The organism is Leptospira bourretii (assembly GCF_004770145.1).
GTDB classification, from domain to species: Bacteria; Spirochaetota; Leptospiria; order Leptospirales; family Leptospiraceae; genus Leptospira_A; species Leptospira_A bourretii.
Map to the genome: position 1 here is coordinate 229,876 of NZ_RQFW01000012.1, position 57,343 is coordinate 287,218.

58 protein-coding genes and 1 pseudogene (3 of these 59 only partly in view) are annotated in these 57,343 nt (G+C 37.2%); 32 read left to right on the top strand and 27 right to left on the bottom strand.

Annotated elements, in window-relative coordinates; translation table 11 throughout:
- On the top strand, window position 1 holds a 1-nt sliver of the coding sequence (recF, locus tag EHQ47_RS08490) for a DNA replication/repair protein RecF (RefSeq protein WP_135748306.1). 1,103 nt of this gene lie to the left of the window's left edge; just 1 of its 1,104 coding nucleotides falls inside the window; its start codon lies beyond the left edge, outside the window; its stop codon straddles the left edge of the window (only 1 of its three bases is visible, at window position 1).
- Window positions 1-321 carry the 3' portion of a DciA family protein gene (locus EHQ47_RS08495; RefSeq protein WP_135748305.1) on the top strand. 3 nt of this gene lie to the left of the window's left edge, so 321 of the gene's 324 nt are visible here — the last part of the coding sequence; its start codon lies beyond the left edge, outside the window; it ends in the stop codon at window positions 319-321. The genes recF and EHQ47_RS08495 overlap by 4 nt, the downstream gene beginning before the upstream one ends.
- A 78-nt stretch (window positions 322-399) precedes the next feature.
- The gene (gene gyrB / locus EHQ47_RS08500; RefSeq protein WP_135748304.1) at window positions 400-2,319 is read left to right on the top strand and encodes a DNA topoisomerase (ATP-hydrolyzing) subunit B; all 1,920 of its coding nucleotides are present in this window, start codon (window positions 400-402) and stop codon (window positions 2,317-2,319) included.
- A gap of 19 nt (window positions 2,320-2,338) precedes the next feature.
- Window positions 2,339-4,864, top strand: coding sequence for a DNA gyrase subunit A (gene gyrA / locus EHQ47_RS08505; protein ID WP_135748303.1), 2,526 nt, complete (start codon window positions 2,339-2,341; stop codon window positions 4,862-4,864).
- Between the two features lie 9 nt (window positions 4,865-4,873).
- Entirely contained in the window at window positions 4,874-5,887 is a 1,014-nt protein-coding gene (locus EHQ47_RS08510; RefSeq protein WP_135776967.1) for a tRNA dihydrouridine synthase, read from the top strand.
- A gap of 11 nt (window positions 5,888-5,898) precedes the next feature.
- The gene (locus tag EHQ47_RS08515; RefSeq protein ID WP_135748301.1) at window positions 5,899-6,282 is read left to right on the top strand and encodes a PilZ domain-containing protein; all 384 of its coding nucleotides are present in this window, start codon (window positions 5,899-5,901) and stop codon (window positions 6,280-6,282) included.
- Window positions 6,283-6,351: 69 nt separating this feature from the next.
- Here EHQ47_RS08515 and EHQ47_RS08520 read toward each other — a convergent pair whose 3' ends face one another.
- Window positions 6,352-6,933 (bottom strand): lipoprotein LipL21, encoded by a 582-nt coding sequence (locus tag EHQ47_RS08520; RefSeq protein ID WP_002972335.1) that lies wholly within the window; start codon window positions 6,931-6,933, stop codon window positions 6,352-6,354.
- A 129-nt stretch (window positions 6,934-7,062) separates the two neighbouring features.
- Between EHQ47_RS08520 and EHQ47_RS08525 the strand changes: the two genes are divergently transcribed.
- The gene (locus EHQ47_RS08525; protein WP_135748300.1) at window positions 7,063-8,640 is read left to right on the top strand and encodes an LIC10012 family protein; all 1,578 of its coding nucleotides are present in this window, start codon (window positions 7,063-7,065) and stop codon (window positions 8,638-8,640) included.
- The gene (locus EHQ47_RS08530) at window positions 8,621-9,508 is read left to right on the top strand and encodes a helix-turn-helix domain-containing protein (RefSeq protein ID WP_135748299.1); all 888 of its coding nucleotides are present in this window, start codon (window positions 8,621-8,623) and stop codon (window positions 9,506-9,508) included. The genes EHQ47_RS08525 and EHQ47_RS08530 overlap by 20 nt, the downstream gene beginning before the upstream one ends.
- Here the strand turns inward: EHQ47_RS08530 and holA are convergent.
- Window positions 9,487-10,596, bottom strand: coding sequence for a DNA polymerase III subunit delta (gene holA, locus EHQ47_RS08535; RefSeq protein WP_135776968.1), 1,110 nt, complete (start codon window positions 10,594-10,596; stop codon window positions 9,487-9,489). The two genes, EHQ47_RS08530 and holA, sit on opposite strands and share 22 nt — an antisense overlap.
- Before the next feature lie 51 nt (window positions 10,597-10,647).
- Between holA and EHQ47_RS08540 the strand changes: the two genes are divergently transcribed.
- Window positions 10,648-10,878 (top strand): hypothetical protein, encoded by a 231-nt coding sequence (locus EHQ47_RS08540; protein WP_135695757.1) that lies wholly within the window; start codon window positions 10,648-10,650, stop codon window positions 10,876-10,878.
- On the opposite strand, the gene EHQ47_RS08545 is transcribed toward EHQ47_RS08540, so the two are convergent.
- Entirely contained in the window at window positions 10,862-11,437 is a 576-nt protein-coding gene (locus tag EHQ47_RS08545; RefSeq protein WP_135776969.1) for a Maf family protein, read from the bottom strand. The two genes, EHQ47_RS08540 and EHQ47_RS08545, sit on opposite strands and share 17 nt — an antisense overlap.
- 39 nt (window positions 11,438-11,476) lie before the next feature.
- Between EHQ47_RS08545 and EHQ47_RS08550 the strand changes: the two genes are divergently transcribed.
- The 3 genes from EHQ47_RS08550 to EHQ47_RS08560 are packed head-to-tail and all read left to right on the top strand — an operon-like array spanning window position 11,477 to window position 13,100.
- Window positions 11,477-11,719, top strand: a complete 243-nt coding sequence (locus EHQ47_RS08550) for a hypothetical protein (protein WP_208727420.1) — start codon at window positions 11,477-11,479, stop codon at window positions 11,717-11,719.
- Window positions 11,716-12,453, top strand: a complete 738-nt coding sequence (locus EHQ47_RS08555; RefSeq protein ID WP_135695761.1) for an SDR family NAD(P)-dependent oxidoreductase — start codon at window positions 11,716-11,718, stop codon at window positions 12,451-12,453. Before EHQ47_RS08550 ends, EHQ47_RS08555 begins: the two co-directional genes overlap by 4 nt.
- A gap of 20 nt (window positions 12,454-12,473) precedes the next feature.
- The gene (locus EHQ47_RS08560; protein ID WP_135776970.1) at window positions 12,474-13,100 is read left to right on the top strand and encodes an L-threonylcarbamoyladenylate synthase; all 627 of its coding nucleotides are present in this window, start codon (window positions 12,474-12,476) and stop codon (window positions 13,098-13,100) included.
- A 19-nt stretch (window positions 13,101-13,119) separates the two neighbouring features.
- On the opposite strand, the gene EHQ47_RS08565 is transcribed toward EHQ47_RS08560, so the two are convergent.
- Window positions 13,120-14,208, bottom strand: a complete 1,089-nt coding sequence (locus tag EHQ47_RS08565) for a CapA family protein (protein ID WP_244290270.1) — start codon at window positions 14,206-14,208, stop codon at window positions 13,120-13,122.
- On the opposite strand from EHQ47_RS08565, the gene EHQ47_RS08570 reads away from it, so the two are divergent.
- The gene (locus tag EHQ47_RS08570) at window positions 14,168-15,874 is read left to right on the top strand and encodes an alkaline phosphatase family protein (protein ID WP_135776971.1); all 1,707 of its coding nucleotides are present in this window, start codon (window positions 14,168-14,170) and stop codon (window positions 15,872-15,874) included. The genes EHQ47_RS08565 and EHQ47_RS08570 overlap by 41 nt on opposite strands.
- Before the next feature lie 20 nt (window positions 15,875-15,894).
- Here EHQ47_RS08570 and EHQ47_RS08575 read toward each other — a convergent pair whose 3' ends face one another.
- From EHQ47_RS08575 to EHQ47_RS08590, 4 genes are read right to left on the bottom strand one after another with little or no spacing between them, the layout of a single operon-like run.
- Window positions 15,895-18,087 carry a ribonuclease R family protein gene (locus EHQ47_RS08575; RefSeq protein ID WP_135776972.1) on the bottom strand — a complete coding sequence of 731 codons (2,193 nt, stop codon included), beginning with the start codon at window positions 18,085-18,087 and terminating at the stop codon, window positions 15,895-15,897.
- A gap of 4 nt (window positions 18,088-18,091) precedes the next feature.
- On the bottom strand, window positions 18,092-18,763 hold the full coding sequence (gene tsaB / locus EHQ47_RS08580) for a tRNA (adenosine(37)-N6)-threonylcarbamoyltransferase complex dimerization subunit type 1 TsaB (RefSeq protein WP_135776973.1): 672 nt from the start codon (window positions 18,761-18,763) through the stop codon (window positions 18,092-18,094).
- Window positions 18,760-19,218: a tRNA (adenosine(37)-N6)-threonylcarbamoyltransferase complex ATPase subunit type 1 TsaE gene (gene tsaE, locus EHQ47_RS08585; RefSeq protein ID WP_135748289.1), complete on the bottom strand. Its 459-nt coding sequence runs from the start codon at window positions 19,216-19,218 to the stop codon at window positions 18,760-18,762. Before tsaE ends, tsaB begins: the two co-directional genes overlap by 4 nt.
- Entirely contained in the window at window positions 19,215-20,069 is an 855-nt protein-coding gene (locus EHQ47_RS08590) for an Hsp33 family molecular chaperone HslO (RefSeq protein ID WP_135748288.1), read from the bottom strand. The genes tsaE and EHQ47_RS08590 overlap by 4 nt, the downstream gene beginning before the upstream one ends.
- A gap of 75 nt (window positions 20,070-20,144) precedes the next feature.
- Between EHQ47_RS08590 and EHQ47_RS08595 the strand changes: the two genes are divergently transcribed.
- The 6 genes from EHQ47_RS08595 (at window position 20,145) to EHQ47_RS08620 (ending at window position 26,744) form a co-directional block, all read left to right on the top strand.
- Window positions 20,145-22,127 carry a beta-galactosidase gene (locus tag EHQ47_RS08595; RefSeq protein ID WP_135776974.1) on the top strand — a complete coding sequence of 661 codons (1,983 nt, stop codon included), beginning with the start codon at window positions 20,145-20,147 and terminating at the stop codon, window positions 22,125-22,127.
- Between the two features lie 24 nt (window positions 22,128-22,151).
- On the top strand, window positions 22,152-23,042 hold the full coding sequence (locus tag EHQ47_RS08600) for an LIC_10030 family protein (protein WP_135748286.1): 891 nt from the start codon (window positions 22,152-22,154) through the stop codon (window positions 23,040-23,042).
- 12 nt (window positions 23,043-23,054) lie between these two features.
- The gene (locus EHQ47_RS08605) at window positions 23,055-23,897 is read left to right on the top strand and encodes an inositol monophosphatase family protein (protein WP_135748285.1); all 843 of its coding nucleotides are present in this window, start codon (window positions 23,055-23,057) and stop codon (window positions 23,895-23,897) included.
- A gap of 108 nt (window positions 23,898-24,005) precedes the next feature.
- Window positions 24,006-24,581: a superoxide dismutase gene (locus tag EHQ47_RS08610; protein ID WP_100721201.1), complete on the top strand. Its 576-nt coding sequence runs from the start codon at window positions 24,006-24,008 to the stop codon at window positions 24,579-24,581.
- Between the two features lie 110 nt (window positions 24,582-24,691).
- Window positions 24,692-26,074, top strand: a complete 1,383-nt coding sequence (locus EHQ47_RS08615; protein ID WP_135748284.1) for an anthranilate synthase component I family protein — start codon at window positions 24,692-24,694, stop codon at window positions 26,072-26,074.
- 64 nt (window positions 26,075-26,138) lie between these two features.
- A complete protein-coding gene (locus EHQ47_RS08620) occupies window positions 26,139-26,744 on the top strand; it encodes an anthranilate synthase component II (protein ID WP_135776975.1) in 606 nt (201 codons plus the stop codon).
- A 63-nt stretch (window positions 26,745-26,807) separates the two neighbouring features.
- On the opposite strand, the gene EHQ47_RS08625 is transcribed toward EHQ47_RS08620, so the two are convergent.
- Both EHQ47_RS08625 and EHQ47_RS08630 read right to left on the bottom strand, forming a co-directional pair.
- Window positions 26,808-28,031, bottom strand: a complete 1,224-nt coding sequence (locus EHQ47_RS08625) for an LIC10025 family lipoprotein (RefSeq protein ID WP_135776976.1) — start codon at window positions 28,029-28,031, stop codon at window positions 26,808-26,810.
- Window positions 28,006-28,434, bottom strand: coding sequence for a hypothetical protein (locus tag EHQ47_RS08630; RefSeq protein WP_135748281.1), 429 nt, complete (start codon window positions 28,432-28,434; stop codon window positions 28,006-28,008). Before EHQ47_RS08630 ends, EHQ47_RS08625 begins: the two co-directional genes overlap by 26 nt.
- Between EHQ47_RS08630 and EHQ47_RS08635 the strand changes: the two genes are divergently transcribed.
- On the top strand, window positions 28,433-29,347 hold the full coding sequence (locus EHQ47_RS08635) for an SHOCT domain-containing protein (protein ID WP_244290271.1): 915 nt from the start codon (window positions 28,433-28,435) through the stop codon (window positions 29,345-29,347). The genes EHQ47_RS08630 and EHQ47_RS08635 overlap by 2 nt on opposite strands.
- Here the strand turns inward: EHQ47_RS08635 and cysE are convergent.
- A complete protein-coding gene (cysE, locus tag EHQ47_RS08640; RefSeq protein WP_135748280.1) occupies window positions 29,344-30,060 on the bottom strand; it encodes a serine O-acetyltransferase in 717 nt (238 codons plus the stop codon). The genes EHQ47_RS08635 and cysE overlap by 4 nt on opposite strands.
- Before the next feature lie 361 nt (window positions 30,061-30,421).
- Here cysE and EHQ47_RS08645 point away from each other — a divergent pair, with 361 nt between their 5' ends.
- Genes EHQ47_RS08645 through EHQ47_RS08655 form a run of 3 tightly spaced genes read left to right on the top strand, consistent with a single transcriptional unit; the run spans window position 30,422 to window position 33,520 of the window.
- On the top strand, window positions 30,422-31,351 hold the full coding sequence (locus EHQ47_RS08645) for a site-2 protease family protein (protein ID WP_208727413.1): 930 nt from the start codon (window positions 30,422-30,424) through the stop codon (window positions 31,349-31,351).
- A complete protein-coding gene (locus EHQ47_RS08650; protein WP_135748278.1) occupies window positions 31,348-32,745 on the top strand; it encodes an NHL repeat-containing protein in 1,398 nt (465 codons plus the stop codon). The genes EHQ47_RS08645 and EHQ47_RS08650 overlap by 4 nt, the downstream gene beginning before the upstream one ends.
- Before the next feature lie 55 nt (window positions 32,746-32,800).
- Complete coding sequence (locus EHQ47_RS08655; RefSeq protein WP_135748277.1) at window positions 32,801-33,520, top strand: hypothetical protein; 720 nt, start codon at window positions 32,801-32,803, stop codon at window positions 33,518-33,520.
- A gap of 6 nt (window positions 33,521-33,526) precedes the next feature.
- On the opposite strand, the gene EHQ47_RS08660 is transcribed toward EHQ47_RS08655, so the two are convergent.
- Window positions 33,527-34,720 (bottom strand): DegT/DnrJ/EryC1/StrS family aminotransferase, encoded by a 1,194-nt coding sequence (locus tag EHQ47_RS08660; protein WP_135777078.1) that lies wholly within the window; start codon window positions 34,718-34,720, stop codon window positions 33,527-33,529.
- A gap of 156 nt (window positions 34,721-34,876) precedes the next feature.
- Between EHQ47_RS08660 and add the strand changes: the two genes are divergently transcribed.
- Window positions 34,877-36,229: an adenosine deaminase gene (gene add / locus EHQ47_RS08665; protein ID WP_135749945.1), complete on the top strand. Its 1,353-nt coding sequence runs from the start codon at window positions 34,877-34,879 to the stop codon at window positions 36,227-36,229.
- A 168-nt stretch (window positions 36,230-36,397) separates the two neighbouring features.
- Here add and EHQ47_RS08670 read toward each other — a convergent pair whose 3' ends face one another.
- From EHQ47_RS08670 to EHQ47_RS08700, 7 genes and pseudogenes are all read right to left on the bottom strand, one after another.
- Window positions 36,398-37,066 (bottom strand): YdcF family protein, encoded by a 669-nt coding sequence (locus EHQ47_RS08670; RefSeq protein WP_135776978.1) that lies wholly within the window; start codon window positions 37,064-37,066, stop codon window positions 36,398-36,400.
- Window positions 37,067-37,073: 7 nt separating this feature from the next.
- Entirely contained in the window at window positions 37,074-37,589 is a 516-nt protein-coding gene (locus EHQ47_RS08675) for a VOC family protein (RefSeq protein WP_135748274.1), read from the bottom strand.
- A 12-nt stretch (window positions 37,590-37,601) separates the two neighbouring features.
- Window positions 37,602-38,108 (bottom strand): hypothetical protein, encoded by a 507-nt coding sequence (locus EHQ47_RS08680; protein ID WP_135748275.1) that lies wholly within the window; start codon window positions 38,106-38,108, stop codon window positions 37,602-37,604.
- 37 nt (window positions 38,109-38,145) lie between these two features.
- Entirely contained in the window at window positions 38,146-38,505 is a 360-nt protein-coding gene (locus EHQ47_RS08685) for a nuclear transport factor 2 family protein (protein ID WP_135748276.1), read from the bottom strand.
- Between the two features lie 38 nt (window positions 38,506-38,543).
- Window positions 38,544-39,140, bottom strand: a pseudogene (locus EHQ47_RS08690) (dihydrofolate reductase family protein).
- 21 nt (window positions 39,141-39,161) lie between these two features.
- On the bottom strand, window positions 39,162-39,746 hold the full coding sequence (locus EHQ47_RS08695; protein WP_135776979.1) for a YdcF family protein: 585 nt from the start codon (window positions 39,744-39,746) through the stop codon (window positions 39,162-39,164).
- A gap of 29 nt (window positions 39,747-39,775) precedes the next feature.
- Window positions 39,776-40,177 (bottom strand): ester cyclase, encoded by a 402-nt coding sequence (locus EHQ47_RS08700; protein WP_208727414.1) that lies wholly within the window; start codon window positions 40,175-40,177, stop codon window positions 39,776-39,778.
- Between the two features lie 175 nt (window positions 40,178-40,352).
- Here EHQ47_RS08700 and ygiD point away from each other — a divergent pair, with 175 nt between their 5' ends.
- Together ygiD and EHQ47_RS08710 are read left to right on the top strand one after the other, a co-directional pair.
- Entirely contained in the window at window positions 40,353-41,189 is an 837-nt protein-coding gene (ygiD, locus tag EHQ47_RS08705) for a 4,5-DOPA-extradiol-dioxygenase (protein WP_135776981.1), read from the top strand.
- 13 nt (window positions 41,190-41,202) lie between these two features.
- A complete protein-coding gene (locus EHQ47_RS08710) occupies window positions 41,203-41,862 on the top strand; it encodes an alpha/beta hydrolase (protein ID WP_135776982.1) in 660 nt (219 codons plus the stop codon).
- A gap of 3 nt (window positions 41,863-41,865) precedes the next feature.
- Here the strand turns inward: EHQ47_RS08710 and EHQ47_RS08715 are convergent, their stop codons facing one another.
- Both EHQ47_RS08715 and purB read right to left on the bottom strand, forming a co-directional pair.
- The gene (locus EHQ47_RS08715) at window positions 41,866-42,243 is read right to left on the bottom strand and encodes a DUF1801 domain-containing protein (RefSeq protein WP_135749816.1); all 378 of its coding nucleotides are present in this window, start codon (window positions 42,241-42,243) and stop codon (window positions 41,866-41,868) included.
- A gap of 479 nt (window positions 42,244-42,722) precedes the next feature.
- Window positions 42,723-44,027, bottom strand: coding sequence for an adenylosuccinate lyase (purB, locus tag EHQ47_RS08720; RefSeq protein WP_135776983.1), 1,305 nt, complete (start codon window positions 44,025-44,027; stop codon window positions 42,723-42,725).
- A 108-nt stretch (window positions 44,028-44,135) separates the two neighbouring features.
- On the opposite strand from purB, the gene EHQ47_RS08725 reads away from it, so the two are divergent.
- Entirely contained in the window at window positions 44,136-44,903 is a 768-nt protein-coding gene (locus EHQ47_RS08725; protein WP_002972927.1) for a glucose 1-dehydrogenase, read from the top strand.
- Here EHQ47_RS08725 and EHQ47_RS08730 read toward each other — a convergent pair.
- From EHQ47_RS08730 to EHQ47_RS08745, 4 genes are all read right to left on the bottom strand, one after another.
- A complete protein-coding gene (locus EHQ47_RS08730) occupies window positions 44,890-46,854 on the bottom strand; it encodes a M23 family metallopeptidase (RefSeq protein ID WP_135776984.1) in 1,965 nt (654 codons plus the stop codon). The two genes, EHQ47_RS08725 and EHQ47_RS08730, sit on opposite strands and share 14 nt — an antisense overlap.
- A gap of 90 nt (window positions 46,855-46,944) precedes the next feature.
- Complete coding sequence (locus tag EHQ47_RS08735) at window positions 46,945-47,727, bottom strand: enoyl-CoA hydratase/isomerase family protein (RefSeq protein ID WP_135749145.1); 783 nt, start codon at window positions 47,725-47,727, stop codon at window positions 46,945-46,947.
- Between the two features lie 32 nt (window positions 47,728-47,759).
- The gene (locus EHQ47_RS08740) at window positions 47,760-48,728 is read right to left on the bottom strand and encodes a response regulator (protein WP_244290273.1); all 969 of its coding nucleotides are present in this window, start codon (window positions 48,726-48,728) and stop codon (window positions 47,760-47,762) included.
- A gap of 9 nt (window positions 48,729-48,737) precedes the next feature.
- On the bottom strand, window positions 48,738-50,087 hold the full coding sequence (locus tag EHQ47_RS08745) for an EAL domain-containing protein (protein ID WP_135695823.1): 1,350 nt from the start codon (window positions 50,085-50,087) through the stop codon (window positions 48,738-48,740).
- 88 nt (window positions 50,088-50,175) lie between these two features.
- Between EHQ47_RS08745 and EHQ47_RS08750 the strand changes: the two genes are divergently transcribed.
- The gene (locus EHQ47_RS08750; RefSeq protein ID WP_004785413.1) at window positions 50,176-50,421 is read left to right on the top strand and encodes a GlsB/YeaQ/YmgE family stress response membrane protein; all 246 of its coding nucleotides are present in this window, start codon (window positions 50,176-50,178) and stop codon (window positions 50,419-50,421) included.
- A gap of 126 nt (window positions 50,422-50,547) precedes the next feature.
- Here EHQ47_RS08750 and EHQ47_RS08755 read toward each other — a convergent pair whose 3' ends face one another.
- A complete protein-coding gene (locus EHQ47_RS08755) occupies window positions 50,548-51,291 on the bottom strand; it encodes a YebC/PmpR family DNA-binding transcriptional regulator (protein ID WP_135749144.1) in 744 nt (247 codons plus the stop codon).
- Window positions 51,292-51,414: 123 nt separating this feature from the next.
- Between EHQ47_RS08755 and EHQ47_RS08760 the strand changes: the two genes are divergently transcribed.
- The 4 genes from EHQ47_RS08760 to EHQ47_RS08775 are packed head-to-tail and all read left to right on the top strand — an operon-like array spanning window position 51,415 to window position 55,497.
- Window positions 51,415-52,581 carry an acyl-CoA dehydrogenase family protein gene (locus EHQ47_RS08760; protein WP_135749143.1) on the top strand — a complete coding sequence of 389 codons (1,167 nt, stop codon included), beginning with the start codon at window positions 51,415-51,417 and terminating at the stop codon, window positions 52,579-52,581.
- A 56-nt stretch (window positions 52,582-52,637) separates the two neighbouring features.
- Complete coding sequence (locus EHQ47_RS08765) at window positions 52,638-53,207, top strand: anthranilate synthase component II (protein ID WP_135776985.1); 570 nt, start codon at window positions 52,638-52,640, stop codon at window positions 53,205-53,207.
- Window positions 53,204-55,099, top strand: a complete 1,896-nt coding sequence (locus EHQ47_RS08770) for an ABC transporter ATP-binding protein (RefSeq protein WP_135749141.1) — start codon at window positions 53,204-53,206, stop codon at window positions 55,097-55,099. The genes EHQ47_RS08765 and EHQ47_RS08770 overlap by 4 nt, the downstream gene beginning before the upstream one ends.
- Window positions 55,096-55,497, top strand: a complete 402-nt coding sequence (locus EHQ47_RS08775) for a response regulator (protein ID WP_135776986.1) — start codon at window positions 55,096-55,098, stop codon at window positions 55,495-55,497. Before EHQ47_RS08770 ends, EHQ47_RS08775 begins: the two co-directional genes overlap by 4 nt.
- On the opposite strand, the gene EHQ47_RS08780 is transcribed toward EHQ47_RS08775, so the two are convergent.
- A protein-coding gene (locus EHQ47_RS08780; protein WP_208727415.1) for a HEAT repeat domain-containing protein crosses the window boundary here: on the bottom strand, window positions 55,484-57,343 show its 3' portion. Its footprint extends 18 nt past the window's final position; the window shows 1,860 of its 1,878 coding nt (coding positions 19-1,878); its start codon lies beyond the right edge, outside the window; the stop codon is at window positions 55,484-55,486. The two genes, EHQ47_RS08775 and EHQ47_RS08780, sit on opposite strands and share 14 nt — an antisense overlap.

The window sequence follows — 57,343 nt, forward strand, 5'->3', positions numbered from 1 at the left end:
AAAAAAGTCGAACTCTCAGAACTCTTCCAAAGTTTAGAAAAAATGGGTATGGACAGGGAAGCTGTCTTTCGAGACCAAATTCTGAAAACCATACGGCTTCGTTGGAACGAAATTGTTGGCGATTATTTTGGTAAACAGAGTTTTCCGAAAACCATTGAAGGAAAAAAACTCACAGTTGTTTGTCGCCACTCCATGATTTCCCAGGAATTGGAGTTCCAAAAAGCTGAAATTTTAACAAAAGCAAATGTAATTACGAACCCAGTTTTATTGGAAAAAATTCAATTTAAAACAGGAAACGAATTCCAAAATCCCAGGTCTTAAGTCACTTAAATCTCCCCGATTTCACTTGCCCTTCGAGGGTCTTTCTAGGATACTTCCTATAGGGTATCTTATAAATCTATGTCCAACCAAATCGATCCAAACGCCTATTCAGCCTCGAAAATCAAGATCCTAGAGGGTCTAGAAGCGGTCCGAAAACGCCCCGGAATGTATATCGGAACCCAAGATGAGTCCGGCCTACATAAGATGGTTTATGAGGTCGTGGACAACTCTGTGGACGAGGCAATGGCAGGCCATTGTACAGAAATTGACGTCCGCATTTTACCAGACCATATCATAGAAGTTCGGGATAATGGGCGTGGGATTCCTACTGGAATCCACCCGGATAAGGGTAAGTCCACAATTGAAGTTGTGTTAACGATCTTACACGCAGGTGGTAAGTTTGAAAACGATGCCTATAAAGTTTCTGGTGGTTTGCATGGGGTAGGGGTTTCCGTTGTAAACGCCCTTTCCACTTATCTAGAAGTGGAAGTCCACCAAGATGGAAAACTACACTACCAAAAATACCAAGCAGGGGTTCCTGTTGAAGATGTAAAAATCATCGGTGATACAACACACCGTGGAACAGTTGTTCGTTTTAAAGCAGATGATACTATTTTTACCACTGTTGATTTTTCTTTTGACACCCTATCGGCAAGATTTAGAGAAATTGCGTTTTTAAACAAAGGGCTCCTTATTCGGATTGAAGACCAAAGAAAAGAAGAAGTTGCAAAACATGAATTTAAGTTTGATGGAGGAATTGTTTCCTTTGTTGAATACATTACGGAAACAAAACATCCTTTGCACAAAGTTTTGCACTTTGTCGGTGAAAAAGAAAATGTATGGGCAGAGATTGCTCTCCAATACTGCGATACCTATAGCGAAAATATTTTTTGTTTTACCAATGCGATTAATAACAACTTAGGTGGAACTCACTTAGAAGGTTTTAGAACCGCTCTTACGAGAACTTTAAATGACCATTTAAAGAAAGACCAAATCCTTTTCAAAAAACAACCCAATGGTTTACAAGGGGATGATATCAAAGAAGGCCTTTGTGCTGTGATATCTATCAAAATCCCACAACCACAGTTTAACTCACAAACAAAAGAAAAGTTGGTAAATGCAGAAGTAAAAGGACTGATGCAAACCATCACAGGAGAGGGTCTTAATCGATTCTTTGAAGAAAATCCTGCTGTGATCAAAAAGATTTTAGAAAAATGTATTTTAGCTTCCAAAGCAAGGGAAGCAGCAAGACGGGCTCGTGATCTTACAAGACGTAAAACTGTTTTAGAAGGTGGTGGCCTTCCTGGGAAACTTGCCGACTGTTCTGAAAAAGATCCGGAACATTGCGAATTGTATCTTGTCGAGGGAGACTCGGCGGGTGGATCAGCAAAACAAGGAAGAGATAGAAATACCCAAGCCATCCTTCCACTCAAAGGTAAAATTCTAAACGTTGAAAAAGCACGATTGGATAAAATTTTATCGAATGAAGAAATTCGCACATTAATCACAGTTATGGGAACAGGAATTGGTGATGATGAATTCAATGTGGAAAAACTTCGTTATAAAAAAATCATCATTATGACAGATGCGGATGTGGATGGATCCCATATTCGTACACTTTTACTAACTTTTTTCTTTCGATATATGAAACCAATCATCGAACAAGGATCTTTGTTTGTGGCACAACCTCCATTGTATCTTTTGAAGTTTGGAAGAGAAGCAGTCTATGTTTACTCTGACAGGGAAAAGGAAGAAATTCTTAGAGCAAGGCCCAATGACAAAGTTGTGATCCAACGATACAAAGGACTTGGAGAGATGAATCCAGAACAACTTTGGGATACAACTATGGATCCAAAAGAACGTGTTATGTTACAAGTAAAGTTAAAAGACTTTGTGGAAGCAGAAGATACATTCAATATTCTTATGGGTGATGAAGTATCTCCACGTCGTCGTTTCATCGAAGCGAATTCTTACAAAGTTGCAAATTTAGATCTTTAATCGGAATTAGGATAAAAAAATGACCGAACAAAACGGCCAAGAAAACGAATCAAACAAAACCTTAGCACTAAATCTTTCCGGTAGACCAGACGTAGCCGGTGCTCTTAAATCCGGTGTGCGGGTCATTCCGGTAGAAATTGAAGACCAAATGAAGGAAGCTTACCTTGATTATGCGATGAGTGTAATTGTAGGTAGAGCCCTTCCTGATGTTAGAGATGGATTAAAGCCAGTTCATAGACGTATTCTTCATGCGATGAATGAAAGGGCCTGGAGATCGGATCGTCCTTATGTAAAATCTGCGAAAATTGTTGGGGAAGTAATTGGTAACTACCACCCACATGGTGACTCAGCGGTTTACGAAACGATGGTTCGTATGGCCCAGACTTTTTCCATGCGAGAAACTTTGATCGATGGGCAAGGAAACTTTGGATCTGTCGACGGTGATAACGCTGCGGCATATCGTTATACAGAAGCTAAACTTACGAAACTTGCGGAAGAACTTCTAAAAGACATCGAAAAAAATACAGTCAGTTTTTCACCAAACTTTGATGATACAAGACAACAGCCAGATGTCTTACCAGCAAATTTTCCAAATATTTTAGTAAACGGTTCAACAGGGATTGCTGTGGGTATGGCAACTAACATCCCACCGCATAACTTAAAAGAATCGGTTAATGCTGTTATTGCTCTCATTCAAAACCCAGAGATCACACTTCCAGAATTGATGAAAATCATTCCGGGACCTGATTTTCCTACGGGTGGAACCATTATTGGAGGGGAAGGTTTATACCAAGCCTATGCGACAGGAAAAGGTTCCATTCGCATTCGATCCAAAGTTGATATTATCGAAAACAACAAAGGTCGCGAGATTATTGTCATTAATGAAATTCCATACCAAGTAAACAAAAAGAACTTACTCGAAAAAATCGGGGAACTTGTGAATGAGAAAATCATAGAAGGTATCTCTGAAATTTTAGATCTTTCCGATAGAAAGGGAATTCGAGTAGAAATTCATGTTAAAAAAGATGCCAACGCACAAGTCATTTTAAACCAACTTTTCAAACTCACACAACTACAAGTGAGTTATGGAATTACGATGCTTGCGATTTTAAACAATCGCCCAAAAATCTTTTCATTAAAAGAAATTCTAAAATCCTATGCGGATCATAGAAATGAAGTCGTAATCAAACGTACTGAATTTGATTTAGATAAAGCACAAAAAAGAGCCCATATCTTAGAGGGTCTTCGAATTGCTCTCGATAACATTGATGAAGTGATTCGTATCATACGAGCTTCAAAAGATGTAAAAGAAGCTCAAAGTTCCCTCATGGCAACATTTGCTCTCTCAGAAATCCAAGCGGATGCGATTCTGGAAATGCGTTTGCAACGTTTAACTTCTCTAGAAGTGCAAAAGATTATTGAAGAATTAGAGCAGGTTCGACTACTGATCGCTGACTTAGAAGACATCCTTGCCAAACCAGAACGAGTGAAATCCATCATTTGTGATGAGCTTGGTAAGGTTGCACAATCTTTTGGAAATAATCGTTCCACTGAGATTAGTTTGGAATCTTTGGAATCTTCTACTTTTAATGCAGAAGATTTAATCGCAGATGAAGAAGTTGTTGTTCAGTTATCAGAAGATATGTTTATCAAACGTCTTCCAATGGATACGTTCCGTCGCCAAAAACGAGGTGGAAAGGGAGTCCAAGGAATCTCAACAAAAAGGGAAGACTTTGTAAAAAAACTAAGTAGTGCCATGACTCATGATAACTTAATGCTCTTTTCCAATAAAGGTAGAGCTTTCCTTATGAAAGTATATGAACTACCAATTGCTACTAAAGAAGCGCGTGGAAAATCATTAAAAGCAGTGATCAACTTAAATGATGATGAAATCATTACTTCGTTATTCACTTTCAGAAATTTTGATGAATCCTATTTGCTTATGGTAACAAGAGATGGGTTTGTAAAAAAGATCCAATTGGATGAATTCACAAATACTAAAAAATCCGGCATCATTGCTATCGGTCTTCGCGATGGTGATGAACTAATCGATGTAATTGCCAATCCAAGCAACTACGATGTGTTTATTGGAAGTAAAAATGGTCTTGCGATTCGAATGAATTTGAACGAACTTCGCTCGCAAGGTCGAACCGCTTCTGGTGTCACAGCAATGAAGTTGGAAGATGATGATGCGATTGCAGGGATTACAAAAGTGGAACCAGGAACCAATTTATTCTGTGTTTCCGAAAACGGATTTGGAAAACGCACTGACTTTGAAGAATTTTCTACCAAAGGTCGCGGTGGGAAGGGAATGACTTATTTAAAGATAGGTGAAAAGAATGGGCGTGCTGTAGGTGTCTCTTCCGTAAGAGAAGAGGACGAACTTCTCGTCATCACACAATCAGGTATGGCCATCCGAGTCGAAGTGAAAACTATTTCGATGGTGGGAAGGTCTGCCATGGGAGTCAAAGTTGTAAATACCAAAGATGAAGACTTTGTGAAAGACTTTGCTGTTGTTAGAGATACAGAGACCGATTCGGAATAAAGAGGAATTATGATTACCATCGGCGGAGTAACAATCAAAGGTGATGTTGTTCTTTCGCCGATGGCTGGTATATCCGACAGTCCTTACAGGCAAATTACAAGGCGTTTTGGTTCTGCTTTTGCCTATACGGAATTTGTTTCCACAGAGCAGTTGTTACTAGGTAATTCGAAATCTTTGGATATGTTTCGTTATTTAGAAAATGAACGACCCATTTTTTTTCAAATTTTTGGCTCCGACTTAGAAACGGTTGTCAATGCCTCAGAAATTGCAGCATCAAAAAATCCAGACGTCATTGATTTGAATATGGGATGTTCCGTGGCCAAAGTTTCCCACCACGGATCAGGAGCAGGGCTTTTACGCAATGTTCGTTTGGCTGGTGCTATGATCGAAGGAATACGCAAAAAAACAAACCTTCCTGTTACTGCCAAGATTCGGCTTGGTTGGGATTCTCATTCATTAAATTATTTAGAAACAGTCAAAGTATTAGAAGGATCGGGAGCATCGGCTATTTCTGTTCATGGAAGGACAAAGGCAATGGCCTATACTGGTTACGCTGACTGGAATGCAATTGGTGAAATCAAATCCAAAGCCAATGTTCCCATTTTTGGAAATGGAGATGTTGCTAGTTTTTCTGAGGCAATCCGTAAGAAAAAAGAATACGGAGTGGATCTTGTTCTCATTGGTCGCAAGGCAATTGGAAATCCTTGGATTTTTTCAGAAAGACCAAAGGAAAAAGTTGGTTGGTTGGAAATCAAAGAAGTCATTTTGGAACATTTAAACCTAATGTTAAATTTTTATCCTTCCGAAGATGATTATGCTTTGATACTTTTTCGAAAACATTTTATACGATATATAGAGAATACAGGATTCCCCGAAGAAATAAAAAGAGAACTTTTATCCGTTACAAACGTAAATCAATTTATAGATAGATTGGAGTCCGTAGAAATGGATTCCAAATTTTTGGAAGCAAGCGAAATAAAAAACGAGAATATCAACTGTGAAACGTTTGTTAGTCTCGCATAAAGGAAGTTAAAATGGCAGATTCAAAGCAGTCAATATTTTCAGATAGTTATAGTAAATATGCGGGTGTAAAACAAAAACGAAAAGATGCTCGTGTGAAGTTGGATGTTCCTTGCACGGTAGAACTCATCAAATCAAAAAATGCAAGTGTTACTGGACATTTATCTGATTTGGGAACAGGTGGACTTGCATTCCAAACAACTGCAATCTTTTATGAAGGTGACCAAGTAAAAATTCAATTTTCTCTTCACCAAAATCCATTAGAAATTATTGGAACCGTACATCGAACAGCAGGTAAAACAACTTCGGTAATCTTTCAACCGTTGGCTGCTGCGGAACATAAGATAGTGCAAGAGTTTATCCATAAACACTACTTTGATCCAAAATTAAAAAAGTAACTTTCTATTTAGTTAAAAAAAAGCCCCCTGAAGAGGAGGCTTTTTTTGCTAAAGTCCAAAACAGTCAGATTACTGAGCTGCAGTTGCCTTTGCTTCAAGAGCTTTTTGTCCACCCGCATAGCGCAAGTATCCAACACACTGACATTCTTCCCAAGTTTCAGGCTCGCCAACATTTGCGCAAATTCCTGTTTCGTTGTTAAGAGAGCAGCAGTCGTAAACTCCAACTCCTTTGATGATACCTTTTGATTCAGAAACAATTACGGAACCTGTAGATTGACCATCAGATACACCAGAAGCTTGTTCTAAGTATTCACCTAAGATTTTTTTCAAACCATCACCTGCAACTTGAAGACGAGCGGCTTCACGGCAAGTGGATTGTTTCATAGCAACTGAGTTAGCTTTGATCGCTTTGTCAGAAGCACGTGCAGAAAATTTCATGTAAAGATAATCGTATTCTTTCTCTTTCCCTTTGCAATATTCAGCAGGGCTCTCACCACGTTTTGCAGCAGCGGCATCAGGTGCACAAGCCCAACCTTCAAAAATCCAACCATTTTTACCTACGGTCGTAGCGTCTCTTCTGCCTCCATCATTGGATCCGCAAGATACAACAAATGCGATTAGAGAGGCACATACGATAAGCGATTTCTTCATAAAGAATCTACTCCTTTTCCGAAGAATTTGATCCTATAAAAAACCCTTGTCAATCTTTTCTCAAAGAAAACGAATGATGCCAGCAGGATAAAGATTTACATTTTCCGCGAATGGACCGATTCTAATTTTATGTCTCGCCGTCCCCTCCGAATTCCCTATGCATTGATTTTGTTTTTTATTGCGTTCTTCCCCGAATTTATTTTAGGGAAAGAAATTTCTATCCTGCCAGCTTACATTTCCGGAGAAGTTCCACCTGTCCTTGGATCAAGAAGAGAGGCAGGGTTTGAATTGTCCCGTCTTTCACGACACTATATCAAACGAAATTTTTTTACTGAAGTTACAGATCCAAAACTTATTGAAAATTATTTAAATGAATCGGAATGGAACGAAGAAAGTGAACTAAAAGATCAGGATCTTTTTTCTTACTGTACAGAGTGGGATTCTCATTTTGTTGTTCAAGACCAGATAGATTTTGGAAATCCTATCCTTGTCAAAACGGTTATCTTTAACTGTAAAAACCAAGCAAGACAAACCATCCAATCCAAACTCATTTCAAACTTTGTTTTAGCGTATGAAAAACATAACGAAAAAAGTTTTCGATTTTTGCCTCCTCGGTTTTACGAAAAGAAAAACAAAATAGCTCCAAATTATGAAATCAATCTATTCATAGACATTCATTCTTCTTATGCATATTACAAAAAAGACGTTTTAAAGAGTTTGTCCGCTTTGTACGATCAGGACGGGCTGTTCTTAGGTGTGACACTCGTAAAGAAAGATAAAATAGTCACCATCCCACCAACAAAAGAACACATTGAAATCAAAAAATTGATGGAAGAAACTGGATGGCAAGGAAACAACCAAGCTGAGTCCATTGTATCCGCCTTACAAGGTTTAAAGTCGAAAATTTCATCGGGAAAAAAAGAATCAAGGAAGCTTTTTTTACTTCTTTCTTCTGCTGTGAAGGACAAGTCCGGATCGATCATCATGGCATTGAATGATTTACGACATATGGAAATTGAACCAGTTCTATTAGTTCCCAACCATTCTGAATTAAGTACAATTCGAGAATTACAAAGAATTGGCAAAGCAAGTAACAGTCGTGTTGTTGGAATCACTGAATACCAAAAAATTGGAACTTCCGAAGGATATGAATACCTTTACTTAAATCAATTCAATGTGTATTCCTCGATTGAAGAGTTACCAATGCCTTTTAATTGGAATCAAAACCAAATCAAAAAATATGATGCCTCTTTGGTTCGTGCGGCAGTCGATGTGGTCACACCTTACAATCTTTATATGGCTTACGAAAAAATATCTGATAAACGTGTATTGGAAAAAGAAGAAATCAAAACTGATTTAGAATACATTCTGCGAACAGAATCAAATACAGACCAAACAGAAAAGGATAGATTTCAAACAGTTCTTGTTGAATCAAAAGGAGAAGCCATTTGGATTCAGTTGCCATATGATGTGGTCGTAACAAAAGGAAAAGAGTATTTAATCCAAACAACTTTTGTTTTGGATCCTCTATCCACATGGGGAGTGAAAAATGCTCCTGCCGAAACCAATTTGTTAAAAATAAATACTACCTATCCAAAGACATTGATGGTGAAACCATCGCAGGCGAAAAAGTTTTTGGATACAAACAAAATTAGAGAATTTAACGGTTACTTGCAAGGGACAGTGAGTGTCATCAAAAAGAAGTAAACAAACTTCAGAATGGATTTCTAGCGGATCCGATATCCAAAAGATTCGCAACCAGTGGGTAGAAACTTCCAATTCCAATTTACCGATGTTAATCATTGGAGAAAGGGGTGTAGGGAAAAGTTTTTGGATCGAAAGAAGTTTAGAACAAAGAAATATTTCTTCCAGTAACGTAGTAAGTTTTGATTTTTCATATCCTTTTGCCTTTGCGGAATCCTTAGAAAAAATCAAATCATCCAAACAGATGGTGACCATTCAGATGGATCGCATCACAAAGGCAAAACCAGAAGAAGTATTGTTATTACAACAATGGTGGAAGTCAGAAAAATACGAAGAAAAATCAAAAGTATATTTGTATTGGGAAATTCATTCAGAAGAACTGGAAATTTTAAACCAAAAGAATGTATATTCAGATTTTTATGATCAGTTAAAATCCTTTCGCTTTGAACTTCCTAATTTGAAAAAACGAATTTCTGAATTACCGTTATTTGTTTCTCAGTTTTTAGAGGAAGCAAACACCGATCTCGGTAAAAAAATTACAGGGATGGAAGAGGAGTTTTTTGTTTTTTTTAAAAACAAAACATTTAACACAAATCTCTCTGAACTAAGAGATATGATCTTTGCACTTGTTGGATTTTCTTCTGGCAAACAATTACATTGGAAACAGATCCCATCTCATTTTTTTGAAAACCAACTCACAGAATTAGAAGTGAAACCTGGGATTAGTTTGGAAAGTTATGAAAAGGAAATCATCAAAGCCAATTTGATTTATACAAAAGGAAATAGAGAAAAAGCCGCTAAATTACTTGGAATTTCTGAAAGGAATTTATATCGCAAATTACATGAATATCATTTGGAAGATCTTTCTTGAAGTAAGGAAAAAAGATGCATAATTTTTTGTAAAAAATAATTCCTACCTTCTTCGTCACGAAGTCCTGATTTGAATTTGATATTCATTTCAATCACTTGGTCATAAAATAAATCTAAAGTTTTATCAGTAAATAAAGCGGAATCAGAAACCAATTGCCTTCTTACAAAGTTTTTTCTCGCATCGGAATAACTTCCTGTTTTCAAAAGTTCATCCATAATGGGAATAGGAACTTCACCATTGTGCCTTGTCCGTATGACTTTGATTTTGCGAATTTCATCTAGTTTGTAACTGAGTCTGGTTAGGAAACTAAGAATCTCCGAATTTTGGTCATTGAACTTGGTAAATTCTTTAAAAAAATCGACCTTTCGTTTTTGAACCAATGTTTCTACGAGTACATTGGTATTTAGTTCATTTTGACTGAATAAAACGGAATTCACATCATCGATGGTAAACTTGGAACGATGTAAGTATTGTTTGAGTTTTTTTACGCTTTTAAGATAAGCACCTACGTTTGCGGGAATTCGATGGATAAATTCATCGGCAGCATTTGGTTCAAAATGTACTTGTTCCTGGTCACAAACTTCTTTGAATACTTTTGGATAGTCGCTCGGATATAAAAATTTGGTTTTGTAATAGTTTAAGGTTCCTTGAAAGAGTTGGACCAAACTTTGTGGAATGTCTTTTCCATCGTAATGAACAATGAGAAAAATTTCATCAGAAACGGCGGTTATGTTTTTTCGAAATCCAGAAGCAAAGTCTTTCCATTCTTGTGTCGCCTTTGTATCAAGTATGGGTTTAAAAAGTGCAGCAGCTTGTTTGACAATGATAAGTTTTCTTGGGTAAAACATATCTGGAGTGAAGAGTTCCGCAAAAAGTTTTGCCTGTTCTCCGGATTCAGATACAATGAGAATGATTTCGTAAGGGCCAGAAGATTTCGAAAGTGCCTCTTTGTAGTGATCGATGATCAGTTCAAATTCATAAGAATCCTCCCCTGTGTAGGCAAAAAATTGCGGGAGATTACTGGTCTGAGTTTTGAATAATTGGAAAAGAGAGCTAAATTCTCTCGCTTGCGATTTTTTTGTTTCCATTTTTGTGAATCCGGTCTAATCTTTCGATGGGATCGAGGCGATATTCATAGTATGGAAATCTCAAGTAATGTGGCAAGAGTTTCAGGACTAGGCGAACCATATATGTATGTGTCTCCCACATACAACACCCAAGCTGTGGAGCAAGTAGAAGCAATCCAATCTCGCTCTTACCAGCCAAAGTATGTTTCGGGTGAAACAGAAAAAAAAGCAACGGAAGTCCAAACAAGTCCAGAGGCTAAAGCAGCTTACAAACCTGGAAATTTGGTCAATCTTTACGCTTAAAAGACTTTTCCCAAAAAGGCAACCAAACCGAAGAACGAGCTAAAAAACTTCGGAGGGGAAATCCCATCACATTCGTATACGATCCAAACCTTGTGGCGACAGGTCCGTTTTCATCTTGGATTCCATAAGAGCCTGCTTTATCAAAAGGTTGGCATCGCAAAATATAATCACGTATTTCCACTTCGCTCCAATTTTTAAATTCGATAATTGTCTCCTCGTAGAAAAAATCAACCTTCGATTCTATCTGCAAACCGGCCCCAGAAAATACGGAATTTTTTTTCCCCGAAAGTGTTTTGAGGATCCGAACGGAATCTTCCAGGTCGGTAGGTTTGTGTAAAATTTCATTTTGAAATACAACAATGGTATCAGCAGCCAAATAAAGATGGTTTGGGTTCCCGTCGTTACCTAATTTTGAGTGAACCATTCGTTCTAAATATTGGAGTGAGGGTTCTTTGAATTTTTGAGACTCATCAATGTTTGCTGGTTCCACCTGGAACAAAAATCCTAGATCCTTGAGTATTTGGATCCGTCTTGGCGATGTCGATTTGAGTATAAACAAATTCTTGCTATTCCTTACGGGATATTGTTTCATTTCATAATGATGAGTCCTCGACTTTTGGCTATTTTTTTATGGGCTTTCGTTTTTGTTTTTGGATGCAAACGAGGTCTTTCGGAAGACATCCAAGATTGTAATCCCGTAGCAGATTATTACGAAAAGGGAACACACTACATAAGAAGAGATTTGGTTCGGGATGATAATACTTTAGATTATAAAAAACTTTTGGAAGACACAAAACCTCAAGCTAGCGATTGTTATCCTTCCAATCACGAGGTAAAATGAGTTTATTTGATGTAAAAGGAAAGTCGATTTTGATCACCGGTGCCAGCCGAGGCATCGGAAAAACATTAGCCCTTGGTTTTCGAGACGCAGGCGCCATTGTCTATGGAGCAGGCTCTAGACCAGAATCCATTGAATGGATGGCTAAAGAAGGAATCAACGGAGTGGTTCTTGATGTACGCAGTGAAGGTGCAGCATTTGAAATCATCGGTCAAATCAAAGCAAAACATGGAAGACTCGATACTCTCATCAACAACGCAGGAATTGCAACAAATACTCCCGCTTCTGGATTCAAAGAAGAGGAATTACAAAATATAGTTCAGACAAACTACGTAGGTGTGTTTCGCAATTGCCAAGCTTATTACAAACATCATAAAAAAGAAGGTGGAAACATCATCAATGTGGCTTCAGTTCTTGGAATGGTGGGAAGTAAACTGGCTTCTGTTTATTCTGGTACCAAAGGTGCTGTCATCACTTTATCGAAAGCACTAGCCATTGAGTGGTGCAATAATGGTTATCGCGTGAATGTCATTTGCCCGGGGCTCATTGATACAGAAATGACCGATATGATCAAAGACAAAGAATTCATCATGAAACAAGTGCTCGCTGGTATTCCTATGGGGCGTCTTGGAAAACCTGAGGAACTCCTGGGAGCGGCCATTTATTTAGCCTCTGATTCTTCTTCGTATATGACGGGTCAGTGTCTTGTTCTTGATGGGGGACTCACAGCACAATAATTGCTGCTGTGTGAAACCAAATGATCCTATACCTCCATCCAGAAAATCCAGAAATCCGAAAACTCAAACAAATTTCGGAGAGATTGAAGGATGGAGCTGTTTATATATTTCCAACTGACACAGTTTATGCGATCATAGCGGACGCACACTCTAAATTGGGAGTTGAGAAAATATACTCCATTCGAAAACTTCCCAAAGACAAACCACTTTCTCTGATGTGCACAGACATTTCTATGGCATCAAATTTTATTGAGTATTTGCCAAATTCTGCTTATCGTTTGATGAAACGAGTGACACCTGGCCCCTTTACCTTTGTTTTAAAAGCAAATAAAAACTTACCAAAACCATCTGTGGTTCACCACAAAGACAAACAAATTGGAATTCGTATCCCTAACCATATTTACCTCAGTGAACTTTTAAAAATCCATGATTCCCCTCTCACATCCACTTCTGCTTTTTGTGATGATGAGTTCATCATCGATATTGATGATTTAGAATCCATTTACGGAAACCAAGTGGATGGGATTGTCGATGGCGGGATTGTCAAAATGGAACTTTCCACTATCTTACAGATCAATGATGACTCAATTGAGTTGATTCGGGAAGGTAAGGGATATGATCTCATTGCTGGTGAAATTTCTAATTAGATTAAAAAACCTAGGTTCATTAAAAACTGAGACCCGGAATTTTTTTAAGGTGTGCTTCATACCCAAACATTTTTTTTTCTGAATGTTTAGGTAGTTTGATTGGAATTTCCTTCTGCGCATATTTCACAATGGGAATGATTTTATATCCGTGTGGGTAAACCCAAACCGGTTCCGTACTTACACTTTTAATCTGTTTCTCTTTTTGTGAGTTTATTTCTAATGAAAAAGATAAAATAATCCCACCATCGGTGTTCTCTCTATTTTGCGCCGACAAAAAATTGCCAAGGGAATAGGCCACAAGTCTGTCCTCTCCATTCTTTTCTTCCTGGAAGTGATCGATTCTTTGCACTACATGAGGATGCCCTCCAATGATGATATCGGCCCCAGCTTCGAAACCTATCTGAACCCATTTGGTTTGTGACTTGTCTGGTTTTTCTTCATACTCAGTTCCATAATGATACCAAAGGATTACAAAGTGGATTCCATTTTCTTTGGCAAAACTAACATCTTCCTGAATTTGTTTTTCACTTAAAAGTCGAACGATTCGATCATTTTTGACAGGAATTCCATTTGTGGAATATGTATAATTATAAATCGCAATTTTGATCCCATTCACTTCGATAAAAAAATCTTTTCGATTTAGATAATCCGAATGTGATTTGAAAGTTCCAATAGGAACCATTCCCATTTGATTCACAGAATCGATCGTATAATCAATTCCAAAGGCTCCTTTATCCGCAGAATGATTGTTTGCTGTTGATAAAATATCAAAACCTGCGTTTTTGATTCCTGTTAAATAACCGATAGGAGATCCAAATCGAGGGTATCCAGTAAACTCATTTGGATCATTTGCGATTGTTGTTTCTAAATTTCCTAAGGTTAAATCAGCATCTTGTAATGAATTTGAAATGAATTCGAAACTGCTACTAGAATCATATTCTTTAGTCTTTGAAAGATAATAAGAGGAGATTTGTGAGTTATGGCACATGAGATCCCCAACCACTTTAATTCTCACTTGCCTAGTAAAGTAAACATCGGGAAGAGTGTAACAAGATAGGAAGGGAACAGTGATAAACCCAAAATATAAAAAACGAAATATTTTAATCATAGTTGGTCTGATTTTGGTTTTATCCAGTTGTGGTTGGGAAAAGGATTATAAACGTGCTGCTTATCTTTCGATGCAGCCCGATACAGATTTAATCTTAGCGCCATTTCCATTCAATATTTTTGATAGAGAGGCAAGGGATGCAATCACTCTTTCCCATTATTCAAAAGAAGAAATAAAAAATATTTTAGAAGACCATGATCTATCTTGGGATGAGTTGAAAAACCAATGGCAATTGGATGCCGAAGATGAACATTTTTCGAAAGAAGTAAACTACACATCGCATTATACTCAATATTTTTATGATACCGAAATTCCCATTTGGATTTATGGACCGAAGTGGATCAGAAATGGGCAATACTCTGATGAGATCAACCAACAACATATTCCTTCTATCTATGGAAAAATCTTAGATTTTCCATTTAAGAATACAATCGATGTATCCTATTTAGAAAAAATATTCCAAAACGAGAAGGTAAAACCAGAAATCATCGTTACCGTTGTAGTTGATCAAGGTGGACGACAACTTTACAAAGCACATAAAGGTGCTTATCCATTTCTTGAAGATTTAAAAAACAACGCTGCTTACTTTAAAAAGGCAAAAGTGGCTCACTTGGAATCACATACTGCTGTGGGTCATATGGCGATTGGAACTGGAGCCTTTCCTAAAGACTCAAAAATTTTCTCGAATGAAATTTATACATATGCAGATGGAAAGGTTCTCCATAGACCCGTTTATCAAGGAAAAAACAAAGATTGGGATTTGAGCGAAATGCAGGTCCCGAGTTTTGCTGATGAATGGGATCTTTCAAAGAATAATGAACCTGTCATCGTAAGCCAATGTTATGCGGCAAGGGCAGCAGTGGGTATGGCAGGACATGGAAAACTATTTTCCCTTTATTCAAAAGATTCGGCAACAGAACTTCCCGATAACGATTTTGTTTATTGGCAAGATGTCAAAAGTTTATCCTGGTCGACGTATAACGATGCCTTCCTTGTTCCTAAATCAGTACAAAAGTATAACTTGTACCAATTCTATTTGAATCATAAAAAAGACATATCGACTCACTTTGAAGCCAAAGATCCAATCGATTTGATCGCAAAAATCCACCACTTCCAAGGTTCTGAATTTCAGGCAAAGATGGATGGAGCCCTTTTTCGAGACAGCATTACAGAAACGATAATCAATACAAAAAAAGATAAGGATGGTATCACCGATCTTGCCTATGTAACTTTGAAGGCTACGGATGCCGTCGGACATTTGTATGGATGGGAATCAAAAGAAGCAGAACAAGTTTTAAAAGCTACAGATAAAGAAATTCAAACTATATTCGAATATCTAAAAACTAATTTCGGTGATAACTTTATAATGGTGGTAACAGCAGATCATGGAGCTGCGCCCATGCCGGAAATTTCCAATGGTTTATTCTTAAGTCATGAGCAGTTCTTCTCAACTGTGAATGAACTTCTCCCAGAGTCAGAAAGAACAAAACGTTCTCTTGTGAAGTGGGTGGCTCATTCTCAATTATCTTTGGACAGAGATTTGATGAAGGCATATCAGATCACTGAAGAGGCAATCATTCAAAAGATCATGTCCATTCAGGTAAATGATCGAAAGTTTTTCAGAAAGGTTTGGAAACGAGAAGAAATCCCGAATCTATCTTTATAAAATAGATTCGAGAATTGTCTTTATTTCTTTTTCAGTGGGGTTTCGTCTTTTTTGAAATCTTTTAATTTAAGAAATACTTTGATCTCTTCAAAATCAATCCGATCAAGGCTCACTGTCACTGGATCACCTATAAAAAATATTTTAGAATATTTTTTCGAATAAAAGGAGAAATCATTTTTGATGACTACTTCAAATTCGTCGGTGAATTCCGATTTGTCCAAAACTCCTTCCAAATTAGAAATATCCAATTCTACAAAAATTTGGGAAGGTCTGATCCCAACGATAAAACCTTTAAACTCTTTTATTCCTGTAGATTCCAAATAACGAAAGGATTTGATTTTAACGATGTCTCTTTCCGCATCGGCAGCTCTTCTTTCTTCTTCCGAACAATGCAGTCCCATCACGGCAATTTCGTTTTCAGAATAAGTTCTTTCGGTTTCAAGAAGTGTGGCTTGTAAAACACGATGTACAATCAAATCAGGATAACGTCTGATTGGTGAAGTGAAATGGCAATAGTCCTTGAAACCAAGCCCCCAATGGCCAAGCGGGTCTGCCCCATAATATGCCTGCATAAAACTTCGCAAAAGTAGATAATTGAAGATTTTACCCACCGAACCATCTTCAATTTCTTTCACCGCTTTCATGATCTCTGCGTAACTTGTATCTTTGATTTGGATGTTATAACCATTCAGTTGCAGAAAATGGTTTAGGGTTTCTAGTTTTTCTTCATCCATAGCTTCGTGGATACGATGTAATGAAGGAGCTTTTCTTTTTCTTAAAAATTCATCTACTTTCAAGTTAGCAGACAACATCAACTCTTCAATTAATATATGACTTGTTAGGCGTTCGCGATTTTCAATCCCAATAGGTTCTTTTCTTTCGTTCCAAGTGATTGTGGTTTCTCGTAAGTTTAAATCAATTCTACCAGCTTCCATTCTTCGTTTGCGAAGGGCTTCTGTGAATTGCGAAACTTGGTACATCCAATTTTTGGGATCTTTGGCTTTGATTTCTTCTTCTGCCATTTCATAAGTGTATCTTGTATTTACTTTGATGACAGATTTATAAAACTTTGCATTGTAAATTTCACCAGTTTTACTTGCTTCCATTTCTACGGTAAAAGCAAGTCGATTGGTGGTGGCTACCAAACTGCAAAGGTCTTCTGATAAAATGGGTGGCAACATAGGAACCACACGGTTTGCTAAATAAACCGAAGTGGCTCTTTCATAAGCTTCCTTATCGAGAGGTGAATCTTTTTCTACATAATAAGAAACGTCAGCAATGTGAATCCAAACACGAAGCCTGTTTCCTTCATCGACAAAACTGATTGCATCATCAAAGTCTTTGGCTGTAATTCCATCGATCGTAACAGCATATAAGTCTCGTAAGTCGGTCCTAGTATTCCAATCAGTAACTGTTTTTTCGGACACTTCTTCAGGAAATTCTAAAGGAATGAAGTCTGGATGTACAGGATCGTAATTGTATTTCATTAAAATCCGTTGTAAGTCGCCGTCTTCTTTCGTATCCGATTCGAAGCGAATAAAACTGACATCGTAAAGATTTTCCTGAGGAATGGCTCCTTCTTTAAATTTTACGATTAAAATATCGTTCACTTGAATCGAATCAAAAGTGTCTTTCAAAATAGACTTAACATGAAGAACTCCTTCTTTACCTTCTCCGAGCATATCGAGAAAATTTCCAAAAACAAATTTGTTTGTTTTTTCTCTAACTCGCATTCGGTAAAGAACACGGCCACGTTTGACGATGTTTGTGACTTCTGCTTCTAACCTGTCTTTTTTACCAACGCCCAAGGGAATGACTTCTACCTTGTCACCAGTGATGGCGGAATTGGTCATTGGGCCAGGAACAAAAATTTCATTTTTGGAAGGAAGGGAAATAAAACCATCACCCCTTCGAGAAATAGAAATTCTCCCTGTTAGGCGAAAGGGACTTGCTACCGTTAGGTATTTTTTATTCGGAATAAGTAATCCTTCAGCTTCTAACAAATTGAGAAGTTGATCGATTAAAAATTCGATTTCTTTTCTAGGAACTTTCTCTTTGCGTTTGAAGGATTTAACTTTCTTTGTTTTCGGATCTGGTCTTTTGAATTCACTTGATTCGGTAAATTTTTTTTTGATCTCTTGTCTTGTGATGTCCTTTCCAGACTTTTGCTCCAGAAATTCTATGATTTTTCTTTGTATTTTATAGGTATCCATAAATTCATTTGTGATCTACGTAGGTCCCGCGGATGTAGTTGGGCAGGAGAGATAAATAGTCGTTTTTATTAGGTTCTGTTTTGAAATATTCTTTCAAACTATACTGTAGTATAGACGAAAGATTAAGGTTTGTCGCTTCAATTTTTGTTGCAGATGGAGGGTAAAACTCAGGCAAATTTCCAGTATAATACCAATTGTTAGGTGTCCATTCGTTCGTTTTGATTTTTGCTTCGATGGATTCAGGAGTCAGATCAAAAGAATCTAAAAAGCCATTTTCGGATTTATACTTTGTGTAGTACTTTCCTTGTTTCCCATCCAAACAAAGTAAGGATGTTCCTTCGGCTATTTTCTCTCGGGCCACCCCCATTAAATAAGCTTCTAAACTATCCATACCGAATACTGGAATATTCCATAATTGGGAAAGATCTCTTGCTGTAGTCACTGTTATGCGAATGCCAGTAAAAGAGCCAGGTCCACTTGTTACAATGATAAGATCTGGTTTTTTTATTTTTGCCTTTTCCAGAGCCAAACGGATGTATTCGACTAACTTAAAAGAAGATTCTTTGGGTGTCGTTTCCGTTTGTTCTGAAAGGATTTGCAATGGGGATCCGTCGGAATGTGTAGCAACCAGAACCTGAATCCAATCCTGGGTGGTATCGAAGTAGAGCACGTTCATTGAATTTCCTTTTCCGACCATTCCAAAGTATAGGAACGAACTTCTATGGAACCTGATTCAATTGACAAATGGATTCGATTGGATTTAGGAAGATAAGGTTCGGCAATTTGCCACCATTCGATCGCAGAAACTCCTTCTTTTCCCCAGATTTCTTCAAATCCTAAATCATCTAGTTCTTCTAAAACTTTGATCCGGTACAAATCAAAATGATACAAGCGAAAGTTAGGCGAGTCATATATATTGTACAAAGAAAAAGTAGGGGAATTAATAGAACTTTCGGTTCCAAATCGGCTATACCATTCTCGGATAAAAGTAGTTTTGCCTGCGCCCATTTCGCCCGAAATCAGTAAAACAGGGAATTTGTGTTTTTTTAAAAATTGATCCACCAATTGGTCCAAACTGAGAAAGACTGGGTTTAGTTCCGATTCTCTAAGAGAGAGAAAACTAGCCTTCATTGATTAAAGAATTTCTCCACATCGAAGGAATCAAATTGGTAAGCAGTTCTACAAAATTCACAAGTGATTTCAATTTTTCCAAATTCATCAATGATAGAATCTGCTTCTTGTTTGCCAAGGGAAGCAATGATATCTGCTACCTTATGTCTGGAACAATCGCATAAAAATTCGGGAGATTCTTTGCTTAAAACTTCCAACTCGGATCCGATTTCTGTTTGGAGAGAGGTTAACATATCATCAATACTGAGTGCCCAAAAAGCTTCTTTTTTGACAAGGGGTTGGATTTTGGAAATCAGATACTTAAAACTTTCTTCTGGTGCATCGGGAAGTGCTTCGAAGAACAAACCTTTTGCGGAAAAATCATTTCCAGGAAAATCAAAAGGATAAACTTCCATTCCTACTATGGCTTTGATTTGTTCTGATTCAGTTAAGTATTTGATAAAATTTACTTCGAATGTGTCTTCTACTAGGTTTGTATAAGACTGGTATGTATCCGAATCAAAATCCCAACGAATCACTTTCATGATCCCTTGGCCCAAAATAAATTCGTTTCGGATATCTCCTTCTTCGTGGCTTGCAGAATACGCAACAGATTTCATCTTACCGTAACGATCGCTGTAGGCTAAGGCTTGTTTGTTGGAATCATCCTTCCATTGGATGCTTACCTTTTGTTGGTTTTTCGTCATCTCTGCGAGAAACAACGCACCCATCATGGTTTTAGAAAGGAATACGGACATTTCTTTGTTCAGAGAATGAAGAAACATAGGTTCTTTGGCAGTTTCTGTCAAATCGACTAAAGTAAATCGATAGTGGTGGGTGTTGGATATACCTAAAATAACTTGGTCAGACATTATTTGATTGAAAGGGGTGTTTTCTGATTCAGTCTGTGTCACAAGATAGATTCTGCAATCGCAAAAAGGAAAAATATGATCTTTGGCGCCTGTTATTACCCCGAACAATGGAACCCTAAGGATTGGGATGAAGACCTAAAAATTATGAAAGAGATGGGTCTTTCGTCGGTAAGGCTCGCAGAATTTGCTTGGGGACTGATGGAACCCAAGGAAGGAAAATTCGATTTTTCTTTGTTTGATGCGGTTTTAAAAAAAGTCCAAGACCACGGAATGACTGCCATTCTTGGCACACCAACAGCTACCTTTCCCCCTTGGTTGTACAAAAAATTTCCAGAAATTGTTCAGGTATCTAAAGATGGGATCATTAGAGGGATTGGAACTAGACGTCAGGCTTGTTTTTCTTCCCCAGCTTATCAAAAAGCCACGGAACGAATCGTTACTGCAATGGCCAAACATTTTGGAAACCACCCAGCGGTTGTCGGATGGCAAATTGACAATGAACCAGGGCACGAAGGATCCGATGTTGATTATTCACCATTAGCATTAAAGAACTTTAGAACTTGGTTAAAGACAAAATACAAAACTTTAGATTCGCTTAACAAACGTTGGGGGAACGTTTTTTGGGGAGTTTTATACACGGATTGGAACGAAATTCCATTACCAGCGGCTCATGTGGCTAGTAATTTCAATCCGGCAATGATCCAAGATTATTATAGATTCCAATCGGACGAATTGGTTTCTTACATTCATTTCCAAGCTGAAATTTTAAGAAAGTACAGCAAAGGAAAACCACTCACTACAAATCTTTATCCTTCTCCTTTTTTACCAATCACGGATATGGAAAAGATGTTTTCCAAATTGGACTATGTGTCTTGGGACAACTATCCTGTCTGGGGAAACCAACAAGAACCATATCCACATCCATTGGTGACTGCTACACAACAGTATTCGAGAGGTTTAAAAAACAAACCATACACTGTGATGGAACAATTCTCTGGTGTACAAGGCCATGATACTTTGGGTTATCTTCCGCCACCAGGACAAATTGGTCTTTGGCTCACACAGGCCATTGTGAATGGTGCAAATCAAATCTATTTCTTTCGTTACCGCACAGCTCGTTTCGGTCAGGAACAACTTTGTTATGGGATTTTAGATCACGGAAAAAGAAAAACATCCAAATATTTTGAGTTAAAAAAGACCATTGAAGATATTAGTGAGTTTGCATCGGATATTGCAGATTTACCTTACAAAGCTGAGGTGGCAATTTTACACGATATTGAAAATTCACGTAATTACAAACACCAACCTTTGAGTGATGGTTTAAAATTTTCTCCAGTTCCCTTTGCCCAAGTTGGATACGATATTGAACTTGCTACTTGGTTTGCTGGCACCAATGTTTTAAATGTAAATGCTCATTCTCTTCCCATTAGTGTAGAAAACGATTGGTCAAAGTATAAAGTATTAACATTGCCACTTTATACAATGTTTGATCCATCGATTGTAGAAAAATTAAAAACTTACGTAACAAATGGAGGCACTTTGGTTCTTGGTTATCGAGCAGGAATCAAAGACAAAGACCATTGGATGGTAGAAGAACCGGTTCCGGGAGTTTTTGGAGAAATGACTGGAGTGGAGGTGTTTCAGTTTGAAGCACCAGCAACAGATAAAGTGGGAGTCCGAATGGGGATTTTACCTCTCAAAGGATCCAAGTTCTGTGAAATTTTGGAGCCAACAACGGCCAAAGTCGTAGCGAGATATAAAGATTCAAAAAAGTTTTATTCCGGTAAAGCTGCGATCACTGTGAATTCTTTTGGTAAAGGAAAGGTTTATTATGTGGGAACCTCTCTCACACCAGAAAGTTTTATATTATTATATAGAAAGATATTGAAGGGAGCAGGGGTTTCCTTTGGTTTTCTTGGTGCGACAATTGAACGTCATTACCGAGAAGGAAAACAATTCAATTATGAAATTACAATGAACCACTCTAACCGATATAAGTTGGCTGGGCTTTCGATTTTAAAGCCGTTTGGTTACAAAATCAAAAGAATTCCCAAATAAAACTTTGGTATTTTAAAATAGAAGATGAGAATACAAGATTTTAAAACAATCAATCGGATTTTAAACGAAACATCCGGAAAAAATAAACCAGGTGAAATTTATGTAGATAATCTACATACACCGTATATTCAGTTTCCTGATCGATTTGTTATCCCAGGTACTTCTGTCACACAACCCGAGTTTGGTGATATCAAAGATTTTGTTCAAACAGTTTTAAAGTATATTCCAGAAGCAATAGAAGGAACTTGTTTATTGCCGGAACCAAGACCCAAACGAGAGACAGGGAAATTGTTTTTTGTTCGGCCTATGTTATTTGGATCTTCTCGTTTTTTGTATGTGTTTTCTGTGGATATGTTGTACTTAGGTGGGGCCAAGTCGGAAGAAATCAAAAAACCTGGCTCTCAAAATATGACTCCATCCATTATCACGGACAGATTGTACTTTCAAACCAAAATCATTCACCTTCATTCCACGAAAGAAGACGGGGAAGACATTACTGACTTTGAAGCAAAACGATTTCAAGGTGGAATATTCCGTGTTGAATCGGAAAAAGATGATAACAAACCAATCCGAAGGTTTTCAGAAATTTTTGACGAAATTGATTTTTCGGAAACGGAATCGAAAATCCGAGAAGAATTAGGAATTAGCTCTGAAGTTTGGAAATTAGGTAGGATCTATTCTCCGATCGGAATTGATTATTTATCTTTGTCGCTTCGGTTTTTAATCCCTAGTTTGCCAAAAACCATCCAACAATTTAGAAATTTTTATCCAATCCTCACCGAAACAGAAGCAGGAATTCCTGAAGATATGTTAAAAAAATATCATGAATATCTCTCTTCATTTGAAGTGGAAAGGACGCAGTCGAAGTCCGGTAATATTTTATGGAAAGTCATTCAAAAATCATCCGATAAATAATAAGTAGGTAGTATGGGAATCTCTTCACCAACCATTAATTTCCCCGTAGATGAAACCATCAAACGGATCGAATATGTAAAAGCAAATGCGATGGGTATCATCCATGAAGCTAAAAAAATCCAACGAGAAGTTTCCTCAATTCGTTCCGAAACGGATGCTGATGAAAAAGAACGTATCGATGCCGCCGATGGAAAACTAGGTGATATTTTGATTCGTTTTTTACAGAAGTCCTTTCCGAAAGATGGAATCATTTGTGAAGACAAACCAACCATTGATGGTGGTGACTTCAAATGGGTTTTGGATCCAGTGGATGGCTCAATGAATTTTGTTCGGGGACTTCCTTTGTATGCGATTTCGTTTGGTTTGGAACATCGAGAAACACCCGTTGGTGGTGTGGTCATTGTCCCTCCACAAGAATCTGTATACTCCGCAGTTTTGGGTGAGGGCGCTTATAAAAATGGAGAACCCATTGTTACCTCCAGAATTTCCGAACTAAACCGAGCCATTTTTTCTCCCAATCTCCCCACAAAACGAGCGCACATGATCCAGGAGATTATGGCTGACTTATCCGGGTTTTTAACGTATGCAAGGTCCTTTCGTAGAACTGGTTCTTTTGTTTTGGATGCTTGTTTCATTGCAGAAGGTGTGATGGATGCCATTTGGGAAAAAACTGTAAAACATTGGGATGTTTCAGCCATTTCAGTGATCCTTACGGAAGCAGGTGGGAAATTGACCGATTTAAATGGAGTCCATTATTATACCGGACTTCCTGAGTTAGTAGCTTCCAATGGAGTTTTGCACTCGGAAATTTTAAATTTATTAAAGACAGTTCGTTCTACAGTCAGTCGAAATTAATAGAGGCGAACGATTAGAATCGTTCTACTTTTTTAGTTTACGATTTGCTTTTGCGATCCATACTAGATACAAAATACAATTACACTTGAATCCATCAGGAGACCGATCATGGAACATAAACTCCCAGAACTTCCTTATGCAAAGGATGCACTTCTTCCGCACATTTCACCTGAAACTTTAGAGTTTCATTATGGAAAACACCACCAAACTTACGTTACAAACCTCAACAACCTCATCAAAGGAACTGAGTTTGAAAATGCAACACTTGAAGAGATCGTAAAAAAATCATCTGGTGGAATTTTTAATAACGCAGCGCAAATTTGGAACCACACTTTCTACTGGCATTCCCTTTCCCCTAAAGGTGGCGGAGCTCCTACAGGTGCTGTTGCTGATTTAATCACAAAATCCTTTGGATCTTTTGATGCGTTTAAAGAAAAGTTTTCTCAATCGGCCATTACTAACTTTGGATCAGGTTGGACTTGGCTTGTCAAAAAAGGTGACGGTGTTGAAATCGTGAACACAAGCAATGCGGGTAGCCCTTTGAAAGATGGACTCCAATCTTTGCTGACAATCGATGTTTGGGAACATGCTTACTATATTGATTTCCGCAATGCTCGTCCAAAATATGTAGAAGCATTCTGGAATTTAGTAAACTGGGACTTTGCAAACCAAAACTTAAAATAAGAACGGATTCAAATTCACACGTCGAAAGGCAGGTTCCGGAATCCGGACCTGCCTTTTTTATTTCTTTAAAAGATTCAAAATGAATCTTGGTACCTAATACAGAGTTTTTTATGAGCCAAACACTTCCGAAAATCAAGATCCCCAAAAAACCAAATTACACTTCTCTAACTTTGCCGGAAGGAATCGAGTTTTGGGAACTCTTTCGGGTCATTGAAGCAAAATACGAGAATTGTTTCCTACTCGAATCAGCAGGGGACAACCAATACGATTCTCGTTACTCAGTGATTGGATTCCAACCATCGCATCTCATTTTGGGAGAACCTGGAATTTTAGAAATCGATGGAAAAAAATACTCTGTTGAGAATCCTTATTTTGCATTAAGAGAACTTACAGATTATAATTCGCTAAGCATTAGTTATGCGGGTGGATTTGTCGGTTATCTTGGTTACCAAAGTATGCAATTTTTTGAACCAAAACTGAAACTTGAACCACATCCTGACTTCCCAGCGATGATTTTCGGATTGTATTTGGATGGACTCATTTATGATAAATTTACTGGAGAACTCATTTACTTTGATAATGGAACCAACCGCATCCAAGAAGTGAATTTAATCTTAGAACAGATAAAAAAAGACAAATCCCAAAAACCACAAGCAAAGGTTTCTTTACTTCAGGCTGGTTTATCTAAGGAAGTTCATAAGCAGATGGTGGAAGAGGCTTTAGAAGAAGTAAAGGCGGGAAACACATTTCAATGCCAAATTGGATTTGAAGAAATATATAATGTAGAAGGAAGCTCATTAGCGATTTATGAGACACTAAGGGAAATCAATCCATCTCCTCATATGTATTATGTAAAATTTGGATCTCGTGCCATTTTGGGTGCAAGCCCAGAATTACTCTTCCGTTTGAGACAAGGGGAAATGGAATCTTTTCCTTTGGCAGGAACCACCAAACGCGGAGTTGATGCTAAAGAAGACACTCTTCTTGCTCGTAAACTTTTAACCGACCCAAAAGAAATTGCAGAACACAATATGTTAATTGATCTTCATCGTAATGATGTGGGGCGAGTGGCTAAATTTGGAACCGTAAAGGTTCGCAGACGTTTTGATGTAAAAAGGTTTTCTCATGTGCAACATATCTCTAGTGAAGTGGTAGGAATTCTTTCTTCAAAAGAAGATATGTTTTCGGGATTAGCTTCTTCGTTTCCAGCCGGTACTCTTTCTGGTGCTCCGAAAATTGAATCGATGAAAATCATTGAACGAATTGAAAAATCACCTCGAGGTCCTTATGGCGGAGCTGTGGGAAGTTTTGGTTTGAATGGAGATTGTACCTTTGCCATTCCGATTCGAAGTTTTTTTGTAAATGGAAACAAAGGATTTGTTCGTGCTTCAGGAGGGATTGTTTTTGATTCCAAACCAGAAGACGAATACCAAGAAATCATCAATAAAATGGCTTCAGTTCGCAAAGCTTTAGATTTGCATAAAGCTCCTTAATTGGGTCGCGAACTAAAATGACAAAACGAAGTTGCCGGTATAACAGGGAAACGGAGAAACCAAAATGAAAGTGCTCATTCTAGATAATTATGATTCTTTTACATTCAATCTTTACCAAATCGTAGGCGAAATCCTCGAAGAGAGAGAAGAACTTTTTCAATTGGATGTCATCCGAAACGATGAAAAACCTTTCGAATGGATTAAGTCAGCTAACTATGATAAGATCATCATATCACCGGGTCCCGGCCATCCAGCAGACCCTGCCTATTTTGGAGTGAGTGCCGATATTCTAAAAGAGTTAGGAAAAACTACGCCAGTGCTTGGAATTTGTCTTGGAATGCAAGGAATGGCAACTGTGTTTGGTGGCGAAGTGGTTCGGGCCAATATAGCCATGCATGGAAAACTTTCACCCATTGAACATGATGGAAAGGGTGTTTTCTCTGGTTTAACGCAAGGAATAGAAATTATGCGTTATCATTCCTTGGTGGCAAAAGAAACTTCACTCCCTAAGGATTTAGAAATTACAGCTCGGGTTTCTGCCGGGGAAGGGAAGGGTGAAATCATGGGCCTTCGTCATAAATCCTTAAAAATTGAAGGGGTTCAGTTCCATCCAGAATCTTTTGGTTCGGAAGAAGGCAAAGACTTACTGAGAAATTTTATTAATTCTTAGTTTTGCCGTCTAATCAAAACTAGTGGATATTCAATTCAAAAAGTAGAATCTTTTTTTTTGATTCTACTTTAGATCCTTTAACATTGCTTCTTCCCAGGAAGCAAAAAAATCAAAATCGTTACTTGCCTTTTGGGAATCGTCTCCACCAAACAATGAAAATCGTTTTCGTTTGATTTCATTATAAGTAGTGATTGTATTGATTTGTCCCTTTCCAGTTTTTCTAAAGGTAACATGAATTTGTGATCCACCTCGGCCTTGGGTTCCTTGGATGAGTAAGGTGAAAAAATCATTAAAGTATTCATCCATATTTCCTGGGATGAAAAAATTTACAAAACCCTGGGGAATGACGTAGAAAAAATTTCCATTAATTTCTTTTTTCCCAATGCGTACAAAATGTCCGTCTAGTGTGTCCGTTTGTTTATCAAAAGTTGTTTTCAATTTGTATTCCAAATTTTGAATTTTGGCAGTGATTCCAAATGATCTGATTTCAATATCACCCAAAAAATGAATCTCTTTTGGAGATAAAAAATATTCTTTAGGTGGATTGATAGGAAAATGAAATTGGATGGTTTTCCCTTGGTTTGTAATTTTTAATTTATGGGTTGGATTGAATTTGTCCCAGATTTCAAGGTTTAATTTGGTTTTTTCCAATCGTGATCCTGTCCGTTTATAAAAACCAGGAAATTGCGCTTTGGTATCATCATTAATTGTAAATTCCAAAGTATGCCATTCTGCATTTTCTGTGATATGGCATTGCATAACATCACAAAGAAATTGAAGGTTTTGTGAGGTTGCTTTTAATGCTTGATAAGCGTTATGATCATCAATTGCCAAAGCAAAGTCGTGTAACCAAGTAAAAAAATCTCTGGGTTGATAACCGTTTAACTTATGGATGATTTTTCGTTCCACAGAATAAATTTCTTTTTCCTCCCAAAGTTTTGGAGTGTATATTACTTTGGCCAGATAATCATATTTAGGTGGTTCTGGTTCATTCCAATGAAGATTCCAGTTTTGTTGTTGATCCAGTGTTCCGTAGAGAGAAAGGAAAGGATATCCGTCGGCTGTTTTTTGGAGTTGTGATTCATTTTCTTCACTTAAACTACCAGCAAGGGCAGCAAAGTAGATTTCGTTTTTGGAAGTAGATTTTATGGAACGTTGTAAATGGTCATAACCTTTCCAAAATTGGTAGTGGTTTTCATTTTTTTGAAAACAATTTGCGACAGAGAAAAAAACGAAAGTCCAGATGAGATATTTTTTTATGTTATAGTTCTTTTTTGAGAATACCATATATTTCTTCGATGAGATCATTCTCCATATGTTCTTGATATGAGGAAGAAATCAATTTGCCTGATTTGTTATAAATTCTTAAATACGATTCGCCTTTTCTTAGACCATCGGTTAGATGTCCTTTTCGATCTAAAAGAATACTTTCGTATTGTTTTGTTTTTGATTCTTCTAAATAATCTTCTACAAGTTTGTTGGTTTCGCGAAAATCTAAATAGAGCAGGAACTGGACTTTGGAACTATCCTTCCAAAGTAAATTTTGCATTTTCCAATATAGTTTTCTGCCAAGTTTTCTACAAAGTTCAAGGTCGCGAAGGAAACAGCCCATTAAGACCACTGGTTTTCCTTTCACTGAGGTTTCAGAATACGATTGCCCATATTGATCCTTCATGTGAAATTGTGGCATGGGCTCTGCACTCCATTCTTCGTTTGACGCGAACAATAATGCCAATACAAAAAGAACCAACCGAGTCACGGTTTTTAATGTATTCATAAATTCATTAACGGCAAGTGCAAAAATTTCCATCGTTTTGATTCCGATTTTTTTTATCTTGGGATGTTCCAGTTTCACAAGTAAAATCAAATTGATTGATTCTTCCGCATCTTTGGCCTTTTTTGAAGTGGAGGAAGAGGAATGGAGGAATATTTTTCCCGAAGAAATTTCTAAACTGAAAATCAATACCAAAAATTTTGAGGCACTACCAACCGTTTTAAAGTCCATTCAATACAAACGTGGAGTCCTTGCGTATGAAGATTGGGAAACTCTGGTTCCTGATTCCCTTCTTCCTGAAATCCAAAAGTTTGCAGAGAGAGTTGTAACTAACCCGGAACCCAGGGTATATTTGTGTATTTTTAAACTTGATGATATTCTTTCTCCCAATGTAAAAATTTTAAAGACAAGTTTTTATGTTTTAGGAACAGAAGAGGGACTTGTTTTGTTATTTCACGAGATCAATACAAACATCAGTTTTCAAACACAGTATTCATTTGAGGATTGGGTGATTTTTCATCCTACAAAAATCAAACCAATCTATAGGCCAGAACTTTGGTTAAGAGACAAACAACATACTAGTATCTATAAAAATAGAAACTTATCCAAAAATGCCATCTATGGAAACGTTGTTGTGTTTAACGTGCCGGCCTTAATGCCGAATCCTCCTCTTTTTCGGTATCCAAAAGAAGAGGAGAATCCTCCTCCAACAGACCAGTGGAAATCAGTTCCCGAAAAACTCAAAACCTTAGAGGAAATGAGAAAGAACCGACTCATCACTGATGAAGAATATGAAAGGAAAAAAACAGAACTCTTAAAAGAATTTTAAATTCCGTCTCCATGAATGAACTCTTGGATGAAACGGTCATCTTCTGGCGCATCAGTGGATGATTTTTCTAGAAGTTGTTGTTTCTCATATAATTTGTTAATGAGCTGTTGTTGTGTTTCCACTTTTTCCAATAGAACAGAAAAAACTTTAGCGATTGGATCTGGCATTTGATTATGTTCTAACATTTGTTCTACACTGTCAGAGGCAACGTCGCCTGCTTTGACAACTTTTCCTGGAATTCCCACCACGGTACAACCTGCGGGAACATTTCGCATAACAACTGATCCAGCACCCACACGAACATGATCTTCGACTGTGATGTTTCCGAGAACTTTCGCACCGGCACCGATGACGACATTTTTCCCAATGGTAGGGTGCCGTTTGCCAGATTCTTTCCCTGTTCCTCCAAGTGTCACTCCTTGGAAAATCAAAGATCCACTTCCTACAATGGCAGTTTCTCCGATGACAACTCCGGAACCATGGTCGATAAAAACTCCTGGGGCAATTTTTGCGCCAGGATGGATGTCAATTCCGGTTAAAAATCGGCTAATGTAATTTACGAGTCTTGGAATGATGGGCAATCGGAGTATATAAAGCAAATGTGCAAATTTATGCAGCCAAAGGGCATGTAGACCTGGGTAACAGAGAACAATTTCCAAATAGGATTTTGCCGCAGGGTCAAATTTTTTGATGATTCTTATATTTTCGAACATTGATTAGTTGGTTTTAAAATTACTGATTAGACGAGTCAACTTTTCCGAAGGTTGGGAAAGATTTAATGAAGACGGGGATTGCGGGTGGGAACAGAAAATTCACTTGTTCAATAGATTCCTATGACCTGAATTGCGGAAGAAATTTTTCTTTTTTATAAATTCCGAAATTCTCAAAGAACTTTGCCAATTTGATTGGAAATGACACAGTTTTATCAAATGCTCATGGGATCGTTTGTCTCTGAATGAAGTTCAGTTCGATCGATAGCTACCAAATTTCTAATGGCAATTCTGTTTCTAATTGATTCTATAGTTAGGTTCTATAATCTTTCGAGTAGAAATAAATTTCTAGGTTGTTCCGATTTTGGAATCAAAAAAAACAATACACATTCTCCTATTTATCTTAACTTTTTTTACGTTAACATTCTCAGATATTTTTCTTAATCCTCAGGTTCCACAAACATTAGAGAATTATAAACTTATGTTTTTTGAAAACTGGCCATATTCTGCTTCCCTTTTGTTGATTCTACTGGCTCATGAAATGGGACATTATCTTCCAGCAAGATTTTATGGAGTAAACGCCACTTGGCCTTTTTTTATTCCATTGCCAGTTGGACCGATTGGTACTATGGGTGCCGTTATCCAAATCAAACAACAGATTCCGGACAAAAAGGTTTTATTTGATATTGGAATCGGTGGGCCTACGGCGAGTTTGGTTCTTTCGATGGTTGCTTGGTTAGTGGGCATTAGTCTTTCAAAGGTAATTGAAATTCCGCCTGATTTCGATCGTTCTGGTTTTTTATTTTTTGGAGATAGTTTGTTCACTTATTTTACAACACAATGGATTCTTGGACCCATCGATCTTTCGACAATGGATATACAAGCACATCCTCTTGCCAAAGCAGGTTGGGTAGGACTTCTCATCACAGCTGTAAATCTTTTGCCTTTTGGACAACTTGACGGAGGACATGTCATATACTCCATGTTTGGCGAAGGATATCGAAAATGGATTCATCGTTTATTTGTGTTATTTCTTATTTTTTCTTTAATCCATTTTACTTGGTTACTTTGGGGTTTTATTATATACTTCGTTGTTAAGGTGGAACATCCATTTATACGCGATTCTGTCTCAGGGATTGGAAAATTTCGATTCTATTTTGGAGTTACAATGTTAGTAGCATTCCTAATTATTTTTGTTCCGAAACCAATTATATTAGGATCAGAGTTTAACGATTCTTCATTACTCAACGATATTTTTCGTCTGATGACTCATTACATTGGATTGGAATTATGATTCGTATTTTATTTTTATTTTTAGCACTATCACTGAGTCTTTTTGCGCAAGAGAGCAAAGAATACAAACTTACAGACAAAGCATATGGTCTTGCTTGGGACGGAGTTAATTTTTGGTATATTGATACCAGTCGTCGCGCCATTATCAAAATCAATGAAATTGGCGAACAAGAGATTTTTAACTTAGGACTTGCAAACCTTCGTGGAATTAGTTTTGATTCTCGCGAGGGAAAACTCCTCGTTGTAGCTCCAAAACAAATTTTAAAATTGGATCCAAATTCCGGTGGTATCACTGACAAAATCCAAATTCCTCTTTCAAACGTGGCAGGGATTGCAAGCGTAGGAAACTATTATTATATTTTAGATTTGGATTCTGGAAAGGTTCAAATTTATGACCAGTCTTCTTCGCTTTTAATTGGCGGTTTTTTTACAGATCGGACTAGACCACGTGACATTTGTTATGGGAGAGATTCTTTGTGGATCTCTGATTCTGCTGACAATAGTATCTATCGATACGATACCAAATCCGGTAAAATCACTGGATCCATTAAAACAAATCTTCGTTCATTGCGTGGGGTTTTACTCAGTGGCTCTAAACTTTGGGTGGTCGATCGTGAAAATAAAGAAATTAAAAACATTCCCTTCATTGAAACAGAACGATTCATTGCCTCTGGTGAAGAAGAATATAACTTAGAAGTATCATTAAAATTCAAATTGGATTCTGTTTCATTGTCAAAGGCACAGATTGCAATCCTCCATCCACCTTCAAATGAACAACAAAGAATTCGTGGTGTAAAATTTACAGATGCAACTTACCAACCATCGTTCATCCAACGAAATCGAGTCCATCTGAAAAAACTATCCATTGAGGATTTACCGGGAGAACAAATCGTAAAGTATAAGTTTTCTTCAAAAAACCAATTTATCAAATATTATGTTACTGATGAATATTTAGATAAAGAGGCTGCATATCCTGGGGATGTTACTGCCTTTTATGAAAAAACGAAAGAAGAGTTAAAACTTTTACCCCGAGACTATTTAGATGCAATTTACCAGGCACGACAAACAAGTATTAGTATTAATGATTTTAAAGATAAAATGAAAGAATTAGGAGTCCCAATCCAACCATTTCGAATGATTCGTTTCGAAAAAGGAAAACCAAAATCAATTCAAGATTCTCTTTCTATTTTTCTTTTGAGTTACGGTTGGATACCAATAGCTGATTTGGGACTGGGAAGTAATACCGACAAACGGTACTTTGAAAAAAAAGAAACAGATTTAATTTTATTTCAAAGTTTGAATTCCAAATCGTCCATTTCTCCAGTATACTTTCGAAAGGATGTCAATTCTGAATGGGAAAATTTGCCTGCAGAAATTACTTATAAAATTAAGTAAACTTTCGGTATTCTTTTTAATCGTTTGTTCACCACTGAGTCAAAAAGTTGATTCAGTGTTTGTTGATAAAACAATAGAAAGGGAAACAAAATTTCGAGATTTAGTTGAGTCTACGTGGGTGCAATTTCCTAAATTGGGGTTGTATTGTGAAAAGGAAATTTCCTATCACAAAGTCTTTTGTAAGATCCAAACTATTTTAAGTTTCCGAAAACTTTCCGAATATTTGGATATCCCAATTTTTGAATCTGGTCCACATACAAAATACTATCTAGAATTAAACTCGAGTAATTCCTTCGGACATTATCATCCAGAATTTCCAATAAAACTTAGAGAATTTCTACTTCCTGCAAAAACAAACAAAACTTTGTATACAATCACTTTGCCCATTTATGAAAGTTCGATTCGAAGCACTGCTCGAGAGTTTTTTATTGTTTATCAGAAATTAGATTCTAATCCTAAGTTTTTTAGAAAAGAAGCAGATCGTTATCTGATGTTAGTGGAAGAGGATCGATTGGATCCTTATTATTTGGATCGGTTTATTTTATTTTTGTATCCTGCCTTTACAGACAATGAGGATCCAGAAGAATCATCTAGATTTGTTTATAGAAAAGGTGATGAATCAATTGATGCCCAAATCGTGAAGGAACTCGTTGGGTTTTGGCTTCGTAGAAAAGCAGATGGCACAGATACCGATTTTATTTTAGGATTAGTTGAATTACTGAAATTGTACGATTCGGAATTTTATTTAAACCGAACCGCACAGTCTTCCAATTAACTTTGGTTATCCTAAAATATCTTTTACTGCATCAATCACATCTTTTTCATCAGACTTTGTCATTCCGGCAAATAGTGGTAGTGAAACCGATTTATCATACATCTGACAAGCATTTGGATATTCTTTGCGATTGTATTGGAAAGTTTTTTTATAATAAGGATGTTCGAAGATGGGAATGAAGTGAAGGCTTGTCCCAATATTTCTTTCTTTTAACTCTTCTACTAATGTATCGCGCCCTACTTTTGCAATTTTTGGATCTACTTCAATGCGGTAGAGATGCCAACTATGAATTCCATTTGAATCTTCTTTAGGAAGTTTGATTCCTTTTAATGAAATAAATTCTTCATTATAATGTTTTGCAATTTCCGTTCGACGTTCCCAAAATCCATGTGATTCCTTTAGCTGTACGACTCCGAGAGCTGCAGCGATATCGGTCATATTATATTTATAACCAGCATCCACCACTTCATAATACCAACCTGGTCTGTTAAACGCATCACGGTTAATTCCATGAAGTCTCATCTTTCGGATTCGTTCTGCCGCTTCCTTATGAGAAGTAGTGACCATCCCCCCTTCTCCAGTTGTGATTCCTTTTGTGGCATAAAAACTAAAAACGGTAAAATCTCCCCAAGTTCCAATCATTTTATCTTTGTGAACTGCTGGGAAGGCATGGGCTGCATCTTCAATTACGTATAAATTGTATTCCTTTGCGATAGAAATCAGGCTTTCCATATCACAGGTATATCCTGCTAAGTGAACCGGCATAATTGCCTTGATACGTTTTCCTGTTTTTTTGCTTTTGAGTTCTTTTCCGTTCCATTTGCATTTGGATTCAATGGTTTCTCGTAACCTGTTTGGAGTCATGAGATTGTGAATGGGATCAACGTCAGTTAGGATGGGTTCTGCTCCGAAATAACAAATGACCTCGGCTGTAGCCGTAAAGGTGATAGAACTTGTGATGGCAGCGTCTTCTGAAGTCAGACCGATGGCTTCTAAGGCTAAATGTAAGCCAGCCGTGGCAGAGTTGACAGCGATGGTTTCTTTGCTACCAACAAAGTCGCCAAACTCCATCTCGAATTGTTTGACTTTGGGACCTGAAGTGACCCAGCCCGATCTAAGCACTTGGGCGACTTCTTCAATCGCATCTTCGGAAATCGAAGGCAGAGCAAACGGTAGGAAGGTTTTGCGAGATGTGAGCATATTCATTTATACGACATAATTCGGAAAAAATTTCCAGTCTTTTCCGCCCCCAAACTTCCTATCGACGGGATTTTTGAAAGCTAAATAGGGATTTTCACCCAAGCTCTAAAAATCTACTTGTAGACACCTAGGAAACTTCGCATTCTTTCCTGGAACATGGAAGTTCCTTTTTCTGAGATTTTAAATCGTATTGCCGTCATTGACCGTGACATTGCAGAACTCAATCGTTTGAAGAGTCGTCTGCCAGCTGACAGACCGTACTCGCCTACCATCCAGCTTACATTCGATAAACAAATTAATACTTTGTTAAACGAGCGAGTTTCTTTAATGGAACTCCCGATTTTACATCCACCTCTTTGGTTACTTTCCAAAGAAGGATTGGAACCCGCTGATGAAACATCCATTTTAAAAGAGCGAAAGTCTTTACTTGCTGGAGATTTATCAGTTGCTCATCCGAATGAACAAGATGTCATCAACTTCATTCGAGAAATTCCAAAAACAGAAGTTCATCTACATCTGGAAGCTTGCGTGAATAAAGAAACTTTAAAGTTCCTTTATAAAAAGAACGGCATTGAAGTTACAGATCAAGAATTTGAAGATAAATACAACTTCAAAGATTTGAATGGTTTTATACAGGTATTTTTCTTTGTGCAAGGTTCAGTAAAAGAAGCTTCAGACCTTGGGTATTTTATCGATAGTTTAGCTGATTATTTACGTTCCAATAATATAGTTTATTGTGAGGCGTTTTTTGCTCCTTCTAAGTTCATTCAAAATGGATTAGATTTTGATGAGATGGTTGAAGTGATGGTAAATCGTATTCGCCAAATTGAAGTCAAAGATGGAATCACCATTCGTTTGTTAGTTGACGTTTCTCGTTCCTTTGGTCCAGAAAATGCGATGAACAATCTCAAACGTGTTTTGGGATTAAAACATAAAGAAGTCATTGGAATTGGACTTGGTGGAGCTGAACTTATGGGTCCCGCTAAGGATTATTCTGAAGTATTCAAAGTAGCACGCGAATCTGGATTACGATGTGTGGCCCACTCTGGAGAAGATGATGGTCCTTGGGCGATTTGGGATGCCGTAAATCTTTGTAAGGCGGAAAGAATAGGTCACGGGACTTCTGCCATCCAAGATCCTGAACTTGTTCGTTACATGAAGGAAAATCGTATTCCAATTGAGATATGTGTTACCTCTAACGTCTTTACTGGAAAATACGTTCGTAAGGAACAAAACCATCCAGTTCGATATTATTATGACCAAGGTTTGATGTTGTGTATCAATACAGATGATCCAGATATCTTTAATGTTAATCTTACTTATGAATTTTTTAAACTCTATCGTTTCTTAGATTTTTCAATCGATGAGATTATTGATTTGGTGCGACAAGGTGTGCTTTGTACCTTCCATCCAGAAAAAGAATCTTTGTGGAAATCTATGGAAGAGAAGATAGAACAGATTAAATTGAAATATAATTTAGTTTCAGATAAACAAGTAACAGCTGTTTAGTTTGAGTTCCAGATAGTTCCGTTCATTTTAGAGTTATAGGTTTATTGAAAATTCAATTGTTATTGAATTCAGCCGGTATATCATTTGAGGTTTTTTTAATATATCCTTCATTTGTGAGTTTTTGGTTTTTAAATCTTTTGAAATTGAATTTGTTAACAATAATTTTAATTAGCGAATTAAGTGTAAGTTATACTCTCGAGAAATGAGATAATTGAAGGCATATTCAACAGACTCAGGAATAAAAATTTCAGACTGAAATCCTAATTTGGGATACAGAATGATTCTTTGTAAATCACCTACGATTTCGTTTATAATCATATAAAGATTCATATATTGATGAGGTGCATCTAATAAAGAGTATTCTGGTGCAGAGATGATGAACCTATTTTCTGGCCATTGTTTGTCCAAAGCCAACTTTACTCTTAAGGTCATAGAAGGCTTTTGAATTGCTATTAGCGAGCTCACTGTAATATTCATTTTCTTTAACAAAGATTTTGTAAAATGAATATTTTCACCTGTGTTGGTAGATTCATTTTCGACGATGATATCTTTTATAGGAATACCTTCCTTCTTAGCAAACTGAGCAAAAGAATCAGCTTCTGAATCAGAGAATACGTTTTTAGTAAAAAAATTGAGTCCCCCCGAAAATAGAATATGATTGGCATAACCATTTTTGTAGAGGTCGCAAGCGTACTTAGCAATTCTTATGTCATGGCTACATAAGACAAAAATTAAATCTGCTTTATTAAGATCATCTTTTTGAACTAAAAAATCCCAAATGATGGAAGCAGATTCTAAATCTTTATCCGATATTTCTCGATGAGAAAGTAAAAACAAATTCTAATTATTTTACAGCTTCTTTCAACGTCGCAATGTCAATTTTTCTCATTTTTAACATGGCTTGCGTGGCACGTTCTGCTTTGATTGGATCTTTATGCGAAATTAGTTCTAAAAGAATTTTTGGGGTCACTTGCCAGTACATACCAAATTGGTCTTGAAGCCAACCGCACATACTTTCTTTTCCCCCATTCGCTAAAAGAGCATTCCAATAATAATCAACTTCTTTTTGAGTTTCTACACTGATCATAAAGGAAACTCCCCAAGTGAATTTGAACTCAGGTCCACCATTATAAGCAGTAAACTTTTGTCCGTTTAAAATGAACTCCCCTTGCATTGGGTTTGCTGTTATGATTTTTGACTTTTTAAAAACCGATGCATAGAACTTTGCCACTTCTTCAATATTTGCATTAAACATTAGAAAGGGAGTGATGCTATGAGTTGGATTGGCTCGGTAATCTAACTTTTTCAAATTAGATTTTGCCTTTGTTTTGCTCGTTTTTTTCTTCTTTGGTGCTGCCATGGTATTCCTTCCTTAATTTTTTTCCTCTAATTCATCTAAACGTATGATTATATTTTTAATCGGTGAAATGTATGCCTTCACATCATAACATACGAGACTGGCAATGAAAATACCAAAATTAGGATCATTTAACCATCTTGTGGTGAATTGGTCACATGGATAAAATTCAATATCTTTTGCACATCTGTCAATATCTTCAGTTTTGTAATGAGAATAGTGATTAAAAACTTCGAAACGAGTAATTAAATGTATAAACAAAAAAAGAGAGTTGTTTGTTTCTTTAGAAAGAGACCTCCGGAGAGGATCAGGATTCGTATCGCTTTCGTTATATGAATAGTTTACCAAACTACAACTGTGCAATTTAGAAAAAACTTTGCTGGAAATTCTTTGGTTTGCTTCCAATCCATTGATGAAATCTGGCCCAATTGACAGATAGTTACAGTGAATGAAAAAGACAAAGGGAAATAAAGAATTGAAGTTACCTGTAAAATCTATATTCTTTTTGAACAGGTTTACCATTTTTATTCACCTATATTTTGAATTTAAAAATTTTACGCTAAAATTTCGGATCACCAATTAAAAACCAAGCATTAACAATCAGTTTCTTTTTTATTTCATAAATTGCTAATACGTCGACCACAGCTTTGCCTTCTGGAAAATTTCTAGTAACTAATTCTTGGTCTACAATTGTATCACCAAACACTTGTCTAGAAATCAACCTCGCAAAAAGGTCTGGTTCTTGGAAACGAATTATATGTCTTTCCTTAATTTGGTCAAGTCCATCTGCAATTAAAGTAGTCGGGTGTAGGTATATTTTTGCATTTTTGTCCCAACATTGCAGAAACAAATGAATATCTTTATTGTTATATGCTTTCAGTTGTGTATCGATTAAGCTTATGCTTGTTTTTTGATTCATAAGAGATTCATTTCTATAAATACTTAGGTAGTAATCATTCAAAAACTTCCTGTCTGAACTGCGCCTGCTCGTTTGTAATTAGCGATAATAATTCCACTTGGCGAGATTTGACTCTCCGTAAGTTTAAAGGAAGCAGGGATGGTTCCTTCGGCAAATAACCTTTTACCACTACCCAGTGTTAGTGGATAGATTTTTAACCAAAACTCATCCACCAGATCATGTTGCATCAGAGTTTGAACAAGGTTGGCACTTCCATAAACATGTAAGTTTGGGCCATCTCCCTGTTTGAGTGTTTTGATTTTATCTACTACGTTTCCATTTAAAAAGACGGAGGGATTCCATGTATGAGATTTCATCGTATTGGAAACAACGTACTTCGTTACAGACATAACACTTGGCCAGATTTCACTATGTTCGGGCCAATATGGTGCCCAAATAGAAAAGGTTTTTCGGCCTAACAACAAATCAAAGGGCAAGTTCATTTGCCTTTCCATGACCTAATTAATTACATCATCTGAATAGGGAACTTGCCATCCCCCATAAACAAAGTCACCACTGGTATCTTCTGTTGGCCCACCGCCAGCTTGGATCACACCATCAAGGGTAAGAAATTCGAGTACGATTATTTTTCTCATGACAAAGTTCTTCGGTGAAATTTATAAATTCAGAATCATAACATAAGGTAAAGCGATTGTTTCTCTGAAAATGGAATATAAGTCACGTATTTCAATGTATCTGGCGTAAGATGTTTTGATATTATTGAATCCTGCTCTTTTTACTAGATAACTTGCTCTAGGAAGATGATAATACTGCGAAATGATAAGAATTGGTTCCGATTCATGCGATTTCAAGATTTCCTTTAAATTTTCTGCGGATTTTTCCGTAGTGTAACCTAGATTGTCTGCTATGATTTGATTTGCATTTATGCCGTTTGCTATTAAATATTCTTTCATTACTTTTGCTTCGTCAAATCCTTCTTTTCCAATTCCTCCAGAGACTATTATTTTCTGTATTAAATTTTCCTTATAAAGAACAACGGCACGATCTAATCTTGCTTGTAATCGATCCGAAGGTTTTCCATTTAGTTCTACTTTATTACCCAGTACAAGAGCAAAAGTTGATTTTAAGTCTTTTTCTTCTGTTAATCCATGATAAAGGATATAACCGAATGAAACTAATAAATAGAAAGAAAATACCTTCGTTAATGAGATAAATTTTACTTCGAATTGTTTAAGTGACATGAATTTCTTATTGTTATAGAATTTTTGATTTAATTTTGTTTGGAAATAAGTGCACCGAGAAATTCGGAAGTATTCCATTCTTCTATGATAAAACCATTTTTAAATTTTGAAACAATCATTTCATTCCATTGAATGGATTTGCCTGGTTTTAAGTTTTTGTTCTTTGAAGGTTTTATTTTTCCGCGTAAGGTTCTTTTCCATACGATGAATTCTTCTGTTTGTACTAAGAATTGAATTTTGACTATTTTTAAATCAGCAAAAAAATTATGTAAATCCTTCGTCCACTTGATGATGATTTTATGCCCTTGATAATCCTTTTTAGAAGTATGAACAATGTATTCGTTAGAAAAAACTTCTTGGATTGATGTTGTACTGTGATTTGTAATTAGTTCGTTCAATATGAACGAAATTTTTTCATTATTATTTTGCATATTTGTATTCACTCTTCCATTTTCGTCAGACTATATTTTTGGTACTTTAGGATGAACTGCAAACTTAGAGAAGAAGAAATTTACTCCCTAAGATGGAAACTAGATTGACAATAAATGATTTAATATTAAACTATCTAAATAGAGGAGCTGGAAGGTAAACATTCCAGAAACCAGGATGAATCACGAAGAAAACAAAGAAAATTGGGGTATTTTTCAAAGTTCAGAAACTCAGCCTTCCCTTTTTTTGGGACATGGTAGCCCGATGAATGCAATTGAGGAAAATGAATTTGTGGAAGGATTACGAAATCTTTCCTCTAAGATTCCCAAACCAAAAGCAATTCTTTGTATTTCCGCTCATTGGGTAACCGATGGCACTTTTGTGACCGCCATGGAAAATCCTCCCACCATACATGACTTTGGTGGATTTCCGAAAGCACTATTTGATGTGCAGTATCCTGCTCCTGGTAGCCCTGAACTTGCAAAACTGGTTCAGTCGTTGGTAAAATCTCAAAATATAAAATTAGATTACGAATGGGGTTTGGACCATGGTGCATGGAGTGTCATCAAACATATTTATCCCAATGCTGATGTTCCAATCGTTCAGTTAAGTATGGATTATAAAACTTCGCCAGAAAAACACTTTCAATTGGCAAAAGAGTTGGCTCCTCTACGGGACCACGGTGTGCTCATTTTAACAAGTGGAAATATTGTACATAACTTGCGTATGGTGGCTTGGGATAGGCTAAACGAAGTATATGGATTTGATTGGGCAATGGAAGTCAATCAGAAGGTTAAAAATTGGATTTTACAGGGAGATAATGATTCCTTAATTCAAATTAGAAATCATGGAAAAGAATTTGAATGGGCGATCCCAACAGCAGAACATTATTTGCCATTGTTATACACATTAGGAACAAAACTCGATTCTGATACCATATCATTTTTTAATGATAAACCGGTAGCAGGTGCTTTAACTATGACTTCAGTAAGACTCGACCCACATTTGAACTAGGATAAGGTATAAAATGGAAAAGCCACTCGAATTTTTAGTTCGAAAACCAAAGGTAACAACTGAGAATCCCCCTCTCCTCTTATTGTTACACGGCGTTGGTAGTAATGAAGAAGATTTATTTTCTTTATCAAATTATCTACCTGATTCTTTGTTGGTGGTCTCACTCCGCGGCCCTATATCTTTGGGTCCAAATAGTTTTGGTTGGTATGAAGTATTATTCACGACAGGCCAACCTAAGATCAATTTGGAGCAAGAAAAAGAGAGTAGAAAGCTTTTATTAGATTTTTTGGATTATCTTAAATTAAATCATCAATATGATGAATCCAATGTTTGGACCTGTGGTTTTAGTCAAGGAGCCATTATGTCATATTCCATTGGATTACTTTATCCAGATAAAATCAAAGGAATTATTGCCTTAAGTGGAAGGTTGTTGGAAGAGAATAAAGAAATGATAAAGATCACAGATGATCTTTTAAAAAAGAAGATTTTTATTTCTCATGGAACCAAGGATCGAGTGTTATCGGTTGAATATGCGCGCTCAGTAAAACAATATTTGGAATCAATTGGCATTCGGCCTCATTATCAGGAATATGAAGAAGGTCATAGTATCAACAGAGAAATGTTAAAGGATTTGATACAATGGTTGGAAACGGAATTGGGGAAAATTAACTAAGGACTATTTATTTTTGCTAAATAAACTTTCATCAATTGCAATTGCATTTTCAAGATATTCGATTAGCAAAGATTTATTAATTTGATTTGGATGATGATAGGTAATACAATAAACTTGTTTTCTATTTTCTTTTTCTAAAATATTATGCTTATCATTAATTAAATAGCCATTACAAAATCCGAATTGTACACCAGCTTTTGGTCCTGGTTTTATAGAGGCTGGCCAAATAAAACAAATCCTGCTATTTTTAAAATAATATGGAACAGAATAAGAAATTTTTTCTTTAAGAGAAGGAAAAATTGAAACTATCTCTTTTAATTTAGAAACAATTTGAAATTCGTTTTTTGTGAGAGATTGATAAAAAGTTTCAAATTTATCCATTTTAGTTAATTAGTTATTTATGGATTTTTATAAAAAAAAGTCCACAATATAGAGTGAGCAAAGTTAGAAAATTCAGAGTTGGATCAGTAGACAATGGCACCACAAAAAAGCCAAAATAACATAGATTGAATGAAAATTAAACTTTGAGTCTTTGTATCAGCAATAAAATTGATTGTTCCCTCGAGTAAAGTAAGTATTGAACCTATTATTATAGCATTTTTTCAAAGGGTGAATCTTGAAAATTTACTCTGTTCCATACAGTCGTATGTTTGGTAACCAAATGAATAGACAAGATAATAATTCCTATAGAATTTTTTATACGCTATTTTACATAAAAACTTATATGCGTATTTCGTATATCATCCGGCTCTTTTTTTAAAAGTTTTTAAAAACAAAAGATAAAAATCCAAAAAAAAGGACTAGGTCTGTAAGAACCTAATCCTTTTTGAAATCTTAGTTTTGCTTTTTTATATAAGTATCTAATCGATAATCCCTAATCGTTTGAAGATGAGTGGGATTTTTTCCAAATAAGGTTTGATTTGGAAAATTTCATCCAGGTCACTTTCTTTGAGGATGGCAGAACATCTTGGATCTTGTTTTAAAAGGTCACGAAGATTTTTGGACTGGTCTGCCCATACTGCCATTGCATTTTCTTGAACGATTAAGTAGGCATCTTCACGAGTGATTCCGCCTTTTTCAATTAGCCATAACAATACTTTTTGTGAAAAGATTAGTCCACGTGTTACATTTAATGTACGTTCTGTAGCATCAGGATACACATGAAGTCCTTTTAGGACAAAATTCATTTTTTCCAAAATGTAATCCAGTGCAATAGTAGAATCAGGAAGTACAATTCGTTCGGCAGAAGAATGAGAAATATCTCGTTCATGCCAAAGCCCTACGTTTTGTAATCCTACGTTTACATTGGAACGAATCACTCTGGAGATTCCAGAAATTCTTTCGCAAACCACTGGGTTACGTTTATGAGGCATTGCAGAGGATCCTTTTTGGCCTTTGGCAAATGGTTCTTCTACTTCTCGGCCTTCCGTTTTTTGTAACAAACGAATTTCAGTTGCCATTCGGTCTAAACTGGCAGCAACCACTCCAAGCACTGACATATAAAACGCATGGCGATCTCGTGAGATAACTTGTGTAGCAATCGGATCAACGGTTAATCCAAGTTTGGTTAATACATATTCTTCAATTTCTAAATCAATATTAGAATAAGTTCCGACCGCACCAGACAATTTCCCTACGGCCACTTGTGCGCGGGCATCTTTCATCCGTTCTAAGTTTCGAGTCATCTCCGCATAGAAAAGAGCAAACTTAAGACCAAGTGTCATTGGTTCTGCATGGATTCCATGAGAACGTCCGATACAAGGAAGGTCTTTGTACTCTTTTGCTTTTTGTTTTGTGGTTTCTAAAAGAGTTTCGGTTCTTTGGATGAGAAGATCCATGGCTTGGACCATTTGTACACAAAGTGCAGTGTCACCAACGTCACTAGATGTGAGGCCAAAGTGAACATGTCGGCCTGCTGGTCCTATATAAGAGTTTAGGTTTGTCAAATAGGCGATAACATCATGATGTACTTTTGATTCTATTTCTAGAATTTCATCTACATTGAATTTTGCCTTTTGTTTGATGGTTTCTAGGTCCTCTTTGGGAACTTCTCCACGGTTGGCGCGGGCTTCGCAGGCATAAATTTCAATATCTGTCCAAATCTTAAATTTGTTCTCTAATTCCCAGATGGCAGAAATCTCTGGATGGCTGTATCGATCGATCATAAGGGCAGTCTTTCATTAGAAACTTCTCTTTCAACTGGGAATTTTACGATTGCCGAACGATGTTCGAAATTCAAGTTTAGAATCTAGTAATAAATCCTAGGGGGGCATATGTCCAAAGAATTCGAAGGAAAAGTAGCACTGGTAACGGGAGCTGCCTCTCCCATTGGTTTGGGAAGAGCAATCGCAAACCGAATCGCATCGCATGGTGCAAGTTTGGTGCTTGTTGATTTGAATCAGGAAAAAATTGAAGAAGCTGCAAGAGAAGTAGAAGCTAAATTTGGTGTGAAAGCAATTGGAGTTGCTTGTAACGTTACAAAACCAGAAGACTGTGATGCTGCTATCAGCAAAACAAAAGAGGCTTTTGGTAAATTGGATTTTCTTGTGAACAACGCAGGTGTTTTGAAAGACAACCTTCTCATTCGTATGTCTGAACAAGAATATGACTTTGTGATGGATGTGAACTGTAAGGGAGTTTTCCTTATGACTAAATCCGCAAGTAAACTCATTCTAAAATCTGACTCTGGTAGAATCGTAAACATTTCTTCTGTTTCTGGATTAACTGGCCAACCAGGCCAAGCGAACTACTCTACTTCCAAAGCGGGAGTGATTGCATTAACAAAAGTTTCTGCTCGTGAATTTTCAGGAAGAAACGTACTAGTGAATGCAGTTTGTCCAGGTTATGTACAAACTGAAATGACTGGAACACTTTCGAAAGAAGTACAAGACAAGTTGACTGATCCTTCTGTGATCCCACTCAAACGTCCAGGAAAACAAGAAGAGATCGCATCTGCTGTGAAATTTTTCTTAAGCAACGATGCATCTTACATTACTGGAACTTATCTCCGTGTAGACGGTGGTGCGGCTATCGGGATGTAGATTTTTTATCCTTTGCCTTTGGTGCGACTGCAATCGGTTTGACCGCCTTTTGCACCTTAGGCGAAGATGGTTTCGTTTTTGTATCTTTTACTGCTTTTTTTTCTTTGGTAGTTTCAATCACAAGTGGATCTGTAGTTGGTTTTTTCTTTTCTTCCGGAACTGGCGGTGTTTGAATTTCGTAATCATAACGAACCGTTGAACTCCAGTTTCCTGCAAAATCTCTGACACTCGCAAGCACAGTATGTTTCCCTGGTTCGTATAAAATTTCTGGTTCGAAGATTTCCAAACGACCATCTTTGGGAAAAAATTCGGCTTTGCCGGGAATTCCATCCACTGTGATGTCAAACCCGTCTGGCATAATTCCTGATCCAACATCCACAGCTTTTAGATACAAAGCAAAATCTTCTCTTGGATAGACTGTTTTATTCATTAACTCATGTAAGTAAATGGTCGGAGGAGTTTGGTCTGATAAAACAACAAAAAGCCCCGTTTTACGCAATCTAACTTTAAAAAATTGGCCCCAAGAACTAAAAGAAGATCCATTGATTTTTTTTACATTTCCATCAGCCAACACTTCATATAAGTCTGCAGAGTTGATGTCTTTTGTTTTAGGAACTTTCACATAAAGATCATAACCTAAATTAAAATCCTTAAAATCAGGACCAATTTTATATACACTCGAAAGTTGATTGAGACCTTTTGTGTTGATTTGAATTTGTTCCTGGGCTTCTATTTCAAAAAATGCTTTTGAGTACACAGCATTCACAGGAAAAAACAATTCTACTTTTGTATCTTTCGATTTGAAAGTCGTATAACGATCGTAGTATACATTGTATTTCCATTCTTTAGTGACAATATGACTATAATCACCTTGGTCCTTTAGAATATAAAAGGATGCAAAAGACATCTGTCCACCCATACCAGTGGCGCGGATTGTGATTTCTTTTGGTTCTCCCATTCTCATTTGTTCGCTATCGAGTAGGCCCTGTTCTCTTCCATTACTTCGCATTCCAAGAAGATCGTTACCATCTCTTGTGTGCAAATAATAGGAAAATGGATTTCCATTGGGTTTACTCACGGAACTATCATATAATAGAACATTTTTTCTTGTATGTTCTTTTAAGATTTTTGAAAATTGGAAACCCTGTAAAACGTTCTCACCAATTAACATATCTAAGGTGAAAATTCCAAGACGATTGCTATTTGATTTTTGATGGATTGCTATTTGAATCCCCACTTTGCCTTGGATAAAAAGTGTAGGTGACTCGGACAATTCGAATCTGTTCCCACTGGCCTCATAAAAAGGTATTTCTACAGTTTCATTTCTACCATTGATGAAAGTTCTAGGAGTTTGTGGTGTAATCCGTAGAGCATTGAACACAATTGGTTCCGCAACATTATAACCCAAACCGTAGTGGACGGGGTTATAATAAACGTTGTCTTTAAAAAGTTCAAAGTGGAGGTGCGGTGGGCCAACACCTGTATCACCAGAAAATGCGATGGTTTCTCCTGCTTCAAAGTCTACCGCCTCGGGCAGGGCAATGTCAAAATCAGTTCTGTCCTTATATCGTTTTGCTTGTTTTGATTTTAAAATTTGTTTGATAATTTTCTGAGAAAATTTATGTAAATGGCCATAACGAGAAGTCATTCCATCGTCATGTTGCAAAAAAAGCGCATAACCAATGCTAGTCCATCTTCTTTGGACTCTAGTGACTTTCCCTTTTGCCACAGCCAAAATTGGGACTCCAATTTTTCCTCCCGTGGAAAAGTCTTGTCCCATATGAAAATGGCCCGTTCTAAATTCTCCAAAGGTTCCCGTAATGGAATCATATCCTTTGACTGGCCAAATATAAGGATTCTTTAATACAAACCCAGGTGGGAAATCAGAGATAGATATTGCAGAGAGAGGGAAAAAACAAACGATAAGTACTAATACGAAAGAACGCAACATCAGATTTCATTATAATTTTCGGCGCTTATGGTGAAAAGACTTATAAGAATCGAGGGGTGTTTCTAAAATTTCCCCTCGTTCTCAGAAATTTTATTTAAAAACAGGTCTTCGTTTTTCTTTCAAAGCAGTCATTGCTTCGAGTAAATTATCAACGACACCTGGTTGTTCAAAGGATTTGGTTGTGTCTTTTTTATATTGCTCTAGGTGTGCAATCAGTGCTCCATTCAAAGTATTCTTTGTCGCTCGGTATGCTGCTTGCGGAACTTTTGAAAGTGTTTCCAATTTCTTTAAAGCAATTTTACGAATCTCTTCTGGAGTTGGTGCAATCTCATCAACGAGGCCAATTTTTTTAGCTTCTGCACCTTTGTAAGTTGTTCCTTCCAAACATACTTCTGCCCAATACCTAGGATCCACACACATTTTGATGCGATCAATAAAACTTCCTGGAAGTGGAAGTCCAACATTTACCTCTGTAAAACCAATCCTTCCTTTTCCATCCAACATATATTTAAAATCAGAAGCAACAGTAATGACGGCACCACCACCCATCGCATGACCAGTAACTTCGGTGATAAGAGGTTTATCAAATTTAACTAACTCACCAAATAAGATAACAATACCACCAACTTCATCGATGAGTTTGTCTCTACTGGTAGATAGTAGGTTTTCTGCATCAAGGCCATTGCAAAAAAACTTAGGATTGTCTGTGGTTAAGATCACACCTCGTTTGGAATTGTCGGCTTTGATTTCATTTAAAATTTCACCGAGATCTCTCATGTTTTGACCTGTGAGTGAATTTTGGTCGTTCATTTGAAAGCGAATGATTTCGCCTTTTCCATTTGGAATGTCGATGACTTCACGTTTGTAATTCATTGGTTACTTCTTTTGTTTTGTTATTATAAAATCTATGATTGCGGAGTTTTTTTAGATAAATCAGAATCAGATGGAGTTTCGGTTGGTGGTTCAGAACTACTTGGTTCTTCAGGCACAACTGGGATTGGTGCACCACCAATCGGAATTTCAATTTTTACATCACCTAAAGAGGTTGGAGGTGTTGGTGGGTTCTCTTTGCCACTTTCTTTTGTAAATTTATCCTTTTTTTCTTTTTTACGTTGTTCTTCTTTTTTCTGTTCTTCCATTTTAACGTATTCATCGAATTCGTTTGGAGCCATAAATACTAACATTTTTTCATCATCTGACGCATGTTCAATGAAGGCTCCCATATGACGACCAGCAATAAACACAACCTTTTCGTGATTAGAAAAAAGTTTCATTACTCGTTCGAATACATCTACTTCTTCTTTGCCAAGTTCGGGAACAACTCGAACGTCAAAACAAATTCGTTCTGCATGAATGGACTTCAAAAAATTTGGTGTAAATATCTTTTTAAATTCTGGAAATACATAACGTTTGAGATTGGCACGGCACTGAAACAGAACTCTTCCATGTCCCCGATCCACAACTACAAAAGACATATTGTCTCTTGTTTTAGAAGATTCGCTGAATTTATATTCTTCAACGTGCGAATGGATTCTATCAAGGAGAGGTTGTTTGATTAATGGTTTAACCATATAATCTGTAAATCCAAGAGCTTTGTGATTTGTAATAAAGTTTGTATCTTCTTTCGGAATCATCGCCAAAATAGGAATGTTATGTGTGATTACATCGCGGCGAAGTTCTAAAACAAATTCTAATTCTTTTTTGTCCTTAAAAGACAAACCCATCAATATAATATCAGGGTTTGAGGATTTTACGTACTCCTGAACTGTTTGCGAAAATTTTGTTATGACAACTCGTTGGCGTAAACCAAGAAAGATATTTTCCAAATCCTGAGCTGAATTTGGATCGTTTTCAATGGCCATGATGAAATGCATAAATGAATTTTAAATTAAACCTTCTTCTGATGCAACTCGAAACAAATTTCCGACTTTCTTTTGTTTTTCTGACAAAATTTTATCTGTCAATACTTCTTTCACGACATCCTCGTGAATTGAGTGCAGAAGTTCAAAATCTCTTTTATAATCTGAGACAGTCATTTTTCCAAATAAAATATTCGCTTGGAACTGGTAGACCTGGTGCTCCATAAGAAATCGTAAAGTATCGTAATCCTCCACGGCTTCTGCAGTAATCACAGCTTCCCGGTTATCAGCTAGGCGTTTACAATAATCGATAAATGCCAAGTTATCCAAAAACTTAATTTGGTCTTCTTCCATTTTAAATTTAAAACTGATGGGATCTAATTTGAATTCTTTGATCATAATTCCGAGATCCAAAACAATTTGGTGAGATTGGCTTTTGACTCCAAAGTCGTCCGCAGCAAAACTCATTCCGTGGGAATAAAATGCATGGCATACATCTTTTAGTGGAAAGTGGGAATCGTCATATGGTTTTTCTACGAGTTCAAATCGAATATTTTCAGTCAGGAGGTCTTTATTTTGAATGAGTCGTTTGAGTCGATTCACTCGATCCATATTGGAAAAAGTATCGATTAAAGATTGTGGTGAAATATTGAATTTTAATAAACCCGGTGCCCCTTCGCATGCTATGATCAATTTTTCCAAAATCAAAAGTTCAATACGATTTAAATCTTGGTCGGATGGAATGTCATTGATCAAATCTTTATAACCAATATAAGCACCACCTCCAAGGAAAACTTCTCCTCCTTTCACAGCATAAGTTTTATCTTTTGGATTAAAAATAACTGTGGGTTGGATCATGGCTTCATGGACTGATCCAGATATATATGTATTGGCTTTGTTATAATATGTCCAACTCCAACGTACTAAATTGTCGTTAAGGTTTTTTTCAGAGGATTTATAGAGTTCTTTATAAATTTCATCACTATCGGAAATGTAATTAGATTGGGTTCTTGAAACCCCAAAATGAAATGATAAAATTTTATTTTGTAAACATTGTTGTTGGAATTTACCAACTGAATTTTCTATATTTGGAAATCGTTCAATGTCCCATTCGAAAAGCGGAGAGATTCCCATAATTAAAATATTCTGTTTTTCTATGTAATGAAATCCAAAACTAATGTCTTCTAAATCCAAACAGGAATAAAAATCGGTTCGCAGTAGATCTAAAAAATCTGTGAGTTCGATGCCGGTAATGTTTTCAAAACGAATGAGGAAAAGAGGTTTCCCTTGGTTCTCTTGGATAAAATGTTTTTTAAACACGTCCAAGTCCTTCATACCAAAATAATAGGGACCTGTTAAAAGTTGATTTTTCAAATGTAGCCTTCGTATATGAATTGATTCTCTAACGACTTCTTGTAAATTTATGAGAATTCAAAAGAAAAGGCAACAAGGATAGTAACTTATGTTTAGTTTTATTTGGTTTTTACTGATTGGTCTTGTAGCAGGTTGGCTTGCTGGTCGTATTTTGCGTGGAAAAGGATTTGGACTGATTGCCAATTTGGTGATCGGTGTTGTCGGTTCCTTTTTAGGAGGGATTGTATTTCGGTTTTTTGGTTTTAGTACAAATAACCTGATTGCGGAACTCATCGTGGCAGTGGTGGGAGCCATTCTACTCATCTTCATCGCAGGAATGATCAAAAAAAGATAAACCTATGGGAAAGATTCTCTTGTAGGATGTATCCCTTCCAAGTTCAGAAATGACAGGGCGACATAAATCGTCCTATCATTTTGCTGTCACTACTTCATGTCAGAATTGACTCGAACCGCTGGTAGGTTAATCGAGTTCCACTCCATCACCTAACTCAAAGTTAGAACTCACACCTTGGACGTCGTCATTGGCTTCTAAGTTATCAATTAACTTCATGATCTTTTCTGCTGTTTCTTTGTCGTTCACTTCAACAGTGGTCATGGGAATGTATTTTATTTCCGATTCTTCCATATTCAGACCTTTTGTGGAAAGGGCCGATTGAACCGCTTCGTATTCAGCAGGAGCTGTGATCACAGTATACATTCCATCATTGACTTGGATGTCTTCGGCACCGGCACCTAGTGCTAGATCAAAAAGAGCTTCTTCGGAAATTTGGTCTGCCTTGAGTGTGATTTGCCCTTTGCGCTCAAATAGGCGAGAAACCGCGCCTGCGTTGGCAAGGGAACCACCAAGTTTGGTTAGAATGCTTTTAATTTCAGGAGTAGTACGGGATTTTTTATCAGTGAGGACATCCACCATAATGGCAACTCCACCGAGTGCGTAACATTCATACAGACACTCTTCATAGACCATACCTTCCAAACCACCTGTTCCCTTTTTGATAGCCCGTTCGATATTGTCTTTTGGCATGTTGGCAGCCTTTGCTTTGGTGACCGCTAGGCGAAGTCTTGGGTTTCCTTCTTGGTCTCCACCACCTTCTTTGGCAGCTACGGAAATTTCTTTGGCAATCCTCGTAAAGATGGCCCCTCTTTTCGCATCAATGGCCCCTTTTTTTCTTCGAATCGTCGCCCATTTCGAGTGTCCTGACATTGTTTTCTCCCAAGGCTAGGATTTTGGATTCAAAAGATTTTTCAACAGATTTAAGTCATCCTAGTTTCTTGACTCAGAGAGAAAATTCCAAAGTACTGTAAAAAAACATCTATAAGGCACACCATGATTGATTTTTCTATCACCGATGAACAAAAAGCCCTCCGCGATTTAGCTAAAGATTTCGCCAAAAATGAAATGATTCCCAAGGCGGAACACCACGACCACACAGGTGAGTACCCCAAAGAAATTTTAAAGAAAGCTTTTGATGTAGGTCTGATGAATATGCATATTCCAGTAGAGTATGGTGGATCAGGTCTTGGTGTTTTGGACGAACTCATTGCCTCGGAAGAATTATTTTATGGATGTTCCGGGATGGCAACTGCCATCCTAGCCAACAATCTTGCACTCGCTCCAGTATTGTTAGGTGCAGATGATTACGTAATGAAAAAATTCGTACAACCAATGACGGAAACTTTTACTCTCGCTGCATATGCGGTCACTGAACCAGGTGCCGGATCGGATGTAGCTGGGATCCGAACCACAGCAAAACGAGTGGGTGATGAATACATCATCAACGGATCCAAAATGTGGATCACAAATGCAGGTCATGCAGATTGGTTTTTTGTTTTAGCAAAAACAGATCCAAATGCCGGCCATAAAGGTATGACAGGCTTTATCGTAGATGCCAAAACTCCAGGAATCATCATCGGTAAAAAAGAAAAAAATATGGGACAACGTTGTTCCGATACTCGTGGTGTTACCTTTGAAGATGTAAAAGTTCCCAAAGAAAACATGATCGGAAAAGAGGGTGAGGGATTCAAAATTGCCATGGGTGCTTTTGACAAAACTCGTCCTGCTGTAGCGATTGGAGCCGTGGGTGTGGCTCGTTCTGCACTTGACCATTCCATTCGATATGCAAACACGCGTAATGCGTTCGGAAAACCAATCTCTGTGAACCAAGGTGTTAGTTTTATGATCGCAGAAATGGCTCGTGACATTGAAGCAGGAAGACTTCTCTGTTGGCAATCGGCGTGGCTAATCGATAACGGATTTAGAAATACCTACCAAGCATCCATTGCAAAAGTATTTTGTGCAGATATGGCAATGCGTGTGACAACAGATGCAGTACAAATCTTTGGTGGTTACGGATTCAACGAAGAATACCCAGTAGAAAAATTGATGCGTGATGCAAAGATTTTCCAAATCTACGAAGGAACTTCACAGATCCAACGTGTGATCATTTCCAAATTTCTGAATGACGGAGTTGGGATCGAAACTCCTAACGCATAAAAATTTGGATTTAGGACAAGTGGGTTGGATTCCAATTCCACTTGTCCTCTCCTAGTATGTTTCTTCTCATCGACAACTACGATTCATTCACTTATATTCTGTACCAATACCTGAACCAAATCACACCGACAACTGTAATACGCCATGATGAAGATTTGCCGGCAGATTTGTATGAAAAATACAAAGCAGTGGTTTTATCACCTGGTCCTGGGCTTCCTAAAACTTCTGGAAAACTAATCTCTCATTTACAATCCTTCTATGAATTTTTGCCAGTTCTTGGTATTTGTTTGGGTCACCAAGCTTTGGCAGAAGTCACTGGTGCCAAACTCGAACAAACAAGAGACATATTCCATGGACGCCCTTCCGAGATTATCCACAATGGCCAGGGTGTCTTTAAAAACATCCCCAATGGATTTATGGCCAACCGGTACCACTCTTGGGCTGTGTCGAAAGTTTCTTTGCCTAATGAATTGGAAGTGACAGCCGAAACAAAGGATGGAGTCATAATGGGAATTCGTCACAGAAAATGGAATAAGGTCTTTGGGGTTCAGTTTCATCCAGAATCCATTCTCACCGAACATGGGGAAACCTTACTTCGTAACTTCTATGAGGAAGTCATCACATGAAATATTTTTTTAGACTTTTGTCCTATTCTGTGCATTACCGAGAACGATTTGTATTGGGGCTTGTGTTTGCACTTTTGACAGCTGTTTTGAATGGTATTTCTTTAACTGCACTGATTCCCTTATTTGATTCGTTAGGTGGAGACAAAAATAATCGCTTTCACTTAGATTTAACTCTTCCTGAAAAAACAATTTTAGTCCAAGAGGTTCTTTTAGGGACTGATAGTTTGGATGGATTGGAACGAATCAAACGTCTGATCATTTCCGCAAAACTTCAAATCAACGAATTCACAGAAGACATGGAGCCAAAGGAAGTAGTCTGGGCAGTTTGTATTGCAGTTTTTCCACTATATCTTTTAAAACTAGGGACTTATCTTCTATCTGTTTATTGCATCGCTACCGCTGGGTATAAGGCCGTTCGAGACATTCGCCAGGAACTATTTCAAAAAGTCCAAAGGTTGCCACTGACTTATTTTTATAAGGAAAAAACGGGACTCATTATGAGTCGGGTCATCAATGATGCTGAAATTGTGGCCGCTGTTATTTCAAGTAACTTACGTGATGCGGTCATCAATTTCTTTTATGTAGTCACTCATTTAATGATTCTGATTTATTTAAATTCAGAATTATTACTCCTCGCTTGCCTCACAATTCCTGTGGTGATTATGCCGGTGACTTTGTTTACACGAAAAATTTCTTCCTCTACGGCAAGGTTCCAAGAAAAACTCGCCGACCTCAATAGCCATATCCAAGAATTCATTTCAGGGATCAAGGTCATCAGAACCTTTCGCCAAGAGAAACAAGATCTTAAAAAATTCGATAACATCAACTATAAGGTGTACCGAAGGACTTTTAAGGGGCAGTTTTACTTACAGATGGCACCAAGTCTTGTGGAACTTACATCTTCCATCGTGGTGCTTGGTTATTTTGCGATGGGGGCCAAATTTATATATTCAGGTAAGTTCACACAAGGTGAATTTATGGCCTTCCTGCTTACCTTGTTATTTTTACTCCGCCCCCTCACCCAACTTTCACAAATGGTAGGAAAAATCACCCAAGCCAATTCAGCAGGGAAAAGGATTTTTGAAATCATCGATCGTGATCCGGAAGTGGTTGAACATGGAGATGAAGTTGTCCTCGAAAAAATAGAGAAGGGGATTCAATTTGATGACATTCATTTTTCTTATCCAGGAACCAACCAGGAAGTTTTAAAAGGAATCAACTTGGATATCAAACTGGGTGAAACCTATGCCTTTGTTGGAACCAGTGGATCTGGTAAATCAACACTTATGGACTTAATCCCCCGGTTCTTTGATCCAACTGCAGGAAAGATCTGTATTGATGGGATCGATATTCGTAATTTCTCTCTTAACTCTCTGCGTAAAAAAATTGGAATTGTCACTCAGGAAATTTTTCTCTTTCACGGAACCATTGCAGATAACATTGCTTATGGGACGGGAGCTGCAACACGTAAGGAAGTTGTTCGTGCGGCGCGTCTTGCCAATGCTCATGATTTTATTACCAATATGGAAAACGGTTATGATACCGTCATTGGAGTGCGTGGGCTTGACTTAAGTGGGGGCCAAAGGCAGAGGTTGGTGATTGCCCGTGCTTTGTTACGAAATGCAGAAATTATGATTTTAGATGAGGCAACCAGCGCTCTTGATGCAGAATCCGAAAGGTTGGTGAGTCGCGCTTTGGAACGTCTTTTTAAAAATAGAACCACCTTTATCATTGCCCACCGTCTTTCCACCGTACGCCGTGTAAAAAATATTGTTGTGATTGAAGAGGGTGAGATCAAGGAACAAGGGGATCATGATTCCTTACTTTCTCAAAACGGAATTTATAAAAAATTATACGATAGTCAATTTGCGGAAGCGGAGATCCAAATATGAAAAAAGTTTTAATCGTTGATGATAATGATCGTTATGCGAATAATTTAAAATCATATTTCGACTCCAAAAATATATCCTCGGATCGTGCTGTGGATGCAAAAGAAGGATATGACCTTTTTTCAAAAAATCCAAACTATGATATGATTGTTTCGGATGTGACTATGGAAACCCAAACATCAGGGCTTTGGATGATGCGCCAAATTTATAAATCTGGTTACAAGGGAGTTCTAGTGATTGCTTCCACTGGTTTTGACGTGTTTGGTGTGATGCCGTTTTCTTCTTTGTTTTTACCTTGGTTTTGTGGGCTTCATTGGATGATCCCCAAAGTCCCACTCAAACAAGGTACGGTGGAATGGGTTCCCACCGCTCTTTCTAAAGGAAAATCTATTCCTTTCTAGGGACTTTAATCTCTTCAATTGGGTTGAAGAGATTATTGTGTTTTCCTTTTTTCAAATTGGAATATTTTCCAGAGTTTCCATCACTTCCTAACTGTTTCACTTCAATAATGTCTAGTTTTGGATAAAACACCCAACCAGTGACAAACGCTCCCTGAGCACCAGGTAGAGTGGATTCCATTTTCACTTGGATGTATTTATCAGTTAAAATATCTTCTCCGATTCGAACCGCAAATTCCTTTTTCGTTTCAGAAAGGATTAAACCAATTTCTTTATTTTTAATGTAAGACACCGGTCTTGAACGTTCGTTTGGTTCTGCTCGAAGATAATCATCTTGGACTAAGATGATTGCATATTTGCCAAAAGCTTTGCGACGAAGTAATGATTCCCCAATTCGTTTATTTAATTTTTCATCGGTTTGGGATTCATTCAATCGAATGAGAGCAAATGTGGCGGAGAGGGTTGGATTTTTGCTAATTTCATCAACAGCCATTAGTGCAAGACTTGGTTCTTCTACCACAACTCGTTCTAAAATTCTTAGGCTTTCTCGACTTCCATGGATGGCCAATGCTTCGAGTGCCGCTTCTTTGATTTCATTATCGTTTGACTTTAAAAATTTATCAAAAATTTCAACATCAGCATCTAATTTATGATAAGCGAGACCTCGGAGTGCGCCCGAAACAATCACAACATATTCGGAAGCAAGACCGGTTGTGAGAATCATTTCCCTTCCGGCTGGGTCTCTTGTTTTTCCAAGACCTTCATAACTTACAGCAATCACTTCTGGATCTTCTGCTTTCGTTCCTGCGATAAAATAAGATAGGGATCTTTTGTCTCCAAGATCAGACAATGCTTTATAAGCAGCAGGTCTTACTTGGTATCCGTCTTTATCGATAGCATTCTGTAAACTGACCCGGCCTGCTTTCAAACGACCCAGTGCAAGAGCCGCAGCAGACCGAACACGTGGAATAGGATGTGTGGATAAAATCTTTTCTAGTTTCTGAGGTTTGCGGTAATATTCCCATTGAAATACTTGGACTAGTCCATTCCGGATTTGTTCCGTATATTCCCTGTCTTTTTTTTCTTCATCAGAAAGAACTTTTTCCTCTTCTTTTTTGACTAGTTCATTGATTTGTTCATTCGCTTTGGCTTTTCCTGTAACTTTTGTTTTGCGATTGAGTCTTTTAATTGAAATTTTTGAACTTGTATCTTCTTTTTTGAAAATGATTTTTTCCGGTTTTTTCTTCGGTTCCTCAACTGGAGCAATCACAGGATCTGCCACAACAGGTTTAGTCTCTGCTTCAGTTACTTCTTTTCCCTGGTTGTAGTTCCCTGAGTCAGATCTTAAATGCCGGATCGCATTTTGGATTCCAATGGCTTTTGAATTAAATTCTTTAAGTGAGTCTAAAATATTACCTAATTCATAACTCACACGACCGATTGCTGGCCCATCAAAATCATTGGGAGTGCTATCAATTAAGTCTTGGTTTGTTTGTAAAAGTCCAGGAAGTTTGGATACTATTTGAGGAAGATCTTCTTCCAAATAGGCGGCGGCCTGCATTTCTTTAGTAACAGGCTCTCCTACAGTCTTTTTGCTATCAGCACGAAGGGCAACATTTTCGCCAAATTCTAATAGTGCAATGGCCTTATGTGCTTCTTGTATAAAATCATCATATTTACGATTATTAGTGACAGGGATGATCACATTTTTTGTTTTATGAGGATCTAAATCACTTCCTTGGTATTCTTTATACTTTGGTGAAACGTCTGTTAACTGGTATGGTTTGGAACTGGAACAACCTATCAACAGAACAAGGACCACCCATAAACTGCTCTTCCAAATTATGTC

Bases quoted from the DNA above. Each gene is read 5' to 3' on its own strand.
- gyrB (WP_135748304.1), top strand. From the start codon at position 400: ATGTCCAACCAAATCGATCCAAACGCCTATTCAGCCTCGAAAATCAAG.
- gyrA (WP_135748303.1), top strand. From the start codon at position 2,339: ATGACCGAACAAAACGGCCAAGAAAACGAATCAAACAAAACCTTAGCA.
- EHQ47_RS08510 (WP_135776967.1), top strand. From the start codon at position 4,874: ATGATTACCATCGGCGGAGTAACAATCAAAGGTGATGTTGTTCTTTCG.
- EHQ47_RS08515 (WP_135748301.1), top strand. From the start codon at position 5,899: ATGGCAGATTCAAAGCAGTCAATATTTTCAGATAGTTATAGTAAATAT.
- EHQ47_RS08520 (WP_002972335.1), bottom strand. From the start codon at position 6,933: ATGAAGAAATCGCTTATCGTATGTGCCTCTCTAATCGCATTTGTTGTA.
- EHQ47_RS08525 (WP_135748300.1), top strand. From the start codon at position 7,063: ATGTCTCGCCGTCCCCTCCGAATTCCCTATGCATTGATTTTGTTTTTT.
- holA (WP_135776968.1), bottom strand. From the start codon at position 10,596: ATGGAAACAAAAAAATCGCAAGCGAGAGAATTTAGCTCTCTTTTCCAA.
- EHQ47_RS08540 (WP_135695757.1), top strand. From the start codon at position 10,648: ATGGAAATCTCAAGTAATGTGGCAAGAGTTTCAGGACTAGGCGAACCA.
- EHQ47_RS08550 (WP_208727420.1), top strand. From the start codon at position 11,477: ATGATGAGTCCTCGACTTTTGGCTATTTTTTTATGGGCTTTCGTTTTT.
- EHQ47_RS08555 (WP_135695761.1), top strand. From the start codon at position 11,716: ATGAGTTTATTTGATGTAAAAGGAAAGTCGATTTTGATCACCGGTGCC.
- EHQ47_RS08560 (WP_135776970.1), top strand. From the start codon at position 12,474: ATGATCCTATACCTCCATCCAGAAAATCCAGAAATCCGAAAACTCAAA.
- EHQ47_RS08565 (WP_244290270.1), bottom strand. From the start codon at position 14,208: ATGATTAAAATATTTCGTTTTTTATATTTTGGGTTTATCACTGTTCCC.
- EHQ47_RS08575 (WP_135776972.1), bottom strand. From the start codon at position 18,087: ATGGATACCTATAAAATACAAAGAAAAATCATAGAATTTCTGGAGCAA.
- tsaB (WP_135776973.1), bottom strand. From the start codon at position 18,763: ATGAACGTGCTCTACTTCGATACCACCCAGGATTGGATTCAGGTTCTG.
- tsaE (WP_135748289.1), bottom strand. From the start codon at position 19,218: ATGAAGGCTAGTTTTCTCTCTCTTAGAGAATCGGAACTAAACCCAGTC.
- EHQ47_RS08590 (WP_135748288.1), bottom strand. From the start codon at position 20,069: ATGTCTGACCAAGTTATTTTAGGTATATCCAACACCCACCACTATCGA.
- EHQ47_RS08595 (WP_135776974.1), top strand. From the start codon at position 20,145: ATGATCTTTGGCGCCTGTTATTACCCCGAACAATGGAACCCTAAGGAT.
- EHQ47_RS08600 (WP_135748286.1), top strand. From the start codon at position 22,152: ATGAGAATACAAGATTTTAAAACAATCAATCGGATTTTAAACGAAACA.
- EHQ47_RS08605 (WP_135748285.1), top strand. From the start codon at position 23,055: ATGGGAATCTCTTCACCAACCATTAATTTCCCCGTAGATGAAACCATC.
- EHQ47_RS08610 (WP_100721201.1), top strand. From the start codon at position 24,006: ATGGAACATAAACTCCCAGAACTTCCTTATGCAAAGGATGCACTTCTT.
- EHQ47_RS08615 (WP_135748284.1), top strand. From the start codon at position 24,692: ATGAGCCAAACACTTCCGAAAATCAAGATCCCCAAAAAACCAAATTAC.
- EHQ47_RS08620 (WP_135776975.1), top strand. From the start codon at position 26,139: ATGAAAGTGCTCATTCTAGATAATTATGATTCTTTTACATTCAATCTT.
- EHQ47_RS08625 (WP_135776976.1), bottom strand. From the start codon at position 28,031: ATGGTATTCTCAAAAAAGAACTATAACATAAAAAAATATCTCATCTGG.
- EHQ47_RS08635 (WP_244290271.1), top strand. From the start codon at position 28,433: ATGGGCTCTGCACTCCATTCTTCGTTTGACGCGAACAATAATGCCAAT.
- EHQ47_RS08630 (WP_135748281.1), bottom strand. From the start codon at position 28,434: ATGCCACAATTTCACATGAAGGATCAATATGGGCAATCGTATTCTGAA.
- cysE (WP_135748280.1), bottom strand. From the start codon at position 30,060: ATGTTCGAAAATATAAGAATCATCAAAAAATTTGACCCTGCGGCAAAA.
- EHQ47_RS08650 (WP_135748278.1), top strand. From the start codon at position 31,348: ATGATTCGTATTTTATTTTTATTTTTAGCACTATCACTGAGTCTTTTT.
- EHQ47_RS08660 (WP_135777078.1), bottom strand. From the start codon at position 34,720: ATGCTCACATCTCGCAAAACCTTCCTACCGTTTGCTCTGCCTTCGATT.
- add (WP_135749945.1), top strand. From the start codon at position 34,877: ATGGAAGTTCCTTTTTCTGAGATTTTAAATCGTATTGCCGTCATTGAC.
- EHQ47_RS08675 (WP_135748274.1), bottom strand. From the start codon at position 37,589: ATGGCAGCACCAAAGAAGAAAAAAACGAGCAAAACAAAGGCAAAATCT.
- EHQ47_RS08680 (WP_135748275.1), bottom strand. From the start codon at position 38,108: ATGGTAAACCTGTTCAAAAAGAATATAGATTTTACAGGTAACTTCAAT.
- EHQ47_RS08685 (WP_135748276.1), bottom strand. From the start codon at position 38,505: ATGAATCAAAAAACAAGCATAAGCTTAATCGATACACAACTGAAAGCA.
- EHQ47_RS08695 (WP_135776979.1), bottom strand. From the start codon at position 39,746: ATGTCACTTAAACAATTCGAAGTAAAATTTATCTCATTAACGAAGGTA.
- EHQ47_RS08700 (WP_208727414.1), bottom strand. From the start codon at position 40,177: ATGCAAAATAATAATGAAAAAATTTCGTTCATATTGAACGAACTAATT.
- ygiD (WP_135776981.1), top strand. From the start codon at position 40,353: ATGAATCACGAAGAAAACAAAGAAAATTGGGGTATTTTTCAAAGTTCA.
- EHQ47_RS08710 (WP_135776982.1), top strand. From the start codon at position 41,203: ATGGAAAAGCCACTCGAATTTTTAGTTCGAAAACCAAAGGTAACAACT.
- EHQ47_RS08715 (WP_135749816.1), bottom strand. From the start codon at position 42,243: ATGGATAAATTTGAAACTTTTTATCAATCTCTCACAAAAAACGAATTT.
- purB (WP_135776983.1), bottom strand. From the start codon at position 44,027: ATGATCGATCGATACAGCCATCCAGAGATTTCTGCCATCTGGGAATTA.
- EHQ47_RS08725 (WP_002972927.1), top strand. From the start codon at position 44,136: ATGTCCAAAGAATTCGAAGGAAAAGTAGCACTGGTAACGGGAGCTGCC.
- EHQ47_RS08730 (WP_135776984.1), bottom strand. From the start codon at position 46,854: ATGTTGCGTTCTTTCGTATTAGTACTTATCGTTTGTTTTTTCCCTCTC.
- EHQ47_RS08735 (WP_135749145.1), bottom strand. From the start codon at position 47,727: ATGAATTACAAACGTGAAGTCATCGACATTCCAAATGGAAAAGGCGAA.
- EHQ47_RS08740 (WP_244290273.1), bottom strand. From the start codon at position 48,728: ATGCATTTCATCATGGCCATTGAAAACGATCCAAATTCAGCTCAGGAT.
- EHQ47_RS08750 (WP_004785413.1), top strand. From the start codon at position 50,176: ATGTTTAGTTTTATTTGGTTTTTACTGATTGGTCTTGTAGCAGGTTGG.
- EHQ47_RS08755 (WP_135749144.1), bottom strand. From the start codon at position 51,291: ATGTCAGGACACTCGAAATGGGCGACGATTCGAAGAAAAAAAGGGGCC.
- EHQ47_RS08760 (WP_135749143.1), top strand. From the start codon at position 51,415: ATGATTGATTTTTCTATCACCGATGAACAAAAAGCCCTCCGCGATTTA.
- EHQ47_RS08765 (WP_135776985.1), top strand. From the start codon at position 52,638: ATGTTTCTTCTCATCGACAACTACGATTCATTCACTTATATTCTGTAC.
- EHQ47_RS08770 (WP_135749141.1), top strand. From the start codon at position 53,204: ATGAAATATTTTTTTAGACTTTTGTCCTATTCTGTGCATTACCGAGAA.
- EHQ47_RS08775 (WP_135776986.1), top strand. From the start codon at position 55,096: ATGAAAAAAGTTTTAATCGTTGATGATAATGATCGTTATGCGAATAAT.